Source organism: Adlercreutzia sp. CNCM I-6215 (assembly GCF_977072315.1).
Window position 1 is genome coordinate 115344 of sequence record NZ_CDRVMA010000003.1, and the last position, 57414, is coordinate 172757.

Here is a 57414-nt window from a genome sequence, read left to right on the forward strand (position 1 = left end):
CAAGAACATCAATCACGGCCAGGGAGTATCGCTCTATCGGCTCGCCCAAACGCTGGGTTGCCGCATTGAGGATCTGCTCGAGTATCCGTTGTGACCGATGGCGTTGATGACTTGCATTGCGAAGGGAGCGCAGATGGGTCGGATGATTCGTTGCAGGCTCCGTAAATTCCCTGTTCGTGGGTGGGGCAACCGGTGGTTGTCGGGGATTTTTTGCTCGTTTCTGGTAAATTGACCACATAAGGTGCTAGTGCAACCAGGGTTGAAACCATAGGGTGAAAGGCGAGATGTGACGAACAAGACGCGAAAGGGAACCGTGATGAACGTCGAAATCGCCCAACGCCTTGCCGAGCTGCGCCGCGAGCGCGGCTTCTCCCAAGAGGGGCTGGCCGAGCAGCTGGGGCTGTCGCGCCAGGCCGTCTCCAAGTGGGAGCGGGCCGAGTCGGCACCCGATATGGGCAACCTCATTGCCCTGGCCGACTTGTACGAAGTGACCTTAGACGAGCTTTTGCGCGTGAGCCCCGAGGTGGCCGACGATGTGCGCTTTGAGTCCCAGGAGCGCGCCGAGTCGGTGGAAACCGAAGCCGCCGCCGCGGCTGAGGCGGCGCTGGCAGCTGCGGCGCGGGCCGAGGCGGCGGCCGCAACGGCAGCCGAGGCGCCTGAAGCGCCCAAGGTGGTCGTGGAGGTGAGCGCGCCGGGCCATCGGCCACCGAGTGCGGGCTATGGCCCGGGTGTGCTTCCCCACGGTTCGCCGGCATCGCCGCAGAGCCCGGGTGCCTGCCCTCCTGGCTCCTGCCCACCGGGTTCCATTCCGCCAGCGTCTTCGGTGCCCATTGCGCCGCCACCGACGCCCCAACCGAAAGATCCGCTGCAGTCGTTTCCCTACCCGCTTCTGTGCGCGGTCATCTTCCTGCTTGCCGGCTTCTGCTTCGGCTGGTGGCACCCGGCCTGGGTCATCTTTCTCACCATTCCCTTCTACTATTGGGTGGTGAACACCTTGGAGGCCGACCCGTCTTACCAAGCTTGGTTGGCCGAACGCCAGGATGTCGCGGCGAAAAGCGATTCCTCCTCCGAAGGGGGTGCCCGATGAGGCTGGAGCGGAGTACCTATGTGAAGATCGCGCTCATCGTGCTGCTTTGCCTGGGGGTTTGCGGGTTCTTCGGCGGCTGTCGCGGCATCGTTCCCGGAGGCGGCTCGCTGTTTGCGCCCGGTGGCTTGATGGGCTGTGTGGGCTGGAACGCCATGGGCGAGATCGCCGGATACGCGGGAGACGCGGTCGGCGAGATGGCCGACTATGCGGGCGATGCCGCGAGTGAGGTGGCGGATGCGACGCTGCACAGTGGCGTGCGGGGCGGCGTCGCAGCGACGAACGAGGGCAGCCATTTCGAAATCGATGCCAGCGAGGTAAACGCCATCGATCTGAACTGGCTCGCTGGGTCGGGCTCCGTACGCGTGGTGCCCGATAGCGAGACCGGCGGCGCAATTGTCGTGAACGAGACCATGCACGGCGGCCCGCAACCCGTTATGGCCTGCAGCACGAACGACGGCGTGCTTTCCATCGACTACATGGAGGGTAGCGGTGGCCTGTCGGGATGCTCGCTTGGCACGTGGGGCAGCAAGGACGTAGAGCTGCTTATCCCTGAATCGGCGGCGTCTCTCGAGCGGTTCGTTCTTGAGGCAGCCTCAGGCGAGTACGGCATCGACGGAGCGGATGCCGTGCTGTGCGGGAAGATGGAGCTCGATGTCGCCTCGGGTTCCGTCTCGGTTAGCCGTACGTCGGTGACCGACCTCGAGCTGAGCCTCGCAAGTGGTAACGTCGCTTACGAAGGATCCGTCGCCAAGACGCTGCGCATCGATCAGGCGTCAGGCGAGTTTCGCCTTGGGCAGTGCTCGCCTGCTCCAGAAACCATTGCGGGCTCCCTCGCTTCGGGTCATATCATCCTGGAGCTTCCCGCCGACACGGCACTGAAGGCCAACGTCAACAAGACCTCGGGCAACTTCACGAACGACTTTGCCGAGTCTGCGGGCGACTCCTCCCAACCCTGCGACCTTTCCTTCGACATTATAAGCGGCAACTTGGAGGTGCTCGGCGTCGAGTAAATGGTGTGCAACCCCATAGCCTTCAACAGAAAAGGGGCGACCTGATGGTCGCCCCTGCTGCGCGCAAATACCTCATGGGGTACTGCATTTGTGCGATGCGCTTATAGTCGGGCCTTTCTATCATCCATTGGCAGAGAAATTTGGAGGATGATAAAGAAAGGCGGTAGCATGGCTGACTTTGAAGCCATTGTCGTGGGGGCTGGGTGTGCCGGTTCTGTCGCTGCATACGAGTTGGCCCGATCGGGTAAGTCTGTGCTTCTTATCGAGCGCGGAAACTATGCAGGGGCGAAGAATATGACCGGAGGGCGCATCTATTCTCACTCTTTGGCGAAGGTGTTCCCGGATTTTGAGCAGGAAGCTCCCTTAGAACGCAAGATAACCCACGAGAAAATATCCTTGCTCGCGCCCGATGCCTGTTTTACCGTCGATTTCTCATCGGAAGCGATGCTTGCCCCGAATTCCGATTCATATTCGGTGCTGCGCGCGCCTTTCGACCAGTGGCTCGCGTCGAAGGCGGAGGAAGCGGGAGCGGAGGCCATCTACGGCATTGCTGTCGAGAGTCTTGTGAAAGATGAAACCGGCAAAGTGATAGGCGTGAAGGCGGGCGAGGACGAAATTACGGCTGATGTTGTTCTGCTTTGCGATGGAGTGAACTCTCTGCTTACCAAGCAGGCGGTTGGCGCCGCGCGGCCGCCCGCGAGTGGGATTGCTGTCGGCATCAAGCAGACCATCGAGCTGCCTCCCTCTGTTATCACTGATCGAGTGCTTTCGGGCTCAGATGAAGAGGGAGCAGCGTGGCTGTTCGCGGGAGATGCGACAAAGGGGACATTCGGAGGCGGTTTTGCCTATACGAACAAGTCGTCCATCTCCATTGGCTTGGTTGCAGGGATCGAAGCGACGATGAACCATGGTCGAGCGCCGGTTTACCAGATGCTCGAGGACTTCAAGCAGCATCCGGCGATCGCGCCTCTGATTGCCGGCGGCAAGGTGGTTGAGCACTCGGGGCATATGGTTCCTGAGGGTGGCTTGAGCATCATGCCCCCTCTTGTGGGAGATGGCGTGCTTCTCGCGGGGGAGAGCGCCATGATGTGCATCAATTTGGGATATCAGGTTCGCGGCATGGATTTCGCCATTGCAGCTGGCATGCACGCCGGCCGGGAGGCGGCGCGCGCGTTAAGCGCCGGAGATACTTCCGCGCAGGGGCTGCAGGGCTATACGGCGGCCCTCGAGAACTGCTTCGTCATGCAGGACTTGCGCCAGTTCTCGAAGGTGCCTTCTTTCATGGAAGGCTTCCATCGCATGTTCGATGGGTATCCGCAGGCGATTCGAGACATTATGAACACCATGTTCGTGGTTGATGGCGAGCCGGTTCGGCCTCTGAAGAAGAACCTGAAGCCGGTGCTGGGGCAAATCGGAGTTGTCAATATGGCCCGCGATGCGATGGGAGCGATGAAGGCATTATGAGTGTGCAGCAAATTACGGTGAACGTTGACGGCTATCTGGCGTTAAACAAATACGAGGTCGATGAGGCCAACGCTCATATCGAGCTTGTCGAGGATCCCTCTGACGAGGAATTCGACAAGCTTGTCATGGTGTGTCCGGCGGCCCTGTACAAGCGAGAGCCCGACGGAACGACAAGCTTCGATTATGCGGGTTGCCTCGAGTGCGGCACATGTCGCATCGCCTGTGGGGACACCATAATCGCTCGGTGGGAGAACCCTCAGCCCACCATGGGAGTGGAATACCGTTTCGGTTAAGTCTTTCTTTAGGGGAGAAAAGGGGCGACGTGAACATGCGGAACACCACTAAAGGTTGGCTGTGCGTTTCGGGAGGCATGATAAACCTCTCCCTCTCGTACTTTTCCTATACGCTCGTTATTCTGTTTCTCCCCCTGTTGGCGGAGCAGCTTGGCTGCTCGCTTGCGCAGGCGTCTCTGATTTTTACTACGTCAGCGATTGCCAGCATGGTAGCGAGTATGTTCTTGGGGCCTATTGTGGCGGACCACAACCCTAAAGGTGTGTATCTCTTCGGTGCCGCCGGTACGGCGGTAATGTTTCTGGCGATAGCTTACGCTCCTGCCCTTGAATGGGTGCTAGCTGCGTCCATTCTGTTTGGCGTGGCCAATAAGTGCAATGGTACGCTCTCGTACCAGGTGTTGGCTACGGAGTGGTTTCGGGTGGGCAGAGGTACCGTTGCCACGATGGCCACGGTAGTGTCGGGGCTCTCGAACACTCTTCTAAGTCCGGTTGCTGGAGCTGCGGTTATGCACTTGGGGCTGAGACAAGCTGCTTTGGCGGCGGCAATGCTGCTTCTCGTGCTGACGGCGGTTGTCACGATGCTTATGATTTGCCGGGGGCCGTCATATTACGGCATGGAGCCGATCGACTTCAATTTCGTCATGGGGAAAACGAGGAAAAGGGAGCGACTGCAGAGGGTTGCGGCGTCTTACGAATTCGCCATGCCCACTTCGCGTCTTCTGAGGATCCCGCTTGTGTGGGCGCTTCTCCTCTGCCCGATGCTGATGCTTATGGCCGAGCGATTCTTCTACACCAACGAAGCGGCGATTTATGCCAGCATGGGGTTTGATGTGGCCCAAGCGTCCATCATGCTTTCGGTGGTCTATATCGGGTCGATGATCGTGGTCCCGCTATTCGGCTTTCTCAGCGATCGCTTTGGGCCGAAGAGAATATTGCTGACCTATTGCCTCATCGGGGCCGTAAACATGTTCCTCTTTCCTCTTTGGTGCCAAACAGGATTTGTTGGAGGCGCGATTCTTGCCTTCTTCTACAACGTGGGCACGGTAGGCCTCTATTTCGGCTCGGTGGTCACTACGCCCTTGTTCGGTCTGGAGAAAAGCCCAGTGCTTATCGGGTGGACCCAGGTGGTCACCTCGGCGGGCTCTGCCATTTCTCCCCCGCTGGCCGCTGCCATGTATGAGTGGTCGGGCTCCTATGTGCTTCCTTTGGCCGTGGCCGGTCTGTGCTATCTGGCGGCATTCGCCATCGCGTTCTTCTGCTTGAGCAAGAAAAGCCAAGATTACTTGGAGAAACTCGACGAACCTTATAAAAGGGATGAACTATGCAGCGAACTGAAATAGTAAGGCAAGATGACAAGAACATCATAGACCCCTTTTTGCGCCATACGAAATCGGGGCCGACCGATGTTGCGATTATCGACGGCGCTGAAGTGCTGACATACCAAGAGCTGTGGCGCTTGTCGAAATACGTTGTCCATTCGTTATGGGACTTCGGTATACGGAAGGGCGATCGAGTTGCGTATTTCCTGCCTAATGGCGTTGACCTCATCGTGCTGTATCTGGCCATTCAGGCCATGGGCGCCGTTGCGGTGCCCGTCAATTATCGTTTTACATCCGAAGAGGTAGGCTGTTTGGTCAACGCTTCGGATGCTGAGGCTCTGATCTATGCGCCAGAACACCAAAGCGTCGCCATTGATGCCCGCAAGGGCTTCGATCATGCGGTGCAGATACTCAGCAGCCAGTTTATTCGCGATGCGTTATCTGACATGCGCCAGGGAGGTCAGTCGGATTCCGCCAAGGATTTCGAGGTGTTCCAAGAGGGCGGCCCATCCCGGATTCAATTTACCGGGGGCAGCACGGGAGCGCCCAAGGGCGCCGCTCGTACCCATGCAGCGGATCTCGTCGAGATCCGCGATATCTTAGAGACCATAGGGCTTGAGGATGTCGAGCATCCCGTTGCTCTTGTTCAGGCGCCAATGGAGCATCATGGGGGGCACAGCTGGCTGCTTTCCTGTCTGAGTGCTGGCGCTGCCGTGGTGGTCGCCTCCAAGTTCGATGCCGAGGAGATACTCGGCAAAATCGAGCGATACGCCGTGACCCATATCATCTTGCTGCCCCCCAGCGTATACTGTCGTCTCTCACGCGAGGCCGCGCCCGGCGCTCGCGACCTGTCTTCGGTGCGTATTGTGCAGAGCGCCGCCGGCGCCATGACCCCCTCCATAGTGGAGGGGATATTCCAGCTGTTTCCTGCCTGCGAGATCAACTATGGTTGGGGACAAAGCGAGAGCGGCGTCGGCACTTCGATGCGATTGTCGAGGGAGGAATACGCTTCAGGCACGCCAAAAATCCATTCGGTGGGAGTGCCGATGAGATCTTTAGAAATGATGTTGCTCGATGAGAAGGGGGGAGCCTCCGATTGCGGCGAGGCCGTGGTGCGAACGCCGGCCATGATGGAGGGGTATTACGAACGGCCGGACCTTACGAGGGAAGTACTGCAAGACGGCTGGTTGAGGACAGGCGATGTCTTTGCCCGCGACGAACAGGGCCTGTACTACTTTAAGGCTCGGGTGAAGGACGTGATAAAAACAGGAGGAGAGAACGTCTACGCAAGCGAGGTGCAGGCGGTTATCCTGAGCCACCCCGAAGTGCAGGACTGCGTCGTGAAAGGTGTTCCTGATCTGGTATGGGGGGAGGCAGTGGCCGCCATCGTGCAACCGATGAAGGGAAGCGCTCTGTCGCCGAAAGCGATACAGGACTTTTGCAAAAGACACTTGGCGAGCTACAAAAAGCCGCAGAAGATAGGCCTGGTAGACGATCTGGGGAGAGACGAGTCGGGGAAAGTGGGCGCCGATCGGATGAACGAGCTTTTCTCTTTGGCGGAAAGCTGAGCACGCCTAGCGCGGTAGGATTCCACGTTCGCGGGCGTTCTCTACGGCCTCAACCCGCGAATGCGCATCCAATTTCTGAAGGGTGTTTCGGATGTGCGTTCTCACCGTGTGAACGGAAATATACAGCTGCTGGCTGATGGTCTCCGTGGTACTGCCACGCGCGATCATTTCGAGTATTTCGACTTCTCGTTCGCTGAGAACCGGCAACGCTTCGTCAGTGTCGGCTTTGGAGCGCTTGGGCCGGCACTCAAGGGCATGAATGAGGGATTGGGCGTAGGCGGGGTGCACGTCTTGGGCGACGGCAAGCTCGAGAAGCGGTTTGAGGATGTCGCCCGCAGCGATCACGCTCCGTACAATCTGCTCCTTTTCGGCCAGGGCGAGACTATACTCGATAGACCGGAGTGCCTGCTCGCGCTGTCCCAGCTTGAAATATATGCAGCCGAGAAGCGCCCGTGCGCTTAGGCACCATATCGCAGCACTGTTGGCATCGAAGAGCACCAAGCTGCGCTCCAGCTGCCGCTTCGCCATGTTCATGATGTCTTGACGGTTTGCGTCTTCAAGGGCGAATGCCAGCAGTGTTCGTTGGGCTATTATGAAGCTCATAAAGCTTGTGGTTCCCTGGAACGGGGTTTCGACGATCGATCCTTGCGGGTAGAGAACCTTTGCAGCTTCCGAGTGGTCTCCCTGCTCCAGAAGCACCTTTGCTTTTACCCCCTGGATGTAGGCGCTCCAGTTGCGCTCCGGGCGAGGTGCGGCATATTGCTCGGCCTCGTTGAGAAGCATGAGCGACGTGTCGATGTCGCTGCGCGCCGCTGCAACTTCGGCCAAACCGATATAGGCGAATGGCAAGTACTTGCCCTTTTGCGCGTTCGGAGACGGATAGAGCGCGGTGTTGAAATGGACTTCCGCCTCGTTCAGGTGGTTTCGTTCAAAGGCTATGAATCCGAGAATTGCCCGGGCGAGTCGCCGCTCGGCGTCAAGGGCATTGCTTTGCAGCTCCAGAAGGGCCAGACTGCGCTCCTCTGCCTCGATGAGCGAGCCTTGCAGGAGTAGGACCTCGATGTGCTGGGTCTCTGCAATGGCGGCGTGGCGATTGTCGTGGGCCTTGACGAATTCCGACCGTGCCTCGGCGGCACATTGGGCGGAAGAGCCGGCATCCCCGTTAAGGTAAAACCCAAAACTCTGAGACAAGAGGGCCGATCCTCTGAACCAATTGAGGTCGGTCGGAAGATTGTCGAGAGCATGCTTGCCCTCGTCTATAGCCAGGTCGGCTGATCCGCGATAGCGATAGACCAAGCTTCGTATGGCATGGGCTCTGCCAAGGGCCGGTTTGTCATCGCGGGCGAGAAAGGCCTGCTCGGCAAGGCGCAGCGGACGCTCTATATGGTCGAGGTCCTTAGAATAATAGCTTGAGAATGCCGCCGAAAGGCAGAGATCCGGCTCCTGTGCCAAGACCGAATCCGGCCAACTGAGGAATTCTCGATACCAGGTGAGGCGAGTCTTTTGAGGGCTGATGGACGGAGCGCTCTCAAGAGCATGGGAGTGGTAGCGATCGAGCAGAAGCCATCCGGCCGTCGTGTCTCCCGAGGCCATATGGTACTCAGCTGCCAAGAGGAGTTCTCCGCGCTTTTGATACCACGCGGCCGCTTTTTGCCAAAGATCCTTCTCGTGGGCGAGGTCGCTGGTGCGACTGAACTGATCTCTGAGGAAAGCACGCAGGAGTTTTGGGTAGGCGAAGGTTGTGCCCTGGTCATCCACGGGGGAGATCAGCCCACGATCCTTAAGCCAAACGATGTATTCGCCAGAATCATCAGTAGAGCGTACGGTGTCGCACAGGGGGGCGGAAAATTCGTTCAGAATGCACGTATCGAGCATAAAGGTGCGAATGCGTGAGGGCAAGGTATCGTAGATGGCGTCATTGAGCCATTCTGTGATGCGGCGATCGCGGGCGCCGATGTTGGAGACGAAGTCGTCGCGATCTTCCGGATCGATGCGTTTTATTTGCAGAAGGGCCAGATGGAGCGCCGCTGGCCATCCGCCCGTGAGATCCATGAGGCGCTCCACGGATGTCTCTTTGAGATCAATCAGATTCTCCCGGAGGAGGAGGCGCAAGTCTCCTCGCGTGAAAGCAAGGTCTAGGGCTGAAATCTCGAAAAGCTGGCTATGGGCTCGAAAAGAAGACAAGGGGAACGGAGGCGTAGATTCGCTCGAAATAATAAGGTGCAATGAAGGGGGAGCCCATCGAATGAGGGCAATAACAGCCTCATGCACCTCGGGATTGGATACGAGATGATAGTCGTTGAGTATGAGGACGTGGTCTCCAGTTATATGGGAGACCTGCTCAAGCGTCCAGGCCAGGTCAAGCGACGAAGCGCCTGGGGGAGGGTCTGATTGATAATCCTGCTTCGACAGCATAGCCAAAAGAGACGAGGCAAGCTTCTGGTAGAACATGGCCACTTCGTTGTCGGACTCGTCGACTTGGAGCCACGAGACGTGCTTGTCGGTATGGTTGGCCCAGCTTGTCAGCAGCGTTCCCTTTCCCCACCCCGACGATGCGACGCAGAGCGTGAGAGGGTATTTCGTTCCTTCGTTTAGCAGGCTTAGCAGTCTGTGACGCGGCACGATGCTTTTTGACTCAAGGGATGTTGGAGGACAACCTCCTATGTTGATAACACTCAAAGTGCTCTCCTCGCGCGACGGTGCAAGCCACCAGCTTGGTTAGTGATGATATCACGAGAACCTAGGGGAGTAGCGCAAATACCTCAAGCGATACCTCATTTGTGCGGTGACCCGACGATCGTCCATTCCTATGATCGAACAGCGAGTTGAATTCGCTCGGCAGCGCATCTGCCGAAGTATCGAGAGCTTTGATCGAAGGGGCGGATATGGCTAAGTCGGAGGAAATACCCGATTTTGGTCTCCTTCACGGTGTGAAGGTGCTTAGCACGGGCACGGTGGCGGCCGAGCCCTATGCCGCCACGCTGATGGCCGAGCACGGGGCCGATGTCGTCCAGGTTGAGAATGCGCGCAGCCCTGAGGGGATGCGGAAAAACGTCGCTTTGGAATGGGCGCAGGATGCACGGTGCAAGCGCACCATTGCTCTTGACATCCCATCGAAAGAGGGGCGGGGTGTCTTCCTTGATCTCATCCAATGGGCAGATATCTGGCTGGAGTCCTCCAAGGGGGGAACCTATAAGAAATGGGGATTCGACGACGAGTTTCTTTTGGAGCTCAACCCTGATCTCGTTATTGTGCATGTCTCGGGCTATGGGGAGATGGGAGAGCCCGACTACGTGCGTCGCCCGAGTTATGACCCGATAGCCCAGGCCTTCAGCGGGTTTATGTACATCAATAGTCCTAGAGGTACGAAGCCCATGGCGGTTTTCCCGGGCATCGGCGATTTCATTACGGCGCTTTTTGCGCTCTGGTCATCGCTGGCGGCTCTCCTGCGCGCCCGCGAGACCGGTGAGGGGGATGTTATCGACTTGTCCCAGTACGAGGCGATCTTGCGCGTTTCGGCTCAGTATCCGGCCGAGTATTTCACCAAGGGCAATCAGCTGGTCAGAAATCCGGATATTGACGGAGATGTGGGCGGTCTCGGGGTCTATGAGTGTAGGGACGGCCGGTATGTGTACGTCGCCCTGAATCCCTCTGCCTTGAAAAGCGACGGGCTTGCGCTTTTGGGATTGACGGGAGATCCCGATTTTGATCGGCAGGACGCAATCGTTGCTGGGACGGCCCGGGATGAGAAGTCGAAAAGAGCGATCGAGGACTACTGTTTGTCCCATACGGCAAGCGAGGTCGATCGTGACTTCAACAAGGTCAATATCGGCTGCTGCAAGATCATGGACTACTCGGAACTGGGAGACAATCCGCACTGCCTGAAGCGGGAAAGCATCGTCGAATGGTTCGATGACGCTTCGGGACAGATGGTGCGGGGAGTGGGCATTGTGCCCCGAGTGGAGCGAAGGCCCGGCCACGTTTGGCGCGGCGCCCCCCGCTTGGGCCAGGACAACGAGGATATCTTGGAGGAGTTGGGCTACTCCTCTGCGGATATAGAAAAGCTATACGCCGAGGGCGTCATTGTGCGCGACTAGCAGGTTGCATGCGAGGCGCCCCCCAGGGCGTCGTTCTACCGCAAAGCTAGTGCCCGTTTTCGGAAGGAGATGCTAAACGCGCAATTGTTCATAGATGTATTGAAAGGAGGAAGCATGATTGAGATTCCCGAAAGTGTGGAGACATGGGAAGAAACCGAGAAGACCATCGGGGAGACCCTGCCTGTGATTTACGGGGCAGACGCGGCGACCCTTGGATGGATTCGCCAATGGAATGAGGTGATCGAAGCTGATTGTCCTCTCTATTATGACGAAGAGTTGGCGCAGCGGCTGGGATACAAGACCATCCCGGCACCTGCCGGCATGGCCATGGCGGTGGGTACGGCCTCATGGTGGGAGCCCGGGGTGGAAGAGGGTCGCGTCGGGCCGCTGTATCCCCTCGCAATGCCCATGCTCGTTCCCACTCCTCGGCACTCGCTTGGCTTTGCGACAGACACCGAAGTAGAGTTTCTGCGTCCCCTCTATCCGGGGGACACTCTTCGCCAAGTCGGGCGGTTGGTGAGCGTGACCCGAAAGCGTCTTAAGGTTGGCGACGGCGCTTTCTTCACTGTGGAAATTGAGTTTATCAACCAGAACGATGAGACTGTCGCCATTCAGCGTGTTACGACCTGGTCGGGCAATCCTGTTGAGGAGGGTGAGTAGTTATGGCGAAGTGGGACGAGCAGCTGACTTTTGAGGAGGTCAAGGTGGGGGATGAGCTTCCCGAACTGGCCCTTCCTCTCACAGTGCAGCGTCTTGTGATGGAGGCCGCAGCGAATCGCGACTTTGTGCCGTTGCATCATGATGATGCCGCGGCTCAGAGGACGGGAGCGCCGGCCATGTTCGCCAACACGTGGTACTACATGGCTCTCAGCGAGAGGCATTTGCGCGAGTGGGTTGGACTTGAAGGCGAGATTCTCAAGATCGGGCCGTTCCGCATGGGCAAATTCGCTTGTCCGGGCGTTGACTTGCATTGCGGTGCGCGCGTTGTGGAGAAAAGGGAGGAAAACGGAAAGAACGTCGTCGAGCTTGATATTTGGCAAGACGACGGCACCGATAAAAACATGTGGGGCAAAGCGTTGGTCGCCTTGCCTGCAAAGCAATCGTAATCAGGGGAAAGGTACGATTCAACTATGTCGAATACAGTAAAAGGGTGGCTTTGCGCCATAGCGGGCATGGTGACCATGGGCGTGTCCCATCTGTGTTACTCGATCATCATCATCTTGATGGCATCGATGGTTGCCGCCGTCGGGTGCTCTGCGGCAGAAGGTGCGCTCATCTTCAGCATTACGGCCATCGGCTCTCTGGTGGCATCGCTTTTCATTGGGTCTCTGCTCAAGGTGCTCAAGACGAAGTACGTCTATGTCATTGGCGGAATTCTCCAGGGCGCGCTGCTGGTGACCATGGGGTATTCCACCAATCTCATGCTCGTCTACGTCATGGCATTTTTGTTTGGCATCGGCAACAAGTTCTGCGGTGCGATGACTCATCAGATTAACGTTACCAACTGGTTTGCCTCTGGGCGCGGGACCATCTCCTCTATGGGAACTTTGGTATCGGGCCTGATTAACGCGATTATGGCCACGGTTACCGGCGTGCTTAGCTCGATGTTCGGGTACCAGACTTACTCGCTGATCGCCGGATTCGTTCTCGCAGGCATTATTGTGGTGCTGGGTCTGCTGTTCGTGTGCGATGCTCCCGAGAAATATGGCATGCAGCAAATTGTGCTGAAGGAGAAGGAGGGCAAAAAGACCCGGACGATTGGGGCGGATTCGAAGGTGTACGAGACGGCTATGCCCATCTCGAAGCTGCTGCGCCAGCCGCTTCTGTGGGCCGTGCTGGTGTGCCCCTTCCTCATGCAGTTCGCCTGCACCATCTATTACAGCAACCAGTCGCTCGTGCTGGGTTCTATGGGCCTGGACGTTGTGCAGATCTCCTATTGCGTGTCGATAGTGAGTATTTCTCAGATGATTCTGGTGCCGTTGTTCGGCGTGCTGTCCGATGTTATCAGCGCTCGCAAGACGCTCATTATCTATTGCGTTGTGGGCGCGGCCAACATGTTCCTCTTCAGTTTGACGTCGCAGATGGGTCTTATCGGCGGCATGATCATTGCCTTCTTCTATAACGCGGGCATGGTCAACCTGTACTTCGGCGCTGTTGTGGCTACGCCTCTGTTCGGCGTGAACAAGTCCGCCACCATCACCGGTTGGTGCAATGCCTCTGTGTCCGTGGCGGCCATGATCGCTCCGGTGTTTGCGGCGGGGCTGTACGGGGCAACGGGCTCTTTCGTTTTGCCGCTGGCCATTGCTGGCTGCTGCTTCACGGTGGTCGTCATTCTTGCCGCCATCGGTATGAGCAGCAAAGCGCGCAAGCATTTGGAGGCAGCCGATAAGCCCTACAAAGAGGCTGAGGCGATTGCAGAGGCGGTTGCTGCTTAGAAGCATTGGCCTATCCGTTCAATTAAAGGAGAGAAAATGGCAAAAGCAAATGATGTACCTCAGTTCGGCCTGCTCAATGGTCTCAAGGTTCTCAGCTGTGGGCAAGTGACCGCAGAGCCCCACGCGACGTCTCTGATGGCGGAGCACGGAGCGGATGTCATTCATGTCGAGAACTGCAAGTCACCCGAGATGACGCGTGGCTTTGCAATCTCATTCGCTCAGGAGAACCGCAATAAGCGAAATCTCGCTATGAACGTTCCCGAGTCAAAGGATGTGTTCGACAAATTGCTTCAGTGGGCTGACGTGTGGATCGAGTCCTCGAAGCCCGGCATGTATGACAAGTGGGGCTACACCGACGAACATGTGCTCGAGCTGAACCCGAAGTTGGTGGTTGTTCACGTTTCCGGTTACGGTCATTTCGGTGATCCGGATTACGTGCCGCGTCCCAGCATGGACGTGATCGGTCAGGCGTTTTCGGGCCTTATGGCGTTGAACGGCGAGAAAGAGCCGTCGGCTCCTCTGGTGAGCAAGCCCGGCATCTGCGACTATCTTACAGGTCTCTATGCGATGTGGGCGGCGCTCATGGGCGTCTACCATGCCCAGAAGACGGGCGAGGGCGATGTGATCGACGTCTCGCAATACGAGTCCTGCCTGAGAGTGCAGGGCTATGGGCCCCTTATGTACACAACGACGGGCGAGCAGTTGAAGCGCACGGGCAACAAAGAGGCCACCTACGCCGGCATCGATGTATTCGAGTGCAAGGACGGCAACTACTGCGTCGTTCAGGTGTCCGGTCGTCCGGCGGCAAAAGCCATTGCCGCGTTGCTCGGCCTTGACGACGAGGAGCACTTCATTGAGGGTCGTCCGACGTTGAATGGTACGCCGCAAGGAGATCGCCTCGATGGGGCTATCAAGGCGTTCTGCCTTGAGCGCACGCCTGATGAGGTTGAGACGCAGCTGAAGGCTATCGGCGTCGCATGCGCGCCCATCAACAACTACGAGATGCTCATGAGCAATCCCCATGTGATCGCGCGCAACGACTTTGTCGAGTGGTACGACGAGGCGAGCGAGCAGACACTGAAGGGCGTGGCCGTGCTGCCCCCCGTGAAGAACAATCCTGGCCAGATTTGGCGTGGCGCTCCGAAACTGGGTCAAGACAATGAGGACATTCTGGAAGAGCTCGGATACTCGAACGAAGAGATCGAGGCAATGTATGCCGAGGGAAAGATTGGAAAGGCGGAATAATTACATGGATTTTTCGTTCACTGAAGAGCAGGAGCTGTTGGCCGAGAACTTGGTGGAGTTCATGGATCGAGAGTATCCTGAAAGCCTTATTAAGGAATGCGATGAGCAGAAGATATTCCCTGTAGAGGCGAATAAGAAGTTCTATGAGGCGGGATTCGGAGCCATCGGCGTTCCGGAGGAGCTGGGCGGCGTTCCTGCAGATATGGTGACGATGTGTCTGGTCACTTCCATTGTGTATCGCTACTCCTGGGCCGGATGCACCTATAGCCCCCTGTCTATCATGAATGCCGCCGATAAGGCGAGTCCGGAAATTCGCACGGAGATGCTCGAGGGTCTTATGAGCGGCGAGAAGCGTCACTCTTTCGGCAATACAGAGCCGGGAGCCGGTTCGGATGCCGCCGGCATCAAGACGTCCTACAAGAAGGTCGACGGAGGTTATGTCATCAACGGGCATAAGATCTACAACACTTATGCCAGCTGTTCCGATTACAACATCATCACCGCAAAGGATCCCGAGATTGATGATCCTTACAAGGCGGTTACGCTGTTTGCGATTCCCAACCCGACGCCGGGCATGACTATTGTGGATTTGCCGACCATCGGGCAATGGCTTGAGCCTACTTGCGAGACGTTCCTGGAGGATTGCTTCATTCCCGATAAGTATCTGTATGGCAAGGAGCATGGCGGCTGGGTCCAGCTTATGAAGCACTTCGAGGCAGAGCGCCTTCTTTGCGCGGCCATGTACCTCGGTCAGGCCGAGACGGCGTTCGCCGATCTTTGCGCCTACGCCAATTCACGCATTCAGTTCGGTCAGCCTATTGGCAAGTTCCAGCTCATTCAGGAAAAGGTGTGCCGCGACAAGATCATTCTTGAGAGCATGCGCAATATGGTGTTCCGTACTGCTTGGGAGTACGACCAGGGCAAGTCTATCCGCATCGATGCGAATATTTGCAAGCTGCTCTGCACTGAAGGCAATTGGCAGATTTGCGACGATGGCATCCAGATCCTTGGCGGTCTGGGCTATTGCACCGACCATCGTATGCAGCGTTTGTGGCGCGATGCCCGTGTCGGCCGCATCGGTGCCGGTTCGAGCGAGATTCTCACGAAGACCATCGCCAAGGACGTGCTTCGCGAGGCTGGCCAATATGGCGGCGGCACGCGCGCGTTGGGTATCTAGGAGGGCACATGCGTATTGTAGTTGCAGTTAAGATTCTGCCGGATAGCAAAGATCTTCGTGCTGGCAATGACGGTGCTCTTGATTTCAGCCATGCTCGCAATGTCGTGTCTGAGTATGATCTGAATGCCATTGAGGCCGCGGCTCAGCTTGCTGCCTCCCAAGAAGGATCGACGGTAAAGGTTCTTTCGGTGGGCCCGGCGTCTATTGACGAGTCGAAGGTAAAGAAGAACATTCTATCTCGTGGCGTTGACGAGCTCTACTTTGCCACGAACGACGCTCTGGAGCATGCGGATGCGCGAGCGACTGCGCAGGCGCTTTCGCTGGCCCTGCAAGACGTTGGTGGCTGGGATGTTGTGATCTGCGGCGATGGATCCGATGATTTCTACGCAAAGCAGGTCGATGCGCAGCTTGCTGCGACCCTTAACGTCCCCTGCGTGAATGGCGCGACTCTTTTGCAGGCAGGAGACGGCTGTATCGTGGTCGAGCGCGTGCTCGAGGATGTGGTGGAGACGGTGGAGGTGCCTCTGCCCGCCGTCATCTCGGTGCAGCCATCGGTTGCCGTTCCTCGGACTCCGTCCATGAAGGACATTCTAGCAGCAGGAAAGAAGCCGATGCACGTAGCGCCGTTGGACGTGGCTTCCGAAGAGACGGTCGAGTGGGTTGAGTGCAAAGTGCCTGAGCCGACGCCGCGCAAGAAGCAGATCTGCCACGTCAGCGACGAGGGCGCCATTGCGAGTTTTGCTGCCAGCCTCAAAGCCGCGCTCTAGAAAGGGGAGAAACGTTGAAAGTGTTAGTTTTAGCTGAGCGTCCGGGTGCGGCAGAAGAGCTTTGCGCCGGTGCGAGGGCCATGGGTGCCGATGAGGTTGCCCTGGTGGCTTTCGGCGACATGGAGATGCCGCCCTCATGCGCTGATCTTATCTATCGCGTGACGGTTCCGGAGGGGCTTTCGCTCGATAACGCCACGGCGACGGTCAATGCGATCTTCGATCATGTACGGCCGGATGTGGTGCTGGTAGAGCCTACGCGTCATATGCGCATTCTTGCTGGCGCCCTTGCGTTCCACGGCGGCACCAGCGCTATTGCCGACGTGATGGAGCTTGACGGCGATGTGGCCTCCAGCATGTATTATGGAGGAGCCGCTATCCTAAAGCGAAAGCCCGGCAAGACCGCCATCTATCTGATGCAGCCAGGTGCTTTCGGCGATAGCGTTGCAGCATCGGGCGCCAATCAGGAAGAACCTTTTGCGTGGGTTGATCCGGGTGCCACAGTTAAGGTGCTATCGAGCGAGCCCATCGAGAAGAGCGGGGTCGACTTGCAGAAGGCCGATGTCGTCGTTGCCGCCGGAAGAGGTTTTGGACTCGAGTCCGATCTTGATATGGCCCGAGCGCTCTGTGACAAGCTGGAGGCTGGTTTGGGCTGCACGCGTCCTTTGGCCGAGGATATGAAGTGGCTGCCGCGGGAGACGTACATCGGTGTCTCTGGGCTCATGCTTGCTCCTAAGGTGTATGTTGCAGCAGGGCTTTCGGGCCAGATGCAGCATATGGTCGGTTGCGATCGAGCCGGAACCATCTTTGCTATAAACAAGGATGCCGATGCTGCCGTATTCGATCAGTGCGACTATGGCATTGTTGGTGACATTCAGACGGTTCTTCCTTTGCTGGTGAACGAGCTTTAGAAAGAACGGTAGACGTCGAAATGGGGAAGTGCCCCTGGTTTATGCCGGGGCACTTCTTCGGTTTTGGGCCGCTTTCTCTGGTATAGAGGTTCGCAATGTCGAGCAACCGGGTGTTCGCCTGTCAACGAAAAGGGGCAGCCTTGAGGCTGCCCCTGGAGTAAGGGAATCGTGGATCCCTGTCGTTGGCTGCTCAGGTGCGGGCGAGCGTGCCTCCGCTGTGGCTTAGCGCTGGCCGAACAGGTCGTCCAGGTTCAGGCCGTTGCCGTAGCCATCGCCGTAGCCGTACCCGTTGCCGCCGTCCTGGCCGTAGCCGTCGCCGTAGCCCCAGCCGTAACCGTAGTCGTTACCGTCGCCGTAGCCCCAGTCAAAGTCCTGACCCTGCTCGGGCATCTGCTGCTCCTGCTGGGCCTTCTGCTCGGCAGCCGCTTTCTGGCTGGCGGCGTCGTCGCCCAGGGTGACGGAAATCTCCTGCTCCTGGCCGTTGCGGTTCACCGTCAGCTTCACGGTGTCGCCGGGGTTCTTGCCGCGCACGGCCAGCATGAGGTCGGAGGCACCTTCCACCGACTCGCCGTCCAGGGCCGTGATGATGTCGCCCTCCTGGAGGCCGGCCGCCTCGGCGCCGGAGCCCTGGGAGACGGCGGCCACGTAGGCGCCGGACTCGGCCGCGAGGCCGTAGCTGGCAGCCGCCTGGTCGTTCACCGTGGACAGGCTCACGCCGAGCTGGGCGTGGGTCGGGGTCTCGCCGGCGATGATCTGCTGGGCGAGGTTCACCGCGTAGTTCACGGGGATGGCGAACCCGACGCCGGAGTAGTTGCCCGAATACGAGGTGATCAGCGTGTTGATACCGATGAGCTTGCCCTCGTCATCCACGAGCGCGCCACCGGAGTTGCCAGGGTTGATGGCCGCGTCGGTCTGGATCATGTTCGGATAGATAGTGGTCTCGCCGCTGCCGCCGGACTGCATCGACTCGCTCGCGTCCATGATCTGCGAGCGGCTCGTGGCGGACACGATGCCCGTGGCCACCGACTGCTCGAGCCCGAAGGGAGCGCCCAGGGTCATGACCCACTCGCCGACGGTCAGGTTGTCCGAATCGCCGATCTCCATGGGGGTGAGGCCGCTGGCGTCCTTGGCCTTCAACACCGCCACGTCGGAGGAGGGGTCGGTGCCCACCAGCTCGGCGTCGTAGGTGTTGCCGGCGATGGTCACCTTGTAGGCGCTGCCGCCGTCGACCACGTGGTTGTTGGTGATGAGGTAGCCGTCCTCGGTCATCACGACGCCCGAGCCGGTACCCAAGCCCTGGAGCTGGCCGCCCGCATCGGCGTAAGTCTCCACGTATACCACGGACGGCAGGCACTTGGCGGCCACGGCCTCAGCCAGGGTCGCGTCATCGTTGGTGTTGATGACAGTCTGGGTAGCGGAAGGGGTGCCCGTGGCCTCGGCGGTGGCGGGGTCGATGATGGCGCCCTGCACGCCGAACGCGAGCATGCAGGCGAGCGCGGCGCCGGCGAATCCGGTGAGGAAGGAGCGGCGGCCGAACTTCGGCTTGGCGGCGGCGGTGTTCTCGACGCTGGCGGCCACAGAGCCGTCGATGTCGAACTCGTAGGTCTGGTTCGCGGCGGAGTCGACGGCGTTGTCACGGAAGGAATGCTTGCCGAAGGGGTTCGGGGTGGTGTTCAAGTTGGTCATTGGTGATCTCCTTCTGAAAGGGGGTCGGTCATGTGCTGGGGTGCACACTATCACGGCCCAGCACGTCCCAATGACCTCGGCAACCCCTAATCACGACCGGCCCACGCAGATACACCAACGGGAGTAGTCCCCGCGGATTATGGGGAAGCCTCGAATGCACAAAACAGGGTACTTCTCGTAGGATTTTGTGCCGGGAGGGCTTGAACCGTTTGGCGTGAACAGGGAAAACTTTTCGCATTTGTCGCCAATAGCTACGAGAAATGGCTCATTTTGCACATTTCGGATCGATGGTGCTTTTAGGCGCTCTTCTTCCAGTGTGATGCGCCCGATGCGGGCGGCCGGGTCATGACCGCGCTCGTAGAGCCGCAGGTTCTGGTTGCGCGTGGTGTCGCGCCAAGGCTTTAGACGGCTTGGCGGTGCGCGTCGGCTGGTGCACCAAGCGGCGCGCCCCTCCGCCGGCTTCTAATACTTCTCAACGAGATCGATGAGTTCCTGCTTGGAATGCAGGCAGGTCTTCTCCAAAATGCGGCGGGTGTGGGTGCGGATGGTGGATTCCGAGACGAAGAGCGCTTCGGCGATGACCTTTGCGGAGCGGCCGCGGGCGAGGTAGGGGAGCACCTCGGCCTCGCGACGAGTGAGGCCGTAGTCGTCGGCGAGGAGCGCGAAGACGACCTCTTCGCTGTTAATAGCTTCGGCCCCATCGATCTCGGCGGTCGCAGAAGTGCTGATGGACTCCGCAACGGGAGAGGTGCTGGCAGGGTCGGCAGCTGCTTTGTCGGTTGCCTTGACGGCTGTTGGGGCAGCTAAGACCGACGATGGATCTGAGACGCTCGAATGCGGATTCGCGTTGCCGTCGCCGGTCGCCTCGCCAATCGCCATTCTCCCTTCTGCCTCCTCGCCCGGAACCGAGCGTTTGGCGTTGTGCCAGAGAAACCATAGCAGGATGACGAGCAGATACACCGCTCCGATGCACACGCCCACTACAGCGTAGCCAGCCACTTCGGGGAGGAGCATGATCAGATACCCGATGCCGATGCCCACGAGCCGTGCGAGAATGGACAGCGCCCTCACCAGGCCCCCTATAACGAAGCCCGATACGGCGTAATCGTAGGCAGCTGTGGCTACCAGGTACCAGATGACCACGTCGAAGACCCCATGTACGGCGCTCATGATTGCGTTCAGCACCACGGGGTGAACATTCCAGAAAAACGGCAGCGCCGCGAACAGCACGATGGCGATGGGGATAAGCAGTTGGTAGACAAGCGACAGGTTTACTCGCCGCTGCAAGGCAACCGTGAAGGCCAAAAGAAGCACTGCAACGACGAAATTCAGCACCAGGGGCAGTTCATGGGCCGTGCTCGCGGAGTTCACGCTGAGCACGGCGGTCTCCCACATAAAGCCGAACAGGCAGGAGAAAACGAGGGCGGCGATGATGAGCGGCACGAGGGTGGTGAGAGCCGCCAGGTAGCGCTGAGACTCGGTTCGGTGGGGCGCGAGGAGGACCGACGGCTGGCTGCTCTCGGTACGGCAGCGCTTCAGGCAGAGAACCGAGGCTATTGGCAGGGGAGCCATGAGCGCAAGGGGCGGAAAGGGAGTGAGGGCCGCGAGGGAGTCGACGGCGAGAAAGATGATGGTGGTGAGCAAGAACGACGCCGGGGCATACAGGGCCGTGCGCGAGGGATGCACGCGTCCGAGCACGTCCGCCCAGCTCCCCCATAGGTAGCCGAAGCCGACGCCGCATAGCGTCGAGCCGATCACGAGCGATGCGGAAAGCGCTGGGCCGGCAAACCATATGCCGGCGCCGCCGATAGCCGCGATGCCGACAAGGATGCATCCGCAGAAGGGCCACGGCGAGAGTTTCGCCAGATTTTCCGGCGCCCGCTCTACAAGGGCCGACACGCCTAAGAGCACGGTCATGTTTGCCAAAAACGATACGACGACGATCAACGTATTGTACTGGGGCGTGTCCGCCGCGCCGGTGAGCAGGATGGAGCTGCGGAAGGTGAGCATGCTGCAGGCCCAGAAAAACGCGAGGCCGAGATAGCACAGGTGCAGAAAGCGGGGAAGCGGCTCGATAGCGGCCGATGGTGCATCGCGGACTGCTGTCACGGCCCTGCTCCTCCTTCTCCATTGCCAGTGTGAACTGGGCGTTTCCCTGTCGCGTCCTCTATTATGACTGACTTGCGTCTCGATAAATCATCAGAAACTGATGATATGGCGCATAGCCGACGATTCTAGCATGGAGCGCCAACGGAAGGAGGTGCGAAATGCAAGAGACAAGAGGCGGGGCTGCGCGTGCGACCACGCAAACATCGGAGAGAGAGGTCGTGCGCGATGCCGCACAGGCGAACGTCTGCGCCAAGGCAGCCTACCTGAGCACCATTGGAGCTCTGTTCTCGCGATGGGGCGATGACTATGAAGCGGCGTACGAGGCGGCCCGTGCGACAGCGGCCGATTTAGCGATAGCGCCCGCGACGCCGGTGGGCGCCGTGCGCTGCCGACTCGAGAACGAGGTGCTCACCTTGGGCGCTCCCGCGGCAGCGGTGCCCGTCGAATCGCTTTATAAGCCTTGGGCCGATGGACGGGAGCGCCGCAGAGGGGTCTCGGCTGAGTTTGGTGCGGCCCGGCATCTGCTCCTCGGTGACAGCGCCCAGCACATGCGGGCCCTTTATCGCGCTCTCGAACTTGAGGTGCCGATGGAGTTTTGCGCCATGCCCGACCATGTGACGCTCATGACCGAGGTGGTGGCCCTGTGCGTCGATGCGGGAAACCATGAGGCTGCTCTTGCGCTGTTGTCCGAGCATTTCGACTGGCTGGACGCTTACGAGCAAACCTTGCTCGCCCATGCGGCCGCGCTCTCGTCGGCGCCCCCCCCCTCGGCTCGTACCGACGAGCTGGCTCGCGCTCTGGCCCATGGGCGCGAGCTGGCGGTAGCTCTCGCGGCGGCCGTCCGAGACCTATCCGTGTCCCTTCGGTAAAAACCGAGGACTTCCCCAGACAAGGAGAAAGCAGATATGCAAGAGAAGGAGGCTTTAATGCACTGCAATCCCACCAGGCGAACCTTCCTGAAGGGTACCGCCGCCACCGCTGCGCTGGCTGCTGTGGGCACTTGCTCGGTGGCCGCGTGGCGGGCCGAGCAGGCCGAGGCCGCCGCCACGGGCGCGGTCAAGATTCAGGGCGCATCGCTGTGCAACGGCTGCTCCAGCAAGTGCGGCCTGATCGCCACCGCTCTCGACGGGCGGTTGTGGACCGTCGAGGGCATGAAGGAGCACCCCTATTCCAAGGGAACGCTCTGCGGTCGCGGTCACGGCGCGGCTCAGTGGGCCTATTCCGACGGCCGGCTGACTCAGCCTATGAAGCGCGCCGCCGACGGCAGCTTCGCCCCTATCAGCTGGGATGACGCTCTGTCCGAAATTGGCGCGAAGGTGCAGGAGATCATCGCCGAGGCCGGCCCCGAGGCGCTGGCCATCATCCAAGATCCGCGCCCCTCGGGCAAGTACTACAGCAAGCGCTTCATGAACGCGCTCGGCTCACCCAACGTGTATACCCATGCCGCTGCCTGCAATCTGTCGAAAGAGAGCGGTATTCAGGAAGCCACGGGAGCCCAGAACTTCTCGGTGGACTTCCCCAACACCAAAATGGTGGTGTTCATCGGCCGCAGCTATGGCGATGGCATCCGTCCCTCCTCGGTGAAGAGCTTGGCCGGAGCGGCCGAGGGCGGGGCGCGGGTGGTCATCGTGGATCCGCGCCTGAACAACACCGGCGTCTTTGCTACTGACTGGGTGCCTATCAGGCCCGGCGCTGATATCGCGTTCCTGCTCGGCATCGCGAACGTGCTGGTGACGCGCGACCTGTACGATCACGCGTTCGTTGAGCAGTCCGCCGTGGGCTTCCCGGAGTTCGCTGCTCAAGTGACCGAGTACACGCCGGAATGGGCCGAGGGCATCTGCGATGTGCCGGCCGATACCATCGTGGAAATCGCCGAGTCGCTGGCCGCCGCCGCACCGGCCTGCGCTATCGAGCCTTCCTGGCGGGCAGCGTTCGGCTGCGCCTATCAAAACTCCTTCGAGACGGCTCGCGCGGTGTGCGCCGTGAATGCGCTTCTTGGCTGCTGGGGGCAGAAGGGCGGAGCGCTCATCACCTCTTCGCCCAAGGTGGGCGACGTGGATCCGGTGAAGTTCCCCGAGGTGCCCAAGCCGGCCGCCAAGCGTTTGGGCGACGCCGAGTACCCGCTGGCGCTCTCGGGCACCGGCACCAACCTGGCCGTGCTGAACGGCTGCGCCGACGGCGTCATCCAAGGCGTGTTCTTCTACAACTCCAACGCCGTGCAGGGGTATGCGCAGCCGGCAAAGTGGCGCGAGGCGCTTTCCCAGGCAAAGCTTGTGGTGACTATTGACGTGCAAATGAGCGAGACCGCTTTGGCGTCGGACTACGTGCTGCCCGAGTGCACAGTGCTGGAGCGCCTGGAGCTGCCCGAGTTCATCGGCGGCAAGAAACACTATGTGGCTCTGCGCACTCCCATCATCGAGCGCATCCATCCCGAAACGCGCCCTTGCGACGAGATCTTCACCGCCCTAGCCGAGGCATGCGGCGTGGGACAGTACTTCCCCTTCACGGTGGAAGAGCTGGCCGACGCGCAGCTGGCCAGCGTGGGCACCTCGCTCGATGCGGTGCGTGAGGCGGGTATCGTGGAATTGGCTGACCCCGGCTTCGCATTCGGCACGCCGACGTTCAAGACTCCGACGGAGAAGTTCCAGTTCGCCTCGGCGAAGGTGGCGGAAGCGGGCTTGAACCCGGTTATCGGCTACGTGCCGCGTCTGGTGGAGCCGGCCGAGGGCGAGTTCTTCCTCATCGGCGGCAAGCAGGGTATCCACTCCCACACCATGACGCTGAATCTGGAGGCGCTGAACGCCATCTCCCGGGAATATCAGCTTGAGCGACTCTGGATGGCTGCCTCCGATGCCGCTGATCTGGGCATTGCCGACGGCGATACGGTGGAGCTTTCCTCCAGCGAGTGCTCGGGCCAGGTAGCTGTGAAGGTGACCGAGCGCTTGAAGCCCGGTGTGCTGTTTCTGCCCACCCATTACGGCGGCACATCGCCCTATCTCACTCGGGCCCAGGGCTTTGGTCTCAACATGATGGATTTCGTTCCGCTGCATTTGGAACCTGGCGTAGGCTCCACCATGAGCCAGGAGGTAGCGGTGAAGGTTAGGAAGGTGGAAGGCTGATGGCCCGTTACGGAATGCTCATCAACACGAAGAAGTGCGTTGGCTGCTACGCCTGCCGCGTGGCCTGTCAGATGGTGAACGGGCTCGAGTCCGATGAGGCGTTCATCAAATTCGACGAGATGGAGCAGGGGGTCTACCCCAACGTGTATGCGGAAGTGGTGCCGGTGCAGTGCATGCACTGCGAGGACGCTCCCTGCGAGGCGGTGTGTCCCACCCATGCCACCTATACGACCGACTCGGGCGTGGTGCTGGTAGACGAGGAACGGTGCATCGGCTGCAAGTACTGCATGGCCGCCTGCCCCTACGGCGCCCGCATCCAGATTAAGAAGACCGGCGTTATCGAGAAATGCCGCTTCTGCTGGTACGAGGGCGAGCCGGGCAACCCGCCGCGTTGCGTGGGCACCTGCATCTCCGGCGCTCGCCTGTTTGGCGACCTGGACGATCCGCAGAGCGAGATCTGCCAGGAAATCGCTCGCACCAATGCCCAGCCGCTGGCGGGCGACCTGACCACCGCGAAAATCTACTACGTGAGGTGATGATCAATGGTTTGGGGATCTATGATCGCTTGGTACCTGTTTTTGGCGGGCGCATCGGCCGGCGCCTTCCTCACTTCAGCCTTTGTGGAGGCGAAGTATCCCGACAGCGTGAAGATGCGCGTCGCGGGCCGCATTATCTCGCCCATCTTTCTGGGCATCGGTCTGCTCATGCTCATGTTGGACGCCGAGGCCGGGCTGCACAACCCGCTGCGGTTCTTCTATCTTATTATGAACCCGGGCTCGGTGATGACGCTGGGCGTGTACTTCATCTGCGTGTTCATGCCGGTGTCCATTGCCGCGGCGCTGCTTGAGGTGCTGCGTCGCCCGGTGCCGAAGTGGCTCACCTGGACAGGTATCGTATCCGCGTTCTGCGTGGCGGCCTACACCGGCTTTCTACTGGGGGTCGTGAGCGCCTACCCGCTGTGGAACAACGCCATTTTGCCGGTGCTGTTCGTGGTGTCGGCTCTGTCGGCGGGTCTGGCGGCTACGAGCTTGGTGGGCCTTATCACCGATCGTGAGCGCTTCGAGCAGATGTGGCTCATCAAGAAGAGCCACGTGATTCTGTCGGCTATCGAGATGGTGGTGCTTGCAACCATGCTCATCATCGTGAGCTCGGGCAGTCCCGAGGGCGCCGCATCGGTTGCCTCGCTCGTGTCGGGCCAGTACGCGCCAATGTTCTGGGGCGGTCTGGTGCTGCTTGGCCTGGTGGCGCCGTTTGCCATCGAGGGCTACCCGGTGTTTGTCACGCGAAAGGTGGAGACCTCCACCACCTCTATGGTAGTGAGCGTCATCGGCGAGGGCGGTGTCCTTGTGGGTGGTTTCATGCTGCGTCTGCTGGTCATTCTGGCGGCTCTACCGGTGCTGTACCTGTAGCGAGATGGCGGCGCTGCCGGTGCTGTGCTCGTAGCGCGATGGCGGCGCTCGCCGGGTGATCGGGCGCCCCGGGGCTTTCTCCCATAGGCGACGCGTCGCCTGCGGCAAGGCCGTGGTCCTTCCGGGATCGCGGCCTTGCTCTTGCTGTGGCTTGGATCCTTTGCCGGGGCAAGGCGCTGCGGTCGCGCTGGGGGCTACTCCTCTTCCAGTGTGATGCGGTCGATGCGGGCGGCCAGGTCGTGACCGCGCTCGTAGAACTGGAGACTCTGGTTGTGGGCGAAGTAGCGGTCGCACCCGTGGTCGTTGATGAAGGCCATGCCGGCGCGGCTCACGGACAAGTCGGTCACCAGCATGAGCATCTCCTGGCCCTCGCCGAAGGCCTCTTCCACGAACTTGAACACGTTATCGAGGGCGGCCGTCGCCTCGTCGATGGCCGCGTCCAGCTCGTCGAGCCGCTCGTTGAAGCGCTCGCGCAGCAGGTTGAACGTGGCGCCCTCGGGCGTATCGGCTCCTGTGCGCAGCACCTCGTCAAGAAGACTGATGGTTCGCTCGAAGGAGCGGTAGCGCTCGTCGGAAAGCAGGCTCGCGGCCCGTTCGGTGTCGCGGGTGCGTGCCAGCTCGGTGGTCGTGGCGCGGATGAGCGCGCTCGCATCGGCGTCTTCGGCCACGCCTTCGGCGGCCAGGCGCTCCTTCAAATCGGCCAACACGCTATGAGCGAACGCGGCTGCTTTCTCTTCCATAACCGCCTCGCGCAAGCAGCTCACCGTGGCGTCCACGATAAGCCCCATGACGGCCACGCGCTCGTCGAAGGGCGCCGCCGCGGCCCGCTCGGCCAGGCCGGCATCGGCGCTGCCGTTCAAGATACGATCGATCTGATAGTCGCTGCGGTACTTCGTGAACAGGTCGTAGTACATGGCGAATCGCTTTGCGATCTCGCCGTTTTGCACATACTGCTCCACGAGCAGCTCATCAACGGTGAGCCCCTGGGCCTCGTAGAGCTTGATCATCGCCGACAGGTCGTCCCAGCCGCGGGCCGTCACGAACGACGCGCCGTCGGGCGTGGCCTCAACGGCGTAGAAGTGGGACCGCTCGATGTCCAGGTAGGTGATGACCGCGGGATGCACCTCGGTCGATACGGCGAACTCGCGCCACACATCGAAGTCGGGCTCAACCTCGATGCGCTTGAGGCGATCCCACGTGGCGATGTCGAAGTCGTGGGCCGTGCGGTTGTACTCGGGCGGGTTGCCGGCCGTCACGACGATCCAGCCGTCGGGCACGGCATGGCGGCCGAAGATCTTGTATTGCAGAAACTGCAGCATGGCCGGCGTGAGCGTCTCCGATACGCAGTTGATCTCGTCGAGGAACAGAATGCCCTCGCGGCGCCCCGTGGCCTCCATCGCCTCATAGACCGAGGCGATGATCTCGCTCATGGTGTATTCGGACACCTGGTATTCCACGCCGTCATAGGTTTTCGTCGCGATGAACGGCAGGCCTAGCGCGCTTTGGCGGGTATGGTGGGTCATGGAGTAGGACACGAATCCCACTTCCAGTTCTTGGGCGATTTGCTCCATGATGGCCGTCTTGCCGATGCCCGGCGCGCCCAGCAGGAACACCGGACGTTGGCGCTCGGGCGGCAGAAGATAGTTGCCGAACTCGTCTTTAGTGAAATAGGCAATCATGGCGTTTTTGATCTGCTGTTTTGCTTCGCGGATGTTCATAGTGGCTCCTCTTCTAGCACGAAGGTTTCATCCAGGATAACTTTCATGGCCCAGGGGGGCACGGGCGCCGAGGCTGCGGCATCGTCGGAATCGAGGAACACGAAGGCGGTTTCATAGGCGGGACGACGTGCAGGATAGGTGCCCTGGCCGTCGGTGAAGTAGATGAGTCCGCCCAGGTCGTTCAGCTCGCCGGACGCGAGCGCCTCGTCCACGTAGGCGAACACGGGACGGAAATCGGTGCCCCCCAGGCCCTTGATGGTGGGATTTTCCAGATAGTCTTCCAAATCGCGCAGGCAGGTGATGCGCGCGACGTCGGTAATGGCGGCGTCGCACTGCACGATGAGCACGTTCATGCGCGAGAAGAAGCTCGTCTCGTCGGCCAGGATGGAATAGGTGCGCTCGATGAACCGCCGCACGAGGCCGTCTTTGGTGGAGGCCGAGGTGTCGATGGCGATGACGAAGTCGCGGATGCGCTTCTCCTCGGCAAATTCCACTGGTTCCACGAGTGGCAGGTTGCCGTATAACTCAAGGCCGTAGGTGTAGAACACGTAATCGAACTCGTCGTCGTTCACGCGGATCTGCTCGCCCATGCGGGCGAACTTGCGCAGGAAGGCCCGATAATCGTGCTTTTCGCGGGTCACTTTGCGCAGGTTCATGGCGAGATTCGATCCCTCGATGCCCCACAGCTTCGCGTAGGCGTCCAGCTGGATGCCCATCTCCAGCGCCGCGTTTTCCCATTGCTCGCGGGAGCGGTCGAGCTGCACGGTGTCGGCGAAGCGCTCGCCAATGGCGCGGGCGGCGTTCTCGGGCGCGTCCTTTTGGGTGATGTCGGCGGCGTCCATCGCTCGGTGCGCCTTGTGGGAATAGGGAACGTCGGCGGCCTCATCGGGGATGTCCATGTCGGTGCCGGAAGTATCGGCCTTGGCGGCGGGAGCGCTCGTGCGACCCTCGCCTTCGGTTGCCTCGCCCGTCTTGCCCGATGCGTCTTCTCCTTCGGCAATGATGACGGCATGCCAGGGGCGATGGTCGTCCACGTGGAAACGAGCGCCGAGGCGGGCGAGCTCGTCGTCGGTTGCGCCGGCGGCGCGTTGGTCGCGCAGGGCGGCGTAGACACGCTCGGCAGTCATGAGGCCGGCCTCTTCGGCCATGCGCTCCAGCTCGGGACGCGAGGCTGCCGCTTGTGGCGTGCGCGTGGCGGGAAGATCGAGCTGATCGATCACCGATTCCACCACCATGTCGCAGGCGATGTCCCACAGATCGGGATCGATGCCCTCGCCAGGGTAGAGGTGCAGAAACACACAGTGGAGCACCGTGTGCAGGTAGGCGCGAGAAGCTTCGGCCGGATCGGCGGCGTAGGTGCGCGCCCAGGTGACGGGGTCGAACCGCAAATGCGCGCCATCGGTGGCGAGCGTAGCGCCGGGGATGGGCAGGGGCGCGAGTCGGGCGAACGCCGCGCTCATGAAGCGCAGGCTCACGAGGAGCTCGTTGCGCACCAGGCCGAGCGCGTCGAGGGCCAGCGCCTCTATCTCGCTTTCGTGCACGGCCCCTCCTTTCGCGACTCGAGCTACAAACATTTCGACATTTTTGGTCACAAAGTCGAGTTCTGGGTTTTTCTCCTGCCGGAAAGACTCACTCACTTATTGATATTCGATATATTTGGATAAGATCCAATACTGTTGTGGGTTTCGCTGTCCGTAATTCCCTCTCAAAGAAACCCAGAAGTCGATTTTGTGACCAAAAATGGCGATTCTTTTGTCATTGTGCCTCTTTGCGCTGTAGTGTAGCATGGGGATTACGCGGGGTAAACAGCCCTTGGGCATCGAAATTGGGAAGGTGCACAAAATTATGGACGCCACTGCTCTGGTCTTTCGCGACGCAACTTCTTCTCTTGACGATCTCATTGCGCGGGTGCAAGAAAATCCGCTTCATTTAACTCTGGCCGACGTGACGATTGAGGAACCGGGGCACCCCATCGAGGGGGAGAACTGGCGGCCCCAGCTGGCTCCCTACAAGCCCTGGGTGCACGATGCGGCCCTCGATGAAACCGAGGAGCTTGATGGCACCGACGGAGATCTGCTCATCGTAGGTGCGCTCGGCATGGGTATAACTGATGAGGAGCGCATGGGCATTATCGGCAGTGCTGTGCGCGGGGAAGAGGGGGAGGGGCCAACAGCAAGCGCAGTCGGACAGGCCATCGGAGAGGCGGCTGCTGGCACTGGCGCAGCAGCGGCGGCAGCGCCAGCGCGCAAGCTGTCGCCCCACGAGCTGTGGACCTTGGGGCAAACGCCGCGCTGGCAGCCGAAAGAGGAAGCGAAGGATCCGTCTTGCGAAAATGCGCGCGAAACCCAAAAGCGTGAAACATCGCAAAACCGTGAAACGCTTCTAACAGCTCGTGAAACATCGCTATCCGACCGTGAAACATCGCAAAGTGAAGAGACGTACTTTGCCACCAACGTTCCCATAACGGTGCGACGCGATGGCGAGGGCTACGCGGTTTCCGCCGTGCACCTGGGAAAGCTTGCCGAGCACGGTCTTCGGGCCGACGGCTTGATCGTTGTGGTGCCGTCGTTTATCGACGATGTGCCCGTGGTGCGCATCGCCTCAGAGGCTTTTTCCCGACGCTTTACGAGTGGCGCCCAGGTTCGCTTGCTAGTGGTGCCTGACACCGTGGAAGTGGTGGGCTCTCAGGCGTTCAATGCCGTAAGTGCCGAAGTGGTGTACCTGGGCGCGGGCGTGCGCACGTACGACCCGTCCCCGCTGGACATGGCTCTGCCCAACCCTCGGCTCGAGGCGCGTCGCTACCTGGTGAGCCCTGTCAACAAATGCTATGCGATAAAGGAGGATTGTCTGCTCGAGCGTCTGGGCGGTGGGCACAGCGAGAGGTTGGGCGCTGGCGATGCGCGCCTTTTCTCGAGCGAGACGATGGCCCCCTTCCGCCTCATCTTCGCCTCGGCACCTTATGCCGAGCATTTTGTGGTCCCTGATGGCGTGCGCGTCATGAGCGCCGCCGCCTTCGCGAAAGGATGCCCGCCGCCGCGCGTCATCGATGTGCCCGACTCGCTGGAGCGCGTGGACGGCTCGATGAACCCCGAGACGCTTTGGCGGGCCAGCGATCCAGCGGCGCTTGCGCGCATTGTCGCGCGCTGCGGAGGTCGTGTCACTGATTTTCAGGCCGTGGAAAAAAACCAGTGCTGGTACGGGTTTGCAGAAGGAAACGACCCCGCAGAAAAGGATGGCTTCGCGCGGGAGGACGGCGTTGCGAAGGAGCCCAGCGTCGCTGCGGAAAACGGTTCGCGTGAGGCTCATCTGGTGGCGGGTCCTCCGGCCCCCGATTCCCCCTCGCGCCAGTTCTCGTCGGCGGCCCATGCCCGCATGAGAGGCGCGACGGCGGTGTCGGCTCGCGAGGCCGCGGCGAACGCAGCGAGCGCCATGGTGGCGCCGGTTTCTGCCACCGATCGCCTGGCTTTGCCGCGCGAGGTGGAAGGCGCACCGCTGACGCTCATCGCCGAGCGCGCGCTCATCACGGCGCCAGCGACGTTGGTCATCCCCGATACGGTGCGTGAGGTGCGCGATGACAACGCCTGCAAGGGCACGCGTAAGCTCATGCTTCCCGAAGGCTTACGCACCATCGGTGCCCACTGCTTCTGCTCGCGCACGCTGGTCGGCCCCGTGCTCATCCCCGCGAGCGTCACCAGCATCGGCGAGGGCAGCTTCGAATACGCCATCGTGCGCCTGGCTGCGGCTGATGCGGTGGTGCATATCACGTCCGACCAGCTCATAAGTTGCTTTTTGGAAGACGTCGAGGATGGCATCCCCTTCGACTTCGCCCGCTACGATGACCAATTGCTGGTGGGGCGCGGCTTGCCTGATCATCTGGGAGCCCTGCTCCACCGCGTGGCGGCGCCTTTCCGCTTGGCGCCCGAGATGCGCGATCGCATTGTGGAAGCGCTGCGTGAGCGTGCGGCGGAGGCCGTGCAGTATGTGGCGCGTGAGGGGGACATCGCCATGGTGCGCGCTCTGGCCGATGCCGGGTTCTTGAACGATGTCGAGCTGTTCGATCGCCAGATCGAGCGCCTGCGCGCCAGCAACCGCACCGACTGTGTGCTGTTCCTCATGAACTGGCAGCACGACCGCGCCGAGGCCACGCGTGCCACCGCCCCCAAGCGCGCCCGCGACCGCTTCGCGCTATAGGTGCTGTGAGGGAGGCGAATCTATGGATCGCAAACTGTTGCAATATTTGGTGGAATACCTCGTCGAAGAGGGCAAGGCGCATGGGTGCGCTCTGCCGCCCGCGGCGGCCGATGCGGCTCAGGGCGGCCTGGCAAGCGCTTCGACCGAGGCGCTGTGGCTTGCGTTCCGATCACTTGTAAACGTGCGGCCTCCGTGGCCCGCGCCCGGCGAGTTCCTCGCGACCCAGGACGAACTGCTGCAGGGGCTCATCGCCGAGGCGGGTGTGGCGACCTTGGCCGACACGACCCCGTCGCCAACCGACCCGCGCCTACGCTTGTGGCGCGGCGACATCACCACCTTGGCCGCAGACGCCATCGTGAACGCCGCCAACTCCGGCATGACCGGCTGCTGGGCGCCGCTACACTACTGCATCGACAACGCCATCCACACTTTCGCCGGTGTGCAATTGCGTGCGGCTTGTGCGAACCTCATGGCAGCGCAGGGGCACCCGGAGCCAACGTCCCAGGCCAAGGTGACCGACGGCTACAACCTGCCCGCGCGCTACGTTATCCACACGGTGGGGCCCATCGCCAACGGACGTCCCACCGATACGCACCGCCGTCAGCTGGCCGAGTGCTATCGCGCGTGCCTGGACGCGACGGCCAAGGCGGGGCTTTCCAGCATCGCTTTCTGCTGCATCTCCACGGGTGTGTTCGGGTTCCCGCAGGAAGAGGCGGCCTCCATCGCCGTCGCTACGGTGCGCCGCTGGCTTAACGAGCATCCCGATGTGCCCATGACCGTGGTGTTCAACGTCTTCTCCGAAACCGACGAGTCGCTGTACCGCCCGTTGCTCGGACTGTAGGTGGCATCGTAACGCTATACTGTCTTCACTCGAATCCGATGAAGAAGGGAGCGGCGATGTTGGAAGTGCGCGTGGCGCGGCCCGATGAGTTCGATGCGGTGCTTGCGTTCTACACGACGATGATCGACGAGATGCAGGGCACCGATTTCGACGTGCAGTGGCAGCATGGCGTGCATCCCTCGCCGGCGTTCTTGCGTGAGTCGTTGGAGGCGGCCCAGCTGATCGTGGGGCTGCTGCCCGCAGAAGAGGTTGAAGTGGTCTCCGAAGGCGGTGAGTCCGAGCCCATCATTGCCTCGGCCATGGTGGTTAATCATGAAGGCGCCCCCGGTTACAACGCCGTTCCCTGGGCCGTGGATGCTGCGCCCGAACAGGTAGGCGTCCTGCATGTGGTGGCCACGTTGCCGGCCTTCCACGGCCGGGGCTTCGGTCGCCAGCTCGTGAATGGTGCCGCTGACATCGCCCGAGCCCAGGGCCTGGTGGCTCTACGCCTCGACACCTTCCCCCACAACGTACGCGGCCGCGGCCTCTACGAGTCGTGCGGTTTCGAGGACAAGGGCGAGTGGACCGTGCACTACCCGGCCCTCGGCGACATCCAGGTGGCTATGTACGAGTTGGCGCTGTAGCGTTCGCAAACGCATTCTCGCGCAAGTCTTCAACGGCGCCGTGACAGTTCGGCGCAGGCGGGGTTGTTGCGCGGCGCTTGCGGCGGTCGTCTTTCTAAAATAGGGAGAATCCCCTGATTGGAAAGAGGCGACCTATGGTGGTGAGCGCAGCAGATACGACTTCGAAGGCGAAAGCGGTCTCGACCGCTGCAGCTGCGTCGCCCGCAATAGCTCCTACCTCATCGGCGCCCGCAAAACCCGCAGGCGCTTCCACGCCCCATACCGATCACGCCCTGCACGGCCGGGCGCTGGCGCTCGTGTTCTTCGGGCTTCTGCTCGCCATGTTCATCAGCTCGCTTTCCGAGACCATCGCCTCCACGGCGCTGCCCACCATCGTGGGCGACTTGAACGGCGTGGAGATCATGCAGTGGGTCTCCACTGCCTACATCCTGTCGTCGACGTTGGTCATGCCCATCTACGGCAAGCTGGGCGACCTTATCGGCCGCAAGCGGCTGCTCATGGCGGCGCTCACGCTGTACGCCGCGGGCAAGGTGGTGTGCGGCCTGGCCATGAACATGGAGATGCTCATCAGCGGCCACCTCGTCTCCGGCCTCGGGGGCGGTGGCCTCATCATCTTGTCCCAGGCGACGCTCTCCGACGTGGTGCCGCCGCGCAAACTCGGCACCTACATGGGCGTCATCGGCGCCGTGTTCGCCGTGTCGAATGTGCTGGGCCCGCTTATGGGCGGCTGGTTCGTCCAGGTGACGGGCTGGCGCTGGATCTTCTGGTTCACGGTGCCCGTGGCCCTGCTTGCCGTGGTGGTACTCGGACTCACGTTGCCCCGCGACGCCCGTGCCCTCGGAAAGCACCCCCTCGATTGGCCCGGCATGATGGCCATGACCGTGGCCGTGACCTCGCTCGTGCTGGCCATGGCCTGGGGCGGCACGCTTATTCCCTGGGGCAGTCTGCCGTTTATGGGCCTTGTCGCTCTGGCTGTGGCTGCCGCTGTGGTCTTCGTGCTGTTGGAGCGCCGCGCCGCCGAGCCCATCATCCCCATGGGGCTCTTCCGCAACCGCAACTTCGTGCTGTGCTCGGTGACGGGGCTTCTCCTGAACATCAGCTTCATGGGAGCGCTCAACTACCTGCCCACCTACTTCCAAATCGTGGACGATCTGTCGCCGGAGGTGGCCGGTCTCGTGTGCACGGCCACCAGCGTGGGCATCCTCATCACTTCCACGGCCACCGGCTGGGCGGCGTCGAAGACGGGGCGCTACAAGGGGATGCTTGTGGCCATGTGTGTCGTGAGCACGGTGGGCCTATTCTTGCTGTCGCGCATGCGGGTGCACGAGGCGCTGTGGGTGCCAGTGCTGTATCTGTTCGTACTCGGCTTCGGCATGGGGCTCGGCATGCAGCTGCTCGTGCTCGTGGTGCAAAACGAGTTCCCCCACGCCATGGTGGGCACCGCCACGGCGGCGAACAACTTCTTCCGGCAGATCGGCGCTTCGGTGGGCACGGCGCTCGTGGGCGCGCTGTTCACCATGCGCCTTACGGCCGACGTGGCCGGCAAGCTCACCCACGTAGACAATCTGTCGCTCGCCACGCTGACACCGCAGATCGTCGACTCGCTGCCCGCATCGGCCCAGTCGGTCATTGCCGCCGGCTACTCCGACGCGCTGCTGCCGCTGTTCCTCTGGTTCGTGCCGCTCATGCTTGCGTGCCTCGTGATGATGCTCCTTCTGAAGCGGCACCCCCTCGCCACCACTATCAACCACGGCGGCGCGGGAAAGTAGGACGCTTGTGGCCAAAAACGGCTCGCGAACTGCATGCGAAAGTGTCTCTAGAGCATTTTTTGGTCAAAAAATCTGCGCTGGCTGCGTCAGCGGCTTGCGGTTTCGAAAGTGCGGTTTCTCTTGATCAAAGTTTTACCTGGTCAGAACATTATTGAAAAGGACGCGCGAATGTGTAGATGGTGAAAGTCGGGGAAAGAGGGCTGAAAACCGCAGTTAGCGCGTCTTTTTTGGCCATCTGGCGAATGCGGCTGAAAGGCGCTGGGGTGCAATCGGCTTGGGCACAGAAAGAAGCCCCGAAATGGCACTTTTAAATCAGAAATATCATTTCGGGGTCAAAGGTGCGCGAGCGAGAATGTTTGCCTGCAGGTTCGCTCGCTAGCTTACCCGCAGGCCTCCGGGTCCAGGCGGTAGCCGATGCCCCAGACGGTTTCTATGATGCGGGGCTCGGTGGGGTCGTCCTCTATCTTGGCCCGCAGCTTCTTGATGAACACGGTGATGGAACTGGTCTCGCCGACGAACTCCGGCCCCCAGGCCGCTTCCACCAGCTGCTCGCGGGAGAGCACGGTACCGGGGCTTGCGGCCAGTGTCGCCAGGATCTTGAACTCCTTCGGAGTCAGCGGCACGTGCTCGCCGCCCAAAGTAGCGCGGTGCTGGGCCATGTCCAGGGAAAGCCGTCCGACGGTGATGGTGCCGGTGGACGGCATGGCGGCGGTCGGGCGCATGGCGGCGCGGCGCAGGTGGGCCTCGATGTGCATCATCAGCTCGCGTGGGTCGAAGGGCTTGACCATATAGTCGTCGCCCCCGGCTGCGAACCCGACGCCCTTGTCCACGATGTCCCCTTTGGCCGACAGGAAGATGACCGGTACCGTGACGCCCCGGGCGCGCAGTTCGCGGCAGGCGGTGAAGCCGTCCATCTTCGGCATCATGACGTCCATGATGATGAGATCGGGAGCCTCGCGAGCGACGGCGTCCAGCGCATCGGCGCCGTTGTCGGCGTAAGCGAATTGCCACTCGGCGCCTTCCACCATGTCGCGCACCACCCGGGCAATGCGCGGTTCATCGTCCACGAGCAGAATCTTCGCCATCGTCGTCCTCCTTCGCGGTTGTCAGCGGCTCGGCCTTCGGCGCTGCGGGCCGCCCTGCGGTTTTACGATTCCTCGTCCTCTTCCTCAATGACGGGCGCATAGGGAATGCGCACGGTGAACGTGCTGCCCTCCTTCACCCGGCTTTCCACGGCCACGGTGCCGCCATGCAGCTCGGTGAGGTCGCGCACTACGGCAAGCCCTAGCCCCGTGCCCCGGTAGCGGCGGTTGGCCGACTGCCCGGCCTGCTTGTACAGCTCGAAGATCTGGTCCAGCTCCTCGGGTGCGATGCCCATGCCGTCGTCGGCAACGCGCATGACGATCCAGCCGGCAGGGGCCGCGTCTTCGTCATCCGGGACGTGCGTGCCGGGATGGTTGCCGTGGCCGTGGTTCGCCTCTTCGCCGCTTTCGAACCCAATCGTCAGGCGCACGAACCCGCCTCGATGGGTGTACTTGATAGCATTGTTCACCAGGTTCTCCAAAATGCGGCGCAGCTTCTCCCAATCGGCCATGCTCAAGGGCACGTCCGGCGCCACCGAGCAGGAGAGTCTCACATCCTTGCCTTCCGCGATAGGGACCAGCGCCTTGCGCACGAACTGGGCCAAATCGACGAAATCCACGGGTTCGGGCAAAAGCTCGTCCTTTTTAGCAGCGTGCTTGGAAATGACGAGGATGTTGTTCACCATGTTCAGCAAAAGGGTGGCATTCGATTCGATTTCGCCCACGGCCTCGCGGGTCTTGGGCGCTAGGCTGTCGTCCGCGTTCAGGATGCGCGCGTAGGCCAAAATGCTGGTGAGCGGCGTGCGCAGCTCGTGGCTGACGATGGCGAAGAACTCGTTCTTGTAGGCCACCTCATCACCCAGCCGATCGAGTGCTACCTTCAGCTCGCGCTTCTGGTAGTTCAGCATGTCGTTGAGCACCATGAGGTCGTCGGTCTTGGAACGCACCTGGCCCTCCAGATCGGCATAAAGCGCCTCAAGGTCGCGGGCCATGCGGTCGAACTCGCCGGTGAGCTCCGCCAGCTCGTCGCGGGGCCGCTCGCCGGGGTCGGGCACCGTGAGGGTGTAGTTGAAGTCGCCCTTGCCCACGGCGCCCGCCGCGCTTCGCAGCTCGTCGATGGGCCGCAGCACCAGCCGGCTTGTCACGAAGTACAGCCCGATGAAGGCCGCTACCATCATGAACAACACCATGATCGCCTGCTGCATCATGCTGTCCTGGATGCCGGCGGCGTAAATGTCCATGGGCTCGGTGATGGACATGGCGCCGCCCACCTGTCCCACCTGCATGCCTTCCTTGGGGTAGCCGTACTGATCCAGCTCGCCGACGGGGTCGCCGTGACATTCCAGGCACGATTCGGTCACGTACAAAGGCTCGGTATAGCGAAACACCCGCGTGCCGTCGCCGGCGTCTACCACGCGCCAGAACGCCTTGCGTTCCGGGTCGGCGTTGAAGGCGGCCAGAGCCTCCTGCTCGAACTCGTCCGGCGCGTTGGCGGCCTGACGAGGGGTGTCGTTGGTGAAGCGGATGGAGTAGTCGGTCTCCGTGGTAAACAGCATGGAGATAGACTTCGCCGCCACCACGCACACGAGGTGCTTCGTACGGAAGGTGCCGTCCTCGGCACGGTTGATGACGTCCTGATTCATATCGACGAAATCCCATGCTGCGCGCATCTCGGAGGCAAGTACCTCGGCCTTCTCGCGAGCCTCGTTCTCGGCTTGGGCGTTCTGCAGCGACAGGTTCCACAGGATGTCGACGGCCATGAGCGCAACCATAATGACGCCGATGGAAACGGCGATCTTGAAACGTATGCCATAGCGGAACGGGCGCCCCGGGTGATCGGTCGACATGGTGTCCCCTCCTCGTCAATCTTCATATTATGCCCGATGGAGCTGCATGCAGGAGACTTCGGTGGGGAAGGTAATTCTTTTTTAATATTTGCCCCGAAGTCTTAATGAAAAGTTCCGCTGGCCGCCATTGAAGTGACGTTGAGTCAACGGCAGAATAATAGCAAGCGAGTGCGAGGGTTTCGGCCGAGGAGGGCCGCCCGATGCGACAGCAAGGCGGTAGGAGATCCGCCGAGAGCGGGGGTTCAAACGTCTTTTCGCCGCAGCTCGCGAGAAAATCCTATCTGAGGGAGGAGAGTTCTATGACGAAGAACAGCGAACGCGCCATTGACGCCAAGCTCACCCGTCGCGCCTTCGTGGGCGCTGCCGCGGCTACGGCTGCTGTGGGCCTGGCCGGATGCGCCCCGGCGGCCACCGACGAGGCGCCCGCCAAGGACGAGGACCTGCCCGTCACAGGGGAGGATCCCTATGCGAATGCGGAGATCTTCTACTCTACGTGCCCGCCGGAGTGTCAGCACCATAACCTCAAGGGCTATGTGGTGGATGGCAAGCTGGTGAAAGTGGAGTCCTCCGAGCTGAACGACTGCGCCGCCTGCGCTCGGGGCATCGCCCGCGGCCTTATGTGCAACGACCCCAACCGACTGACGGTGCCGCTTTTGCGTGACGGTGACAAGGGTTCGGGCAAGTTCAAGGAGATTACCTGGGACGAGGCCTTCGACCTTATTCAGCAGAAGTTCGACGAGGCCATCGCGACCGATGGCAACCAGTCGATTTGCTACGCGACCGGCTCGGGCAACTTCGGAGCCATGCACGGCCCAGTGGCCAGCGCCTTCTTCGCGCACCTCGGTGGTGCCACCACGACGGTGGGCAAGCTTTGCTGCGCCGGCGTGTATGAGTCCGTCGTGTACATTTACGGCAAGCGCTTCCTGGATTGCCGCAACCAGATTGAGAACAGCACCTACTGCATCATCTGGGGCAATAATCCCGCCATCACCAAGCAGGGCTACTTCCAGCGTTTCGAGAACATGGTGGACAACGGCGGCAAGCTCGTGGTGATCGATCCTATTTACACCGAGTCGGCCGCCAAGGCTACCGATTGGATCGCTCCCTGGCCCGGCACCGATGCGGCCTTGGGGCTTGCCATGCTGAAGACCATCGTAGATGAGAAGCTCTATGATGAGGAGTTCCTGCTGGCCCACACCTGCGCTCCCTGTCTGGTTGACAAGGCCACGGGAGAGCCGGTGATGGAAGATCCCGAGGATCCGGCCTCCTTCGTGGTGCTCGATACCGCAACAGGCAACGTGGTGCGCCATGATACCGCCAATATCACGGCCGCCCTCACCCTGGAGGGGATGCCCCAGGCCGAGCAGTACAACACCGAGTTCGAGCTTATCTACGCCAACGCCGCCCCCTGGACGGCCGAGGCTGCCGAGGTCGAATGCGGGGTGCCCGCAGCTGACATTCAGCGTATCGCCCGCGAGTACGCGACCGCCGAGCATGCCATGATCGTCCACAACATGGGCGGATTCATGCGCACCGAGAACGGCACCTATGCCGTGGCCGTGGGCGCCTACTTAGCGGCGTTCTGCGGGCAGATCGGCCATGAGGGCGAGGGCTATTCGGATGCCGGCGGCGTGTGCGAGGTGAAAACCGGTGCGCCGATCGACGTTCCCAATTTGCTCGAGAAGATGCCCGCAATTCCGTGCTTCAAGTTCGGCGAGTCCATTCTGAACGAAGATCCCTGCAAGGTGAACGTGTTCTGGTCCATGACCGGCAGCCCCATGACCCAGTGGCCCAATACCAACATGGTGCGCAAGGCCCTGGAGAAGATCCCCTTCGTCATCACCGTCGACGAATACCTGACCTCTACCGCCCTCTACTCCGATTTGGTTCTGCCCTGCGCAGGCATCTTCGAGATGGATGGCGTGCTGGCCCAGAACCGCTCCCATTGGATTCAGCTGATGGAGAAGGCGGTGGATGCGCCCGGCGAGGCCAAGAGCGACTTGGAGATCTTCACTGAGCTCGCTCGCCGTTACGACTTCGGCGATGCCTTCGATGTGCCCATGGAGACGCTCATCGGCAACGTCATTGAGCCGGCGGGTATCACCTATGAGGAGCTGAAGGAGAAGAAGGCCATCGACGTGGTGGGCCCCGACTACATTCCCTACAAGGACGGCAAGTTCCTCACGCCCTCCGAGAAGGCCGAGTTCTGGGTACGCTCCTGGAAGGAGGAGGGCTTCGATCCCATTGCCTCTTACGCGCGGGCCGAGGAGGACGCTCGCAACGACAACGAGCTGGCTCGCAAGTACCCGCTCTTCAGCGTTCAGCAGAAGACCTACCGCAGCGTGCATTCCACCTTCAACAACCTCGAGTGGATGGATGAGGTTTGCGACCAGAAGCCGGTGATCCTCATGAACCTCGCCGACGCCGCGGCGCGCGGCATCCAGGACGGCGATGCGGTGGTCGTGTTCAACGACCGCGGCGAGCACCATGGCGTTGCCCTCGTCAATGACCTTATCAAGCCCGGTGTGGTGGGGCTGCAGAATGGTTGGTGGGAACAGCAGGGCGGCTCGTCCAGCCATGTGACCAACGACAAGTGGAAGACCCTCGGAGGCACCCACTGCTGCAACCAGACCCTCGTTGATGTGAAGAAGGAGGCGTAAGGCCATGGCTATCGGATTTTGGATGAACAACAAGAACTGCTACGGCTGCAAGACCTGCTCCATCGCCTGCAAGAGCGAGAAGCAGTTGGACAAGGGCGTGTTGCTGCGGCATGTGACGGCAATTCGCCAGGATGCTCCGCGAGCCTTCGCCTACCTCTCCATGGCCTGCAACCACTGCGAAGAGCCTGCCTGTGTGGCGAATTGCCCGGTAGGGGCCTACAGCAAGCTGGAAGACGGTACGGTGATTCAAGATCACTCCGTGTGCATCGGCTGCAAGACCTGCATCTCGGCCTGCCCCTACGGTGCGCCCAGCTACGACGAGGCGTCGAGCACCACGTTCAAGTGCGACGGCTGCTATGATCGGCGCCAGCGCGGTGAGCTGCCTGCGTGCGTGGCCGCCTGCCCCGGTGCAAATCTGGCCCTCGATGACATGGAGTCTCTGCAGGGCGCGCACGCGGCCGACATCGTGTCCGACGAGAGCTCCGGTACCAAGCCCAACTTCGTCATCACGGTGGATGCGGCCTTGGCCGAAGAGCCTGACGACATCGTGGCCGAGAACCATACGGCGTAATTTTCCTGAGGGCGCCCTTGTCCGCGAGGGCGCAAGAACGGCACGAAGCGCTCCCTCCCCTCCGCTTCGTGCCGCCCCCCTTTTGGAAGGAGGACGAGCAATGTTTTCCCTAGCTTGGAAGAACATCATCCGGCGCTTGGGCGGATCCCTCATGACCGCCCTCATTGCCTTCATCGCCGTTTTTGTCCTGGCCACCTCGCTGGCTGTTGTGGCATCGCTCGAAAATGGACTGAGGCTCTCGCGGGAGCGACTCGGGGCCGACATCATGGTCCTTCCCGCAGGGGCCTCGGGCAACGCCTCGGAAGTGCTCTTTTGCGCCGAGCCGGTCAACGTGTACTTGCCGGCCGACGTCGAGCGAACCGTTGCCGAAACCGCCGGCGTGGAACAGGCAACGCCCCAATTCTTCACGCAAACGGTCAACCAGAGCTGCTGCTCGGTGATCGGGGTGACGCGCGTGGTGGGTATTGACATGGAGACAGATTTCATCGTGGGCCCCTGGCTGGTCGGCGGGGCCCTTGAAGGGGGAGCGCTGCCGCCGGACGGCATTATCTTGGGGGCCGCAGCGCCACCCATCGAAGGCGGCCAAGCATCCATTCTCGGATCGGTGTTTCACTGTGTGGGCACCCTTGAGCCAACGGGATCGAGCGTCGACGAGACCATCTTCATGGATGTGAATGCTGCGCGAACCATTGCGGCCGAAAGTCCGTATCTTGAGAGCGTCTGGCTTAACGTCGATCCCTTCGATGCTATCTCGTGCGTTATGGTGAAGGTGAAAGAGGGAGCGCAGCCCTCGGCCGTGGCAGCTGCCATTATCGAACAGGTGCCGGGCGCTGCAGCGGTATGCACCTCCGATCTTATTGCCAGCGTAACATCCCAACTGGTCGTGTTGGAATCAATGACCCTTGCGTTTCTGGCGGCCATTGTGCTTTTGGCGGCTCTGGCGTTGGCGGGGCGGTTCTCGTCGCTCGTGTCGAGTCGTATGGGCGAGCTCGGCCTGCTGAGGACGATGGGAGTTGGCCGCCTTAAGGTTGCTTTGAGCTTCGTGGTCGAGGTGGGGGTTGTCACGATGGCCGCGGCTGCGGCAGCGACGGCCTGCGCGTGCTTGGCGTCGTCGGCCATTATCGGGCAGCTCCATACCTCGTTTGATTTGCCGGGAGCCCTGTTGGCTCCCTCTGCTTACGGGTGGGTTGTCTGCGCGGCCCTCCTGTTCGCGGTGCTCCTCAGCTTGGTGGCGCTCGTTCAGCCCATGATCGCCCTGATGCGCCAGGATCCCCAGGAAACGCTTGCCAAAGGAGGGTTGTGATGGAACCGTTGTTAGAGCTTTCCGACGTCGTAAAGGAATTCTCATCCCGTCCCCCGGTGCGCCCCCTCGATGGCCTGAGCATGGTTGTGCCGCCCTCGACGATGATTGCGGTTACGGGCGTCTCTGGCAAAGGGAAATCGACGCTGCTCAACGTGATGGGCGGTCTGTTGCGCCCCGAAGCTGGCAGTGTACGGTATCGGAAGATCGACTTGACGCAGGCGACGGCCGCTCAGATCGACGACATTCATCGGCGGGGCATCGGCTTCGTTTTTCAAACGCCCTATTTGTTCCAGGCGCTGACGGCCTATGAGAATTTGGAGCTGGCATTGCGGGCCTCTGGCGAGAAGGTGGTGCGAGACCGCATTTTCGAGATGCTGGAGAAGCTGGGCCTCAGCGAGCGGGCCGAGCATCTTCCCTCGGCGCTATCCGCTGGTCAGAAGCGCCGACTGGTGCTCGGCCGTGCGCTTCTCTCCCATCACGATGTGCTGCTGGCGGACGAGCCGACGAATGACCTGGATGCGGAATGGTCGGAGCGCGTCTTCGAGTTGCTGCGCGGCTTCTGTGCCACCGAGGGGCGGTCGGTGGTTCTGGTGACCCATGACCGCTCCTATGCTGCCCAGGCCGACAAGGTATACCTTTTGGAAGGCGGAAAGCTTCGGGAGGAGGTGACGCTGTGATCACGCGCAGGAGCTTTGTGATGTTAGCGGGTATTGGGGCCATGGGGCTGCTGGGCACACCAGGGTGTGCCGCTCTGACTGAGGAGTCGCCAAGAGATGTAGCCGAAGAGGGAGGGCCGCGTGAGAGTTCGTCGCCGACTCCCCAAAAGGAGCCGATCAATGCCGGCGAGCCATTTTCGGGGGAGATTGCTCCCGGGATGCTGTGCGTTGCGGAGTACGCGACGAACGCTCTTGCAGTTGTCGACGCGAGGGCGGGAGAAGTAGTTGGGCGCATTCCCGTCGGCCGCAATCCGGCTTCGGTTCTAGTTATGCAGGGTATCGTTTTCGTGGGATGCAGCGGTACTGGCGAGGTGACGGCGGTCCCGGTGGCAAATCCGGCCGCTGCGGCTCCCATTCCCGTGGGGCATCAGATTCTCGGGCTGTGTCGCGACGAGGCCCGGGGGCTTATCTATGCTGGCGACTATTTTGTCAACGGCGTCCATGCAATCGATGCGGCGCTGCAATCGCTTGTGAGTACGATGGATCTGAGCTCCTCGGGGTTCAGCGGCCGTACCGACCCGCCGCCTTGCTGCACCATTGAGCCGGGGGCCGGGCGCCGCACGGTGGCGTTGGCCCTGGCGCCTGAGGGGGACGTGCTGTACGCGGCCAACTACGGCACCTACGACGTGGCTCGTATCGATCTTGCGACGGGCGAGGAGCTCGATGCCTTCGACGGCGTGGTGGGTCCGCGGCAGATTCTTGTGTCGGCCGATGGCGGCCAGCTCATTTTGGCCGGCGTGGGCGGTGAGGGCGAGCAGCAGGTGAGCGCGCTGTACGTGCTCGACCGCGCCACGGGCAAGCGGGTGCTCGAGGTGCCCGTGGGGCTCTCCGTGGCCGGAGTGGCGCTTGCCGCCGATGGGCGGCGGGCGTGGGCTATCGCCCGGGACGACGGCGAGCTCGTGGCCTTCGACGCGGCCGATTGGACGGAGACGGGGCGGCTCTCACTGGGCGTGGGCATCGACACGCTGGTGCTCTCGCCCGACGGGGAGACGCTCTTTGTGGGAAACAGCATTGGTGGTCAGGTGCATGCCGTTGACGCGGAGACGCTGGCGCTGCGCACGACCGTGGAAGGATTGGCGGCGCCTAAGGGCCTCGCCGTCGTTGTCTGAAAGGGAGCAGAATGAAGAACGTGAAACTGATCGTGCCGATCATCTCGCTGGTGTGCGCCGCCGTGGTGTGTGGGGCGGTGCTTCTGTGGGCACCCGTCTGCGCGGGAACCCTCGAGCTAGCCAATGGGAACATGGTGCCCATGCGGTGCGCCTACACGGCCAAGGTCGCCGTGCTGCTGGCGCTGGTGCTGGCCGCGGTGGCGGTGGCGGCGCTCGTGACGAAGCGGCCCATGACGGTGGCGCTGGTGCTGCTGTCGGTCGCCATCGTGCTCATGACCTTCGACACGCCGCTGTCCATCGGCGTGTGCAAGAGCGCCGACATGGCCTGCCAGGCCACGGCCGTTTGGCTGCGCGTCGCCGGCGGCGTGTCGGCGGTGGCCGCCCTGGCCGGCGCCCTCCTCAACCCCGACCGCAAGCGCGTAGCGGAGTAGGGCGTCCCTCGCGCTCGGGCCGCAAGCCTGCCCAGGTGCGCTAGGTTGACGATAACCCTCTTCTTCGATATCCTTCTCTATCACTTCGGTGATAGAGAAGGAGTTGTTATGAGCGAGTCCATGCGCCTTTACCATGGGTCGCCTATCCGGGTGCCAAGGCCGTTGTTCGGGGTGGGCAACCCCTATAACGACTACGGCCTGGGCTTCTACTGCACCGAGTCGCTCGAGCTGGCCTGTGAATGGGCGTGCCCGAAGGCGAAGGACGGGTTCGCGAACGCCTACGACCTCGCTCTCGACGGCCTCAACATCGTCGACTTGGATGCCGAGCCCTACGGCACTATCGAATGGCTGGCCGTGCTCTTTGCCAACCGGCAGTTCGACGTGGCGACGAACCTCATGGAGGCCGCCAAGTCCTACGTGGCGGCTCGTTATCCGGCAGAGCTGGGCAAGGCGGATGTGATCATCGGCTACCGGGCCGACGACTCCTACTTCTCGTTCGCTCGGGCTTTCCTGGAAAACCGCATCAGCCTCGCGCAGCTTGAGCGGGCTATGAAGCTCGGCGGCCTGGGCCGCCAGGTGGTCGCGGTGAGCGAGGCCGCTTTCGGAGCCCTCACGTTCGCGGGTGCCGAAACGGCCCCGGCATCCCAGTGGCACGAGAGGCGCATGCGGCGGGACGAGAGGGCCCGGCGCGATTTCGATCGCATTCTGCACGAAGAGCCCTTTGATCCCGCCGGCGTGTACATGCTCGACCTGATGAGGGAGGGCTGAGAGGTGGGGGAGTATCGTTATGCCATCGTCGAGCTGCCTCCTTCGCCTTACGCTCATGATCTGCAGGAAGTGCTGGCGTTCGTTTTCGATATTGGGGTGAACCTGGCCGGCTGCACGGGTGAGCAGGTGGCTCAGGCGTTCATGGCGTCGGGCTTGGCTGAGGAGTTCGAAAAGCAAAATCCGGTATACGTGGCGGGCAAGTCGTCCTATGACCTGTTGCGCATCATGCTACCCCTGCTTCCGTGCGACGAGGTGCCCGCACCGGAACTTCGCTACGACCGGACGCCGGACTTCTGGGCCGGGTGGGCGCTCGCGCAGTACCAGATGACCACGGGTTGCTCCTACCGGTCCATCTTCGCGACCGCCACCTATGACGAGATTCGCTCCATGTATTGGCCGCTGCACGAGGCACCTGAAAGCAAGTTTGTCGCCATCTTCGACGAGATGCGCACCGAGCGCGCGAAGGCAACCAACTTGCGAACTCTGCGCGAGGCGGCAGGTCTTTCTCAATCGCAACTAGCAAAGGCATCGGGGGTGGGCGTCCGCTCCATCCAGCTATACGAGCAGCGACAGAAGGACATCAACAAGGCCCAGGGCATAGCCCTCTACCGCCTGTCCCGCGCCCTCCGCTGCACCATGGAGCAGCTGCTGGAGCGCTGAGGGACGGCCAGCTCTAGCGTCCTTCCGGCTCGAAGCGCTCTACGAGGTCGATGAGCTCTTGGCGTTTGTGGACGTCTAGCTTCACGTAGATGCGCTTGGAATGGGTACGCACGGTGTTCTCGGACACGAACAGAAGCTCGGCGATGTGGGCCACGGTGTTGCCGCGGGCGATGAGCTCGGCCACTTCCGCCTCGCGGGCCGAAAGGCCGTAGAACTCGCGCACGGCCGCCATCTGCTTGGAGAATCGGTCGCGGAACGCGGTTCCATCGCGGGAAGGGGCGGCGGACGCGGGGGAAGACGTCGGCGCGGGAACCGGGGAAGGCTCTAGCGCGGGTGTGGGAGATGGCTTTCCGACGTCCCGCTCGTTCGGCGACGACGCGGGCTCGGCGGGGCAGGATGTGTCGGCGCCAGCGTCTGAGCCAAGGCGTGCCTGCCCGTTGCACGCGAGGGCCAGAAGCTCGATCTCGTTGACGGAGGCGTCGGCGAGCGCCCCGCGGAACCCTCCTTGGCCGATGAAGTACATGATGCCCAAAAGGTACAGGGCCGCCATCGTGACGAGAACCAGGCTCGTCGTGCTGCCGCCGCGCCCGATGCTGCCGGCGATTCCCTCCAGCACCGAGCCGCCCAGAAAGCCCACGTCGTGCAGGGCGTACATGATGCCGCCGAACACGCCGTAGATGAACACCGGGTTGATGCCGCCGTCGCGCGACACCTGGGCGCATTGGATCATCATGAGCATGATGGCCACGCTCCACAGCGCGTAGAGCCCCGCCGCCAGCGCCTCGGCGTAGGCGGCCCCCAGAAGCGGCAGCAGCAGGAAGGCCGTGGTCACCACGGGGAAGAAGACGCGATAGCTTGTGGCCACGTTGATGCGCAGGCTCTTGCCGGCCCACACGGCCAGAAGGGTCACGGCGGCCGCGAGCATGGCCCCCATGGACAGCGCGTTCACGAAGGTGCCCACCGACGGGTCGCCGATGGCCAAGGAGCGCATGACGCCGGTGCAGAACCCGAGGGTTCCCAGCGACAGGGCCGCGCGCCAGATGGTGGACAGCACGTGGCGGTAGGTGCGCGGGTGCTCGCGCGGGGCATCCTCGAACATGGGCTGGTCTAAATCGATGGTGCGGCTCTTCAGCACCACGGCCAGCCCGAACAGGGGCAGGAATACACAGGGGATGAGGTAGGCCGTCACCGCCACGGGAATGAGGTACAGCGCGAAGTACAGCACCGCCGCCCAAGCCGTGCCGGCGATGAGGTTTCCCATGCCCTCCCGCGCGTCCTGGCTGGCGAACAGCCGCTGCCACAGCATGTAGAACCCGGCCGACCCCACGCCGAGCAGCGCCCCGCCGACGCCGGCCAGCGCCACGGCGGCCCCGGGCAGGTACATGGCCCCGATGAGCAGGCACCAGCCGCCCATATAGGGCACGCTGACGGCCTTCACCATGAAATGGCGCGTCTCGGCGGGGAAGAAGTAGGTGCCCGCGGCGCTCGCGAGGAAGGTGGCCGTGAAGGCCAGCGACTCGGCGCCGAAGAACCACAGCATCACATCGGTGGTCTGGAAGGCCAGCGGCAAAAACGGGAACACGCCGCCCCACACGCTGGCCGCGTTGATGGCGAGGAAGAGCCCGTAGCCCAGCGAGGCCACGTTCGGCCGCAGAAGCCCCAAGACCGTGCGCAGGTTCACGGCGCCCATCCTCTCCCTCTCGTCGTGTCGACAGTTCCGTTCCGTGGTGCTCAGTATACCGTGCGTAGGGCGTTCCCGTCTTGGCTAAGCGGGAAAAGGGTGATAGAGTGACCTTCATCTGAACTGGGGAAACGCAGAAATCACACGCAGTATGTGACACGCTATTCACGCGGCGCGGCCTATGATGCGGCCTGCCGGGGGCGCAGAGGAGCCGCCGGCGGGCCGGTTGCCCGAAAGGAGCGGGGCCGGCTCGAGGGAAGAGAGATCCTGACTGAAAGGGAGGGACCATGACGAACTCCGAGAAGGCGGCTCTGTCCCGCCGCACGTTCGTGAAGGGATCCGCACTGGCCGGCCTGGGTGCCGCCGCCATGGGCAGCACGTCCCTGTTCGGCTGCGCGCCCCAGGGCCAAGGCGACGCCGAGGGTGCCGACTTGGCCGCCACCGGCGAGACTGCGCCCGTCGACGAGAAGATCGTATGGACGCACTGCCATGTGAATTGCGGCGGCGCCTGCGTGCTGCAGTGCCATGTGGCCGACGATGAGATCGTTTCCGTGGAATCCGACAACACCGGCGACGCCTCCTTTGGCGGCTTCCAGGCCCGCGCCTGCCTGCGCGGCCGTTCCATCCGTCGCTGGATCAACGGCGAGGATCGTCTGAACTACCCCATGAAGCGCGTGGAGGGGTCCAAGCGCGGCGAGGGCAAGTACGAGCAAATCAGCTGGGACGAGGCGCTCGACACCATCGCCTCCGAGTTCAAGCGCATTACCGAGGCCTACGGCAACGAGTCCGTGTTCATCCAGGAGTGCTCCGGCGTCGAGCAGAACGTGATGATGAACAACCCCTGGTTCCGTCTGTTCAACCTGTGCGGCGGCGTGGTCACCCGCTACGGCAACTACTCCAACGGCGCGCTGACCTTCGGCGCCCAGCTGTACACCTACGGCGGCGGCTGGGGTAATCGCTCCTTCAAGACGCTGGCCGACGGCGAGCTCGTGGTGATGTTCGGCAACGCCCCCTGCGACACTCGCATGGCCGGCGACGGCCACGGCTACGACCTGTTGGTGGCCATGGAGCAGAAGAACGTGCGCGTCATCTCCATCGACCCGCGCCGCAGCGAGATCGCCACGAACCGCGACGTGGAGTGGATTCCCATTCGCCCCGGCACCGACGCGGCGCTCGTGGCCGGCATCGCCCACGAGCTCATCAAGAGCGATATGGTCGACCTCGACTTCCTGCACACCTATTGCGTTGGCTACGACGAGGAGACCCTGCCGCAAGGCGCCCCGGCCAACAGCTCCTACTACGCCTACGTCATGGGCACCGGCTACGACATGGTGGAGAAGACTCCGGCGTGGGCTGCCGCCATCACCCAGATTCCCGAGCAGCGCATCATCGACCTTGCCCATGAGATCGGCGAGGCCAAGCCCTGCTTCATCTGCCAGGGCTGGGGCCCGCAGCGCCGCACCAACGGCGAGACCGCGGCCCGCGCCATCGCGCTTTTGCCTCAGCTCGTGGGCCAGGTGGGCCTGCCCTCCACGAACTCCGGCCTGCGCGAGGGCAACGGCGGCTTCAGTCTGAACTCGCTGCCCACGGGCGACAACCCCATTACGGCGAAGTTCCCGAACTACCTGTGGCCCGAGGCCATCAAGGACGGCACGAAGCTCACGGCTCTGAACGCCGGCATCCAGGGCGCCGACGCGCTGCCCGCCCCTATCAAGATGATGATCAACTACGGCAACAACATGCCGGCCAACCAGAACGGCGACATCAACTTCACCACTGATATCCTGCGCGACGACAGTCTCTGCGAGTTCATCGTCTGCTACGACGTGGTCATGACCGACTCCGCCAAGTATGCCGACATCATCCTGCCCGACCTCACCCCGCAGGAGACCTGGACGCTTTCCACCCAGGGCGAGAACAACGACACCCAGGGCATCTGGTTCGGCCAGCCCACCGCCTCCGCCAAGTTCGAGCGCCGTGAGGTGTACGAGGTGTGCGCCGATCTGGCCGACCGCCTGGGTGTGAAGGACGCCTACACCGATGGCGGCAAGACCCGCGAGGACTGGTGCCGCGAGCTGTACGAGGAGTTCCGCGCCGAGAATCCCGATGCTCCCACCTGGGAAGAGGGCCTGGCAGCTGGCATTTACAAGAAGGACATCGAGGTGGACAACGCCACCGATCCCTTCATCGAGGATCCGGCGGCAAACCCGCTGGAGACGGCCACGGGCAAGATTCAGATCTACTCCCCCGAGCTGGCCGAGTACGCCGCTACGTGGGAGCTGCAGGAGGGCGACGTCATCTGCCCCATCCCGATTTACGTGCCCGGCTTCGACGGCCCCGACTCCAACACCGAGGAGTACCCGTTGCAGTTCACCGGCTACCATACCAAGGCCCACACCCATTCCAGCTACGCCAACAACCAGATCATCCAGGATGCCCATCGCCACAACGTCTGGATCAATCCGCTGGATGCGGCCGAGCGCAATATTGAGACCGGCGACATGGTCCGCGTGTTCAACGACCATGGCGAAATCCTCATCGAGGCGAAGGTGACCGACCGTATCATGCCCGGCGTCGGTGCCATTCCGCAGGGCATGTGGCACGATGCCGACATGGATGGCGACCGCGTGGACAAGGGCGGCTGCATCAACACGCTGACGAGCCGCCACTGCACTCCGGTGGCCAAGGCCACGGGCCAGCACACCATCATCGGCCAGATCGCCAAGGCTTAAAGAGAGGGGAATGAACCATGACTCAGTACGGTTTCCACTTCGACGGAACGCGTTGCACTGGCTGCAAGACCTGCGTGCTGGCCTGCAAGGATAAGAACAACCTGCCCAACGACCTCAACTTCCGCAATGTTTACGAGTACGGCGGCGGCACGTGGAGCCAGGACGGTGCGGGCTGCTGGATCCAGGACACCTTCACCTACCACGTGTCGGTGGCCTGCAACCACTGCGACATGCCCCTGTGCATGGCGAACTGCCCCCAAGGCGCCATCGAGAAGGATCCGGACACCGGCGAGGTGAGAAGCGATCCCGAGAAGTGCATTGGGTGCGGCACTTGCGCGAAGAGCTGCCCCTACGGCGCCCCCAAGGTGGACATGGAGGCCATGAAGTCGGTGAAGTGCAACATGTGCGCCGACCGCGTGGCCGCCGGCAAGCAGCCCATCTGCGTTGAGGCTTGCCCGCTGCGCGCCCTGGACTTCGGCGACATCGAGGAGCTGCGGGCCGCGTATGGCGACGATGCGGAGATCGCGCCCCTGCCGGCAGCCGACGAGACTAAGCCGAACCTGGTGATCACGGCTCCCGCGGGCGCCAAGCCGGTGGGCGACAGCGCCGGCGAGATTATGAACGAGCTGGAGATCATGTAAGGTCCGCCCTCCCTGACGGAACGAGCGGATCGGGGACGGGGCTCCGGCTGCATAGCCGGAGCCCGCTGGCTTTCGCGGGCCCGATGGAGTAGGGTAGAATACTCCGAAGCGTTTTACGACAGGCTGAATGACGGGCAATAGGAGGGGGGAGGGGGAAGCGTGCAGTACGGGTTCTACTTCAACGGGCGTCGGTGCACCGGGTGCAAGACCTGCGTGCTGGCCTGCAAGGATCTGCACGATCTGCCCTCGTCCATCGCCTTTCGCCAGGTGTACGAGTACGGCGGCGGATCCTGGTGGCGCCAGCCCGACGGCACGGTGACGCAGGACACCTTCTGCTATTACGTGTCGGTAGCTTGCAACCACTGCGGCAATCCCGCCTGCGTGCGCGTGTGCCCCACCGGTGCCATGCACAAGGACGAGCGAGGGCTCGTGTCGGTGGACGCGGCCCGCTGCATCGGCTGCGGCTACTGCGCGCTGTCGTGCCCCTATCGCGCGCCGAAGGTGGATCGCGACGCCGGCCGCTCGGTGAAGTGCGACGGCTGCACCCGTCGGGTGGCCGAGGGCGGCGCGCCGGTGTGCGTGGAGGCCTGCCCTCTGCGCGCGTTGGATTTCGGCCCCATCGACGAGCTGCGCGAGAAGTACGGCGCCGTGGCCGACGTGCCGCCGCTGCCCGATGCCACCGCCACCTCCCCGAACCTGGTGCTCACGCCACCGGCCCCCGCACAGGCCGACCCCGATCGCGTGCGCGCTGAGGGCCGGGTGCTGAACATTCGCGAAATCGTGTGAGGGAGCGCGGATCTGCTGGGATTGCCGGGTGCTTGCGCGCCTCGCGAGCCCGATAGAGCGCCCCGTCAATGAGAGGAAAGCGCCATGACCGAACAGACTGAGACGACGACCAGCCAAGACGCGTCCCTGGATGCCATCGCCTTTGCCGGGGCGACCTTGGCGCCGTTCTTCCTGAACGACCCGCGCACGGGAGACGCGGCCGATGCCTTCGCCGCTCTGGCCGAGCTGGACGTGGAAGCGGCCGCCGCCGAGTGGCCCTTCGTCGATGCCGTCGAGGCCGCTGCCGATTTGGCGCTCATGCGCGAGGGCCTTGTCGCCGGAGCCGATAACGAGGAGCTGGTGTGGGAGTACCGTCGCCTGTTCGTGGGGCCGGGGCATCTGCCCGCGCCGCCGTGGGGGTCGGTGTACACCGACCACGAATGCGTCATCTTCGGCGAGGCCACGCTCGCCCTGCGCGCTTGGATGCGCGCCTGCGGCATCGAGCGCACCACCGACGAGCGCACGCCCGAGGACCACATCGGGCTCATGCTGGCCCTGTTGTCGTTCCTGGCCGTTGAGCGACCCGAGCTGGTGGACGACTTTCTGCGCGACCATCTGCTTACTTGGGCGCCGCACTATCTGGATACGCTGGAGGAGGCCGCGACCCATTCCTTCTACGAGGGGCTCGCGCGCCTGACCCGCGCCACGCTCGCCGGTATCCAGCGCGAACGCGGCCTGGTCGTGGACGTGCCGCGCTTCTACCGCTAGGACGCCCTCGTCATGGACGGCTTCTCTGTTGCCCTCAGCGAGATCACCCTCGTGCTGTTCACCACCCTCGCGCCTTCGGGGGCGGTGGCCTACCTGCTTATGAGCCTGCCGGTGCTTTCCGGCCGCGCCGCAGGCGATACTGCCCGGCGGCTCAACCAGCTCACGTGCCTGCCGCTGCTCGTGGCCATGGTGGGTCTTGTCGCCTCGGCCACGCATTTGGGAAACCCCGCCAACGCCCTCTACGTGTTCACGGGCGTGGGCCGCAGCCCGCTGTCCACCGAGGTGTTCGCCGCCGTGATCTTCCTGGCGCTGGCGGGCGTGTACTGGCTGTACTCCTTCGCCGAGCACCCGCGCGTCGGACTGCAGCGGGGGCTTCTGGCGGCCATCGACGTCGCCATCGTCGCCTTCGTCTCGTCCGTGGCCTTCGCCTACAATGTGGACACCATCGTAACGTGGAGCCTGCCGCTCGTGCCCGCGAGCCTCATATTGAACGCGCTGTTCGGAGGCCCGCTTTTGGCCCTCGCCGGCTTCGCTCTGGCAAGTCGCGGGCTTGGTGCGGCCTCGACGGCCGAGTTGCCGATAGCGTACGCCGCGCCTGAGGGAGCGTCGAAGGCGCACGTCGAGCCCAGGAAGGCGTCGAAGGCGCAGCCGACCGCGGCGCGCGTTTTCCCGAGCCGCCGCGGTGCGCGCATCCTGCTCACCCTCGCGACGGCGGCGTGCGCGGCCAACGTAGCGGTGTACGCCGTTCTCGGCTTCCAGCTGCAGGGCATCGAAAACGAGCTCGTCTCTGTCGCTGACCTCGTTGCCGGCTATCCGGTCTACCTCGCGGCCTTTGCCGTGCTCGCCGCTTCCGCCCTTGCCTTCGCCTGGTGCGCCGCGATCAAGCGCGAACTTCGCCAATCCCCAGCGCCCCTTGTCGTCGCCAGCGTCCTCGCTTTCGTCGCGATCTTCCTCATGCGCTTCACCTTCTACATGAGCCACCTCACCGTGGGCCTCGGCGTCTAAGCTGTCAAAAATTTTGACAGCTTATGGAAAAATCTGTTAAAAATTTTGACAGATTGCCCGCAAGGAGAGCGAGTGAGATCGCCTAAGCCTCCATCAGCACTTTCCCGTCCAGGTTCTTCACCCAGGTGTGCAGGATGCGGCCGGCCTCTACATCCATCTTTGCGATGGTGCGGCCGAAATCGCTGCGGGGGCGGTACACGGCGCCGGGGCACAGGTAGAGGCCCGCGGGCCGCGCGTCGGGGCCCGTTTTCAGCTCGGGCACGTGGGTGTGGCCGTGAATGATGACGTCGGGCAGGGGGTCGCCGGGTGCGAGTGCCGCCGAGCCGGCGAAGCTCACGCGCACGTCGCCCGGCTTGTGGCCCACGAGGAAGCGCACGCCGCCCAAAACTGGATGTGCGAAATGTCCTACCTCGCTGCCGTACTCGTCGAAGTCGTTGTTGCCGAGCACGGCTGTCACGGGGGCCAGGGTTTCCAACTCGCGCAGAATGGCCGGCCCGCAAATGTCGCCGGCGTGGATGATGTGGTCGCAATCTGCCAGCGCCGCGTAGGCGCGCGGGTCCAGCGAGCCGTGGGTGTCCGAGATGATGCCGATGCGCAACGCGGGGCTCCTTTCGCGAGATGCCATGGCCCTCCATCGCCCTTTTGCCTATCCAGCGAGCGATAGACTCGGGCGCGAAGGCCGGTTCCTCTCTATAATAGCGCGTGGAAGATTTGGCGCGCGCGACATGCCGGAGGATTCGCACGACGCGCAGGAGCCTTGCGCGACGCACGGGAGCGATTCACGCGACGCGCAGGAGATTCGCACGAGGAAAGAGACACGCTGTTCATGGAAACCGTCGCCCGCATTTTCGAAAGCTGCCGCGAGGATCGTTTGCCCGCAAGCCGCGCGGGGCGCGTGGCCGTAGCCCAAGAGGCTGGCGCAGCCTGCACGGAAGTGTCCGAGAGCCGCGCGCGGCGCATCCCCTTCTCGGTGGAGATGTTCCCGCCGAAGGGTCAGCTCACGCTGGACGCGGCCCGCAAGGTCGTGGAAGGCCTGCGCGCTGCATCTCCCGATTTCATCTCGGTGACCTGCTCGGCCGGCGGCAGCGGCAACGGGCACGGCGGCCAGACGGTGGCCATCGCCGAACTTATTCAGAACGAGGCGGCTACACCCGCTGTCGCGCATTTCACCTGCGTGAGCGCCACGGCATCATTGGTGGCGACGGAAGTGGAAGCCCTGCGCGCGGCCGGGGTTGAAACGGTGCTCGCTTTGCGCGGCGATCTTGCGCCCGGCCAGGAGCCGGCCGATTTTCGCTATGCCTACGAGCTCATCCCGCGCCTGAAAGCGGCCGGCTTGTGCGTGGGCGCGGCGGCTTATCCGGAAGGGCATATCGACTGTCTGGATCCGCGCGAGAACATCCGTCATCTGCGCGCGAAGCAAGATGCCGGCGCCGACTTCTTCATCACCCAGCTGTTCTTCAACAACGACGACTTCTATCGCTTCCGCGAGGCGGCCGAATCTGCGGGTGTTGCGGCCCCCATCTCGTGCGGCATCATGCCGTTTCTGGGGAAATCGCAGATCCAGCGCATGGTGTTCCTCTGTGGCAGCTCACTGCCGGCGCCCATCATCAAGCTTTTGGCGAAGTACGAGGACGATCCGGTGGCCCTGCGCCAGGCGGGCATCGAATACGCCTGCAACCAGCTGGTCGATCTCGGTCGCCACGGCGTCAACGGCCTGCACGTGTATGCCATGAACCAGCCCGATATCGCCTGCGCCGCCGCCGAAGCGGTCGCTGCTGCCGGACTTCGGTGAACACCGTGGTTATCTTTTCCGCCATCTCGAGAGCCGTGCCGAAGGCGCTGTGCCTAAGAGCCTCCGACGTTGTTGGAGGATGGTGACGCCGTGGAACTGAAAGCGCGCGTCGATAGGGAAGAGGCCCTGGCGTTTCTGGGCCATCGCGGCCAGAAGCTGGGGGATCTGCGCGAAAGGCTGGAACGCGCGGCTTGCTTGTGCGAAAAGGAGCTCGTCCCGCGCGGGGTGTACCGCGAGATGGACGCGTCGGAAGCCCTTGCGTTGTTGCCGGGCCGCGATATCGCCCGCCATGTGGAAGGCTGCACGCGCGTGGTGCTGCTGGCGGTGACGCTGGGGGCGCAAAGCGAGATGCTGCTGCGTCGCGAGCGCGCCCTCAGCGCGACGGACGGCTTGCTCGTGGATGCCTGCGCGTCATCCCTCGTCGAGCAGGCGGCCAATGTCCTGAACGCGCATATCGTGGAAGAGGCCACGGCGCGGAACCTGGCCGCCACATCGCGCTTCAGCCCTGGCTATGGCGACCTGCCGCTGAGTTGCCAGCCAGCCTTTCTCGTCGCAAGTGGCGCCGACCGTGCTCTGGGGATCCACGCTACGGCGGCGCACCTTCTCGTTCCAACCAAATCCATCACGGCGGTTATCGGCCTGCGTTCCCATCCGAATTCCGCCCGGGCGGGCGGCGCAAGCACCGCCCCTACGGAGGGGATGCGCTGCTCCACCTGCCCCGTCGCCGATACGTGCGCCCTGCGCGCCGAAGGAAGGACCTGCTATGGCAACCCCGCGTAAGCTCACCGTGACCGACGCCCACCTGGCTGAGGCCCTGGCTGGCCGCGCCTACCTGCTGTTCGATGGCGGCATGGGCACTCTCGTCCAGGCCGCTGGGCTCCATACCGTCCACGAGGTGCCGGATCTGCTGAACCTCACGCACCCCGAGGCCATCGTAGCCATTCAGCGCCAATACGTGGAAGCTGGCGCCGACTGCATCACCACCAACACGTTCAACACCAACCGCTTGAAGCTCGCGAATGCCGGCGCTACCGTGGCTGAGGTGTACGCGGCGGCTGCGGCCAACGCGCGGGTGGCCGGAGCGCCGCTGGTGGCCGGCGACATCGGGCCAACCGGCGCGCTGCTCGAGCCTTTGGGCACCCTCACCTTCGACGAGGCCTTCGACATCTTTTCCGAACAGGCCCGCGCCGCCGAGGCGGCCGGCTGCGATCTCATCGTCGTGGAAACCATGGCCGACCTGCTGGAAGCCAAGGCTGCCGTGCTCGCTGCGGTGGAAAGTACGACGCTGCCGGTGTTCGCCACCATGACTTTCGGCGAGGACGGCCGCACCTTCCTCGGCACGACGCCGGCCATCGCCGCCACGACGCTGTCGGCGCTCGGCGCCTCGGCCGTGGGACTCAACTGCTCGCTCGGGCCGACGGAGCTGGCGCCGCTCGTGGGGGAGCTCGCGCCGCACGACCGCGCCCTCGTCATGGCGCAACCCAACGCGGGCTTGCCCCGCATTCAGGATGGCGAGACCGTCTTCGACGTGGGCCCTAACGAATTTGCCCAGGCCATGGAAGCGATCATGGATGCCGGTGCCACGGTCGTAGGCGGCTGCTGCGGCACGACGCCCGACCATATTGCTGCTCTGCGCGCGCTCATCGATGTGCGGCCGCTCCCCGCGGTTGCATCCGTCTCCGTTCCAGCACACACTTCTGTGGCCTCCTCTGCGACAGCTGTTTCCGCGGGCTCCGCTTCTTCCCGTGTTGCTTGGGGGGAGCAAAGCGAGCCGAAGGGCCTCTCGGCGTTCAGCGTCCCCAACCTGCGTTATTGTCCTGCCTTCGCGGTGACCTCGGCGCAGCAGATGGTGTCGCTGCCCGAGGGCGAGGCGCGCATCGCCGTCATCGGCGAGCGCATCAACCCGACGGGGAAGAAGAAGCTGAAAGCGGCTCTGCAAGCGGGTGATGTGGACTACCTGGTGGCCGAGGCGGCCGCCCAGCAGCGCGCCGGCGCCGATATCCTCGATGTGAACGTGGGCGTGCCGGGTCTTGACGAGCCGGCGCTCT

The 57414-nt window shown here is 62.3% G+C and carries 48 protein-coding genes and 1 pseudogene (2 of these 49 running past the window's edge); 39 read left to right on the forward strand and 10 right to left on the reverse strand.

All coding sequences use genetic code 11. From position 1 onward, the window contains the following. The 7 genes from ACW4LP_RS03430 to ACW4LP_RS03460 form a co-directional block, all read left to right on the forward strand. Window positions 1-94 carry the 3' portion of a helix-turn-helix domain-containing protein gene (locus ACW4LP_RS03430; RefSeq protein WP_114538663.1) on the forward strand. Its footprint begins 545 nt before the window's first position, so only the last 94 of its 639 coding nucleotides appear in the window; its start codon lies off the left edge, out of view; it ends in the stop codon at window positions 92-94. A gap of 192 nt (window positions 95-286) precedes the next feature. Further along, entirely contained in the window at window positions 287-1087 is an 801-nt protein-coding gene (locus ACW4LP_RS03435) for a helix-turn-helix domain-containing protein (RefSeq protein ID WP_417303628.1), read from the forward strand. Continuing rightward, window positions 1084-2097: a DUF4097 family beta strand repeat-containing protein gene (locus tag ACW4LP_RS03440; protein ID WP_114538665.1), complete on the forward strand. Its 1014-nt coding sequence runs from the start codon at window positions 1084-1086 to the stop codon at window positions 2095-2097. The genes ACW4LP_RS03435 and ACW4LP_RS03440 overlap by 4 nt, the downstream gene beginning before the upstream one ends. Window positions 2098-2265: 168 nt before the next feature. Continuing rightward, the gene (locus ACW4LP_RS03445) at window positions 2266-3561 is read left to right on the forward strand and encodes an FAD-dependent oxidoreductase (protein WP_114538666.1); all 1296 of its coding nucleotides are present in this window, start codon (window positions 2266-2268) and stop codon (window positions 3559-3561) included. Then, window positions 3558-3854 (forward strand): ferredoxin family protein, encoded by a 297-nt coding sequence (locus ACW4LP_RS03450; RefSeq protein ID WP_114538832.1) that lies wholly within the window; start codon window positions 3558-3560, stop codon window positions 3852-3854. The genes ACW4LP_RS03445 and ACW4LP_RS03450 overlap by 4 nt, the downstream gene beginning before the upstream one ends. A 35-nt stretch (window positions 3855-3889) precedes the next feature. Beyond that, on the forward strand, window positions 3890-5194 hold the full coding sequence (locus ACW4LP_RS03455; protein WP_227069950.1) for an MFS transporter: 1305 nt from the start codon (window positions 3890-3892) through the stop codon (window positions 5192-5194). Beyond that, a complete protein-coding gene (locus ACW4LP_RS03460; RefSeq protein ID WP_114538668.1) occupies window positions 5176-6741 on the forward strand; it encodes a class I adenylate-forming enzyme family protein in 1566 nt (521 codons plus the stop codon). The genes ACW4LP_RS03455 and ACW4LP_RS03460 overlap by 19 nt, the downstream gene beginning before the upstream one ends. Before the next feature lie 6 nt (window positions 6742-6747). Here the strand turns inward: ACW4LP_RS03460 and ACW4LP_RS03465 are convergent, their stop codons facing one another. Continuing rightward, a complete protein-coding gene (locus ACW4LP_RS03465) occupies window positions 6748-6909 on the reverse strand; it encodes a response regulator transcription factor (protein WP_371317473.1) in 162 nt (53 codons plus the stop codon). 147 nt (window positions 6910-7056) lie between these two features. Next, a pseudogene (locus tag ACW4LP_RS03470) lies at window positions 7057-9192 on the reverse strand (hypothetical protein); the annotation flags it as partial. A gap of 434 nt (window positions 9193-9626) precedes the next feature. Here ACW4LP_RS03470 and ACW4LP_RS03475 point away from each other — a divergent pair. The 8 genes from ACW4LP_RS03475 (at window position 9627) to ACW4LP_RS03510 (ending at window position 17370) form a co-directional block, all read left to right on the forward strand. Beyond that, window positions 9627-10838 carry a CaiB/BaiF CoA transferase family protein gene (locus tag ACW4LP_RS03475; protein ID WP_114538670.1) on the forward strand — a complete coding sequence of 404 codons (1212 nt, stop codon included), beginning with the start codon at window positions 9627-9629 and terminating at the stop codon, window positions 10836-10838. A 114-nt stretch (window positions 10839-10952) separates the two neighbouring features. After that, window positions 10953-11498: a MaoC family dehydratase gene (locus tag ACW4LP_RS03480; protein WP_181815484.1), complete on the forward strand. Its 546-nt coding sequence runs from the start codon at window positions 10953-10955 to the stop codon at window positions 11496-11498. A gap of 2 nt (window positions 11499-11500) precedes the next feature. Next, window positions 11501-11944, forward strand: coding sequence for a hotdog family protein (locus ACW4LP_RS03485; RefSeq protein WP_114538672.1), 444 nt, complete (start codon window positions 11501-11503; stop codon window positions 11942-11944). A 24-nt stretch (window positions 11945-11968) separates the two neighbouring features. Then, entirely contained in the window at window positions 11969-13273 is a 1305-nt protein-coding gene (locus tag ACW4LP_RS03490) for an MFS transporter (protein ID WP_114538673.1), read from the forward strand. Between the two features lie 36 nt (window positions 13274-13309). Then, entirely contained in the window at window positions 13310-14518 is a 1209-nt protein-coding gene (locus tag ACW4LP_RS03495; RefSeq protein WP_114538674.1) for a CaiB/BaiF CoA transferase family protein, read from the forward strand. A 4-nt stretch (window positions 14519-14522) separates the two neighbouring features. Continuing rightward, window positions 14523-15695, forward strand: a complete 1173-nt coding sequence (locus ACW4LP_RS03500; protein ID WP_173111560.1) for an acyl-CoA dehydrogenase family protein — start codon at window positions 14523-14525, stop codon at window positions 15693-15695. Window positions 15696-15703: 8 nt separating this feature from the next. Then, on the forward strand, window positions 15704-16462 hold the full coding sequence (locus tag ACW4LP_RS03505; protein WP_114538676.1) for an adenine nucleotide alpha hydrolase family protein: 759 nt from the start codon (window positions 15704-15706) through the stop codon (window positions 16460-16462). A 14-nt stretch (window positions 16463-16476) separates the two neighbouring features. Beyond that, complete coding sequence (locus tag ACW4LP_RS03510; protein ID WP_114538677.1) at window positions 16477-17370, forward strand: electron transfer flavoprotein subunit alpha/FixB family protein; 894 nt, start codon at window positions 16477-16479, stop codon at window positions 17368-17370. A gap of 222 nt (window positions 17371-17592) precedes the next feature. Here ACW4LP_RS03510 and ACW4LP_RS03515 read toward each other — a convergent pair whose 3' ends face one another. Both ACW4LP_RS03515 and ACW4LP_RS03520 read right to left on the reverse strand, forming a co-directional pair. Next, the gene (locus tag ACW4LP_RS03515; RefSeq protein WP_181815483.1) at window positions 17593-19056 is read right to left on the reverse strand and encodes a S1C family serine protease; all 1464 of its coding nucleotides are present in this window, start codon (window positions 19054-19056) and stop codon (window positions 17593-17595) included. A 462-nt stretch (window positions 19057-19518) separates the two neighbouring features. Continuing rightward, on the reverse strand, window positions 19519-21165 hold the full coding sequence (locus tag ACW4LP_RS03520) for a helix-turn-helix domain-containing protein (protein ID WP_227069861.1): 1647 nt from the start codon (window positions 21163-21165) through the stop codon (window positions 19519-19521). 158 nt (window positions 21166-21323) lie between these two features. Here ACW4LP_RS03520 and ACW4LP_RS03525 point away from each other — a divergent pair, with 158 nt between their 5' ends. From ACW4LP_RS03525 to nrfD, 4 genes are read left to right on the forward strand one after another with little or no spacing between them, the layout of a single operon-like run. Continuing rightward, window positions 21324-22034: a molecular chaperone TorD family protein gene (locus ACW4LP_RS03525; protein ID WP_455803470.1), complete on the forward strand. Its 711-nt coding sequence runs from the start codon at window positions 21324-21326 to the stop codon at window positions 22032-22034. Between the two features lie 57 nt (window positions 22035-22091). Next, entirely contained in the window at window positions 22092-24284 is a 2193-nt protein-coding gene (locus tag ACW4LP_RS03530) for a molybdopterin-containing oxidoreductase family protein (RefSeq protein ID WP_114538834.1), read from the forward strand. After that, window positions 24284-24820, forward strand: a complete 537-nt coding sequence (locus ACW4LP_RS03535; RefSeq protein WP_022738487.1) for a 4Fe-4S dicluster domain-containing protein — start codon at window positions 24284-24286, stop codon at window positions 24818-24820. The genes ACW4LP_RS03530 and ACW4LP_RS03535 overlap by 1 nt, the downstream gene beginning before the upstream one ends. 6 nt (window positions 24821-24826) lie before the next feature. After that, a complete protein-coding gene (gene nrfD, locus ACW4LP_RS03540) occupies window positions 24827-25693 on the forward strand; it encodes an NrfD/PsrC family molybdoenzyme membrane anchor subunit (protein ID WP_022738490.1) in 867 nt (288 codons plus the stop codon). 194 nt (window positions 25694-25887) lie between these two features. Here the strand turns inward: nrfD and ACW4LP_RS03545 are convergent, their stop codons facing one another. Together ACW4LP_RS03545 and ACW4LP_RS03550 are read right to left on the reverse strand one after the other, a co-directional pair. After that, window positions 25888-27411: an ATP-binding protein gene (locus ACW4LP_RS03545; protein ID WP_114538679.1), complete on the reverse strand. Its 1524-nt coding sequence runs from the start codon at window positions 27409-27411 to the stop codon at window positions 25888-25890. Beyond that, the gene (locus ACW4LP_RS03550) at window positions 27408-28952 is read right to left on the reverse strand and encodes a vWA domain-containing protein (RefSeq protein WP_227069857.1); all 1545 of its coding nucleotides are present in this window, start codon (window positions 28950-28952) and stop codon (window positions 27408-27410) included. The genes ACW4LP_RS03545 and ACW4LP_RS03550 overlap by 4 nt, the downstream gene beginning before the upstream one ends. A 304-nt stretch (window positions 28953-29256) precedes the next feature. Between ACW4LP_RS03550 and ACW4LP_RS03555 the strand changes: the two genes are divergently transcribed. From ACW4LP_RS03555 to ACW4LP_RS03570, 4 genes are all read left to right on the forward strand, one after another. Beyond that, window positions 29257-31602, forward strand: a complete 2346-nt coding sequence (locus ACW4LP_RS03555) for a leucine-rich repeat domain-containing protein (protein WP_114548211.1) — start codon at window positions 29257-29259, stop codon at window positions 31600-31602. 22 nt (window positions 31603-31624) lie between these two features. Next, window positions 31625-32443: a protein-ADP-ribose hydrolase gene (locus tag ACW4LP_RS03560; RefSeq protein ID WP_114538682.1), complete on the forward strand. Its 819-nt coding sequence runs from the start codon at window positions 31625-31627 to the stop codon at window positions 32441-32443. A 56-nt stretch (window positions 32444-32499) separates the two neighbouring features. After that, window positions 32500-33066 (forward strand): GNAT family N-acetyltransferase, encoded by a 567-nt coding sequence (locus ACW4LP_RS03565; RefSeq protein ID WP_114538683.1) that lies wholly within the window; start codon window positions 32500-32502, stop codon window positions 33064-33066. A gap of 134 nt (window positions 33067-33200) precedes the next feature. Then, window positions 33201-34835: an MFS transporter gene (locus ACW4LP_RS03570; RefSeq protein ID WP_114538684.1), complete on the forward strand. Its 1635-nt coding sequence runs from the start codon at window positions 33201-33203 to the stop codon at window positions 34833-34835. Between the two features lie 380 nt (window positions 34836-35215). Here the strand turns inward: ACW4LP_RS03570 and ACW4LP_RS03575 are convergent, their stop codons facing one another. Both ACW4LP_RS03575 and ACW4LP_RS03580 read right to left on the reverse strand, forming a co-directional pair. Continuing rightward, a complete protein-coding gene (locus ACW4LP_RS03575) occupies window positions 35216-35920 on the reverse strand; it encodes a response regulator transcription factor (RefSeq protein ID WP_114548210.1) in 705 nt (234 codons plus the stop codon). A 62-nt stretch (window positions 35921-35982) separates the two neighbouring features. After that, window positions 35983-37764 (reverse strand): ATP-binding protein, encoded by a 1782-nt coding sequence (locus ACW4LP_RS03580; protein ID WP_114548209.1) that lies wholly within the window; start codon window positions 37762-37764, stop codon window positions 35983-35985. A 299-nt stretch (window positions 37765-38063) separates the two neighbouring features. On the opposite strand from ACW4LP_RS03580, the gene ACW4LP_RS03585 reads away from it, so the two are divergent. The 8 genes from ACW4LP_RS03585 to ACW4LP_RS03620 all read left to right on the forward strand — a co-directional run bounded on the left by ACW4LP_RS03585 (window position 38064) and on the right by ACW4LP_RS03620 (window position 45982). Next, the gene (locus tag ACW4LP_RS03585; protein WP_114548208.1) at window positions 38064-40424 is read left to right on the forward strand and encodes a molybdopterin-containing oxidoreductase family protein; all 2361 of its coding nucleotides are present in this window, start codon (window positions 38064-38066) and stop codon (window positions 40422-40424) included. A 4-nt stretch (window positions 40425-40428) separates the two neighbouring features. Further along, a complete protein-coding gene (locus ACW4LP_RS03590; RefSeq protein WP_114548207.1) occupies window positions 40429-40995 on the forward strand; it encodes a 4Fe-4S dicluster domain-containing protein in 567 nt (188 codons plus the stop codon). Between the two features lie 100 nt (window positions 40996-41095). Beyond that, complete coding sequence (locus tag ACW4LP_RS03595) at window positions 41096-42298, forward strand: FtsX-like permease family protein (protein WP_173111597.1); 1203 nt, start codon at window positions 41096-41098, stop codon at window positions 42296-42298. Then, a complete protein-coding gene (locus tag ACW4LP_RS03600) occupies window positions 42298-42975 on the forward strand; it encodes an ABC transporter ATP-binding protein (RefSeq protein ID WP_114548205.1) in 678 nt (225 codons plus the stop codon). Before ACW4LP_RS03595 ends, ACW4LP_RS03600 begins: the two co-directional genes overlap by 1 nt. A gap of 197 nt (window positions 42976-43172) precedes the next feature. Further along, on the forward strand, window positions 43173-44123 hold the full coding sequence (locus ACW4LP_RS03605) for a YncE family protein (RefSeq protein WP_417175318.1): 951 nt from the start codon (window positions 43173-43175) through the stop codon (window positions 44121-44123). A gap of 11 nt (window positions 44124-44134) precedes the next feature. Then, window positions 44135-44554 (forward strand): DUF4418 family protein, encoded by a 420-nt coding sequence (locus tag ACW4LP_RS03610; protein ID WP_114548203.1) that lies wholly within the window; start codon window positions 44135-44137, stop codon window positions 44552-44554. A gap of 108 nt (window positions 44555-44662) precedes the next feature. Beyond that, window positions 44663-45322 carry a DUF3990 domain-containing protein gene (locus tag ACW4LP_RS03615; protein ID WP_114548202.1) on the forward strand — a complete coding sequence of 220 codons (660 nt, stop codon included), beginning with the start codon at window positions 44663-44665 and terminating at the stop codon, window positions 45320-45322. Between the two features lie 3 nt (window positions 45323-45325). Next, window positions 45326-45982 (forward strand): helix-turn-helix domain-containing protein, encoded by a 657-nt coding sequence (locus ACW4LP_RS03620; protein ID WP_114548201.1) that lies wholly within the window; start codon window positions 45326-45328, stop codon window positions 45980-45982. 13 nt (window positions 45983-45995) lie between these two features. On the opposite strand, the gene ACW4LP_RS03625 is transcribed toward ACW4LP_RS03620, so the two are convergent. Beyond that, window positions 45996-47672, reverse strand: a complete 1677-nt coding sequence (locus ACW4LP_RS03625) for a helix-turn-helix transcriptional regulator (RefSeq protein WP_241521308.1) — start codon at window positions 47670-47672, stop codon at window positions 45996-45998. A gap of 278 nt (window positions 47673-47950) precedes the next feature. Here ACW4LP_RS03625 and ACW4LP_RS03630 point away from each other — a divergent pair, with 278 nt between their 5' ends. The 5 genes from ACW4LP_RS03630 to ACW4LP_RS03650 all read left to right on the forward strand — a co-directional run bounded on the left by ACW4LP_RS03630 (window position 47951) and on the right by ACW4LP_RS03650 (window position 53574). Then, complete coding sequence (locus tag ACW4LP_RS03630) at window positions 47951-50395, forward strand: DMSO/selenate family reductase complex A subunit (protein WP_302012266.1); 2445 nt, start codon at window positions 47951-47953, stop codon at window positions 50393-50395. A 17-nt stretch (window positions 50396-50412) separates the two neighbouring features. Further along, window positions 50413-51036, forward strand: a complete 624-nt coding sequence (locus ACW4LP_RS03635) for a DMSO/selenate family reductase complex B subunit (RefSeq protein ID WP_114548199.1) — start codon at window positions 50413-50415, stop codon at window positions 51034-51036. A 159-nt stretch (window positions 51037-51195) separates the two neighbouring features. Beyond that, window positions 51196-51822 (forward strand): DMSO/selenate family reductase complex B subunit, encoded by a 627-nt coding sequence (locus tag ACW4LP_RS03640; RefSeq protein ID WP_302012263.1) that lies wholly within the window; start codon window positions 51196-51198, stop codon window positions 51820-51822. Between the two features lie 84 nt (window positions 51823-51906). Next, complete coding sequence (gene dmsD, locus ACW4LP_RS03645) at window positions 51907-52569, forward strand: Tat proofreading chaperone DmsD (protein ID WP_114548197.1); 663 nt, start codon at window positions 51907-51909, stop codon at window positions 52567-52569. A gap of 12 nt (window positions 52570-52581) precedes the next feature. Then, window positions 52582-53574: a dimethyl sulfoxide reductase anchor subunit family protein gene (locus ACW4LP_RS03650; RefSeq protein WP_114548196.1), complete on the forward strand. Its 993-nt coding sequence runs from the start codon at window positions 52582-52584 to the stop codon at window positions 53572-53574. Window positions 53575-53656: 82 nt separating this feature from the next. Here the strand turns inward: ACW4LP_RS03650 and ACW4LP_RS03655 are convergent, their stop codons facing one another. Further along, window positions 53657-54199: a metallophosphoesterase family protein gene (locus ACW4LP_RS03655; protein ID WP_114548195.1), complete on the reverse strand. Its 543-nt coding sequence runs from the start codon at window positions 54197-54199 to the stop codon at window positions 53657-53659. 201 nt (window positions 54200-54400) lie between these two features. On the opposite strand from ACW4LP_RS03655, the gene ACW4LP_RS03660 reads away from it, so the two are divergent. The 3 genes from ACW4LP_RS03660 to ACW4LP_RS03670 form a co-directional block, all read left to right on the forward strand. Beyond that, window positions 54401-55366, forward strand: a complete 966-nt coding sequence (locus ACW4LP_RS03660) for a methylenetetrahydrofolate reductase (RefSeq protein ID WP_270356432.1) — start codon at window positions 54401-54403, stop codon at window positions 55364-55366. Between the two features lie 90 nt (window positions 55367-55456). After that, complete coding sequence (locus ACW4LP_RS03665; RefSeq protein ID WP_147270614.1) at window positions 55457-56146, forward strand: vitamin B12 dependent methionine synthase; 690 nt, start codon at window positions 55457-55459, stop codon at window positions 56144-56146. Beyond that, on the forward strand, window positions 56130-57414 hold the beginning of the coding sequence (locus ACW4LP_RS03670; protein ID WP_241521307.1) for a homocysteine S-methyltransferase family protein. It continues 1592 nt past the right edge of the window; the window shows 1285 of its 2877 coding nt (coding positions 1-1285); the start codon lies at window positions 56130-56132; its stop codon lies off the right edge, out of view. Before ACW4LP_RS03665 ends, ACW4LP_RS03670 begins: the two co-directional genes overlap by 17 nt.

Coding starts and splice junctions, on each gene's coding strand:
- ACW4LP_RS03610 (WP_114548203.1), top strand. CDS start 44,135: ATGAAGAACGTGAAACTGATCGTGCCGATCATCTCGCTGGTGTGCGCC.
- ACW4LP_RS03455 (WP_227069950.1), top strand. CDS start 3,890: ATGCGGAACACCACTAAAGGTTGGCTGTGCGTTTCGGGAGGCATGATA.
- ACW4LP_RS03590 (WP_114548207.1), top strand. CDS start 40,429: ATGGCTATCGGATTTTGGATGAACAACAAGAACTGCTACGGCTGCAAG.
- ACW4LP_RS03495 (WP_114538674.1), top strand. CDS start 13,310: ATGGCAAAAGCAAATGATGTACCTCAGTTCGGCCTGCTCAATGGTCTC.
- ACW4LP_RS03575 (WP_114548210.1), bottom strand. CDS start 35,920: ATGGCGAAGATTCTGCTCGTGGACGATGAACCGCGCATTGCCCGGGTG.
- ACW4LP_RS03440 (WP_114538665.1), top strand. CDS start 1,084: ATGAGGCTGGAGCGGAGTACCTATGTGAAGATCGCGCTCATCGTGCTG.
- ACW4LP_RS03600 (WP_114548205.1), top strand. CDS start 42,298: ATGGAACCGTTGTTAGAGCTTTCCGACGTCGTAAAGGAATTCTCATCC.
- ACW4LP_RS03655 (WP_114548195.1), bottom strand. CDS start 54,199: ATGGCATCTCGCGAAAGGAGCCCCGCGTTGCGCATCGGCATCATCTCG.
- ACW4LP_RS03485 (WP_114538672.1), top strand. CDS start 11,501: ATGGCGAAGTGGGACGAGCAGCTGACTTTTGAGGAGGTCAAGGTGGGG.
- ACW4LP_RS03580 (WP_114548209.1), bottom strand. CDS start 37,764: ATGTCGACCGATCACCCGGGGCGCCCGTTCCGCTATGGCATACGTTTC.
- ACW4LP_RS03545 (WP_114538679.1), bottom strand. CDS start 27,411: ATGAACATCCGCGAAGCAAAACAGCAGATCAAAAACGCCATGATTGCC.
- ACW4LP_RS03630 (WP_302012266.1), top strand. CDS start 47,951: ATGACGAACTCCGAGAAGGCGGCTCTGTCCCGCCGCACGTTCGTGAAG.
- ACW4LP_RS03595 (WP_173111597.1), top strand. CDS start 41,096: ATGTTTTCCCTAGCTTGGAAGAACATCATCCGGCGCTTGGGCGGATCC.
- nrfD (WP_022738490.1), top strand. CDS start 24,827: ATGGTTTGGGGATCTATGATCGCTTGGTACCTGTTTTTGGCGGGCGCA.
- ACW4LP_RS03535 (WP_022738487.1), top strand. CDS start 24,284: ATGGCCCGTTACGGAATGCTCATCAACACGAAGAAGTGCGTTGGCTGC.
- ACW4LP_RS03585 (WP_114548208.1), top strand. CDS start 38,064: ATGACGAAGAACAGCGAACGCGCCATTGACGCCAAGCTCACCCGTCGC.
- ACW4LP_RS03460 (WP_114538668.1), top strand. CDS start 5,176: ATGCAGCGAACTGAAATAGTAAGGCAAGATGACAAGAACATCATAGAC.
- ACW4LP_RS03635 (WP_114548199.1), top strand. CDS start 50,413: ATGACTCAGTACGGTTTCCACTTCGACGGAACGCGTTGCACTGGCTGC.
- ACW4LP_RS03570 (WP_114538684.1), top strand. CDS start 33,201: ATGGTGGTGAGCGCAGCAGATACGACTTCGAAGGCGAAAGCGGTCTCG.
- ACW4LP_RS03450 (WP_114538832.1), top strand. CDS start 3,558: ATGAGTGTGCAGCAAATTACGGTGAACGTTGACGGCTATCTGGCGTTA.
- ACW4LP_RS03660 (WP_270356432.1), top strand. CDS start 54,401: ATGGAAACCGTCGCCCGCATTTTCGAAAGCTGCCGCGAGGATCGTTTG.
- ACW4LP_RS03565 (WP_114538683.1), top strand. CDS start 32,500: ATGTTGGAAGTGCGCGTGGCGCGGCCCGATGAGTTCGATGCGGTGCTT.
- ACW4LP_RS03615 (WP_114548202.1), top strand. CDS start 44,663: ATGAGCGAGTCCATGCGCCTTTACCATGGGTCGCCTATCCGGGTGCCA.
- ACW4LP_RS03465 (WP_371317473.1), bottom strand. CDS start 6,909: ATGATCGCGCGTGGCAGTACCACGGAGACCATCAGCCAGCAGCTGTAT.
- ACW4LP_RS03555 (WP_114548211.1), top strand. CDS start 29,257: ATGGACGCCACTGCTCTGGTCTTTCGCGACGCAACTTCTTCTCTTGAC.
- ACW4LP_RS03530 (WP_114538834.1), top strand. CDS start 22,092: ATGCACTGCAATCCCACCAGGCGAACCTTCCTGAAGGGTACCGCCGCC.
- ACW4LP_RS03505 (WP_114538676.1), top strand. CDS start 15,704: ATGCGTATTGTAGTTGCAGTTAAGATTCTGCCGGATAGCAAAGATCTT.
- ACW4LP_RS03560 (WP_114538682.1), top strand. CDS start 31,625: ATGGATCGCAAACTGTTGCAATATTTGGTGGAATACCTCGTCGAAGAG.
- ACW4LP_RS03480 (WP_181815484.1), top strand. CDS start 10,953: ATGATTGAGATTCCCGAAAGTGTGGAGACATGGGAAGAAACCGAGAAG.
- ACW4LP_RS03605 (WP_417175318.1), top strand. CDS start 43,173: ATGCTGTGCGTTGCGGAGTACGCGACGAACGCTCTTGCAGTTGTCGAC.
- ACW4LP_RS03475 (WP_114538670.1), top strand. CDS start 9,627: ATGGCTAAGTCGGAGGAAATACCCGATTTTGGTCTCCTTCACGGTGTG.
- ACW4LP_RS03515 (WP_181815483.1), bottom strand. CDS start 19,056: ATGACCAACTTGAACACCACCCCGAACCCCTTCGGCAAGCATTCCTTC.
- ACW4LP_RS03490 (WP_114538673.1), top strand. CDS start 11,969: ATGTCGAATACAGTAAAAGGGTGGCTTTGCGCCATAGCGGGCATGGTG.
- ACW4LP_RS03525 (WP_455803470.1), top strand. CDS start 21,324: ATGCAAGAGACAAGAGGCGGGGCTGCGCGTGCGACCACGCAAACATCG.
- ACW4LP_RS03650 (WP_114548196.1), top strand. CDS start 52,582: ATGGACGGCTTCTCTGTTGCCCTCAGCGAGATCACCCTCGTGCTGTTC.
- ACW4LP_RS03500 (WP_173111560.1), top strand. CDS start 14,523: ATGGATTTTTCGTTCACTGAAGAGCAGGAGCTGTTGGCCGAGAACTTG.
- dmsD (WP_114548197.1), top strand. CDS start 51,907: ATGACCGAACAGACTGAGACGACGACCAGCCAAGACGCGTCCCTGGAT.
- ACW4LP_RS03445 (WP_114538666.1), top strand. CDS start 2,266: ATGGCTGACTTTGAAGCCATTGTCGTGGGGGCTGGGTGTGCCGGTTCT.
- ACW4LP_RS03625 (WP_241521308.1), bottom strand. CDS start 47,672: ATGGGCGCCGTGAACCTGCGCACGGTCTTGGGGCTTCTGCGGCCGAAC.